General features: G+C 40.7%; 55 protein-coding genes, 2 tRNA genes and 2 pseudogenes (2 of these 59 cut by a window edge). 30 read left to right on the top strand and 29 right to left on the bottom strand.

The features are described 5' to 3' along the window. A protein-coding gene (locus tag kam1_RS09045; protein ID WP_039720875.1) for a bifunctional YncE family protein/alkaline phosphatase family protein crosses the window boundary here: on the bottom strand, positions 1-211 show its 5' end (the start). It extends 2,591 nt beyond the left edge of the window; only the first 211 of its 2,802 coding nucleotides appear in the window; the start codon lies at positions 209-211; its stop codon lies off the left edge, out of view. Between the two features lie 154 nt (positions 212-365). Here kam1_RS09045 and kam1_RS09040 point away from each other — a divergent pair. The 4 genes from kam1_RS09040 (at position 366) to kam1_RS09025 (ending at position 2,499) form a co-directional block, all read left to right on the top strand. Further along, a tRNA-Arg gene (locus kam1_RS09040) sits at positions 366-438 on the top strand. Between the two features lie 312 nt (positions 439-750). Beyond that, positions 751-1,218 carry an AAA family ATPase gene (locus kam1_RS09035; protein ID WP_143958403.1) on the top strand — a complete coding sequence of 156 codons (468 nt, stop codon included), beginning with the start codon at positions 751-753 and terminating at the stop codon, positions 1,216-1,218. Further along, positions 1,110-1,943 carry an AAA family ATPase gene (locus kam1_RS09030; RefSeq protein WP_172616767.1) on the top strand — a complete coding sequence of 278 codons (834 nt, stop codon included), beginning with the start codon at positions 1,110-1,112 and terminating at the stop codon, positions 1,941-1,943. Before kam1_RS09035 ends, kam1_RS09030 begins: the two co-directional genes overlap by 109 nt. Continuing rightward, on the top strand, positions 1,882-2,499 hold the full coding sequence (locus tag kam1_RS09025) for an RloB domain-containing protein (RefSeq protein WP_143958401.1): 618 nt from the start codon (positions 1,882-1,884) through the stop codon (positions 2,497-2,499). Before kam1_RS09030 ends, kam1_RS09025 begins: the two co-directional genes overlap by 62 nt. Before the next feature lie 224 nt (positions 2,500-2,723). On the opposite strand, the gene kam1_RS09020 is transcribed toward kam1_RS09025, so the two are convergent. The 9 genes from kam1_RS09020 to kam1_RS08980 form a co-directional block, all read right to left on the bottom strand. Then, entirely contained in the window at positions 2,724-3,167 is a 444-nt protein-coding gene (locus tag kam1_RS09020; RefSeq protein WP_039720877.1) for a ribose-5-phosphate isomerase, read from the bottom strand. 38 nt (positions 3,168-3,205) lie between these two features. Then, positions 3,206-4,621 carry an NADP-dependent phosphogluconate dehydrogenase gene (gene gndA / locus kam1_RS09015; protein WP_039720878.1) on the bottom strand — a complete coding sequence of 472 codons (1,416 nt, stop codon included), beginning with the start codon at positions 4,619-4,621 and terminating at the stop codon, positions 3,206-3,208. A 209-nt stretch (positions 4,622-4,830) separates the two neighbouring features. Further along, complete coding sequence (locus kam1_RS09010) at positions 4,831-5,316, bottom strand: UvrB/UvrC motif-containing protein (protein ID WP_039720879.1); 486 nt, start codon at positions 5,314-5,316, stop codon at positions 4,831-4,833. A 571-nt stretch (positions 5,317-5,887) separates the two neighbouring features. Beyond that, the gene (ilvE, locus tag kam1_RS09005) at positions 5,888-6,772 is read right to left on the bottom strand and encodes a branched-chain-amino-acid transaminase (RefSeq protein ID WP_039720881.1); all 885 of its coding nucleotides are present in this window, start codon (positions 6,770-6,772) and stop codon (positions 5,888-5,890) included. A gap of 64 nt (positions 6,773-6,836) precedes the next feature. Next, positions 6,837-7,526 carry an ABC transporter ATP-binding protein gene (locus kam1_RS09000; RefSeq protein WP_039720882.1) on the bottom strand — a complete coding sequence of 230 codons (690 nt, stop codon included), beginning with the start codon at positions 7,524-7,526 and terminating at the stop codon, positions 6,837-6,839. Beyond that, positions 7,519-8,769 (bottom strand): ABC transporter permease, encoded by a 1,251-nt coding sequence (locus kam1_RS08995; RefSeq protein WP_039720883.1) that lies wholly within the window; start codon positions 8,767-8,769, stop codon positions 7,519-7,521. Before kam1_RS08995 ends, kam1_RS09000 begins: the two co-directional genes overlap by 8 nt. Before the next feature lie 44 nt (positions 8,770-8,813). Then, on the bottom strand, positions 8,814-9,671 hold the full coding sequence (locus kam1_RS08990; RefSeq protein ID WP_039720884.1) for a prephenate dehydrogenase: 858 nt from the start codon (positions 9,669-9,671) through the stop codon (positions 8,814-8,816). After that, positions 9,668-10,792 carry a histidinol-phosphate transaminase gene (gene hisC, locus kam1_RS08985; RefSeq protein ID WP_039720885.1) on the bottom strand — a complete coding sequence of 375 codons (1,125 nt, stop codon included), beginning with the start codon at positions 10,790-10,792 and terminating at the stop codon, positions 9,668-9,670. The genes kam1_RS08990 and hisC overlap by 4 nt, the downstream gene beginning before the upstream one ends. Positions 10,793-10,916: 124 nt before the next feature. Continuing rightward, positions 10,917-11,411, bottom strand: coding sequence for an arsenate-mycothiol transferase ArsC (locus tag kam1_RS08980; RefSeq protein WP_039720886.1), 495 nt, complete (start codon positions 11,409-11,411; stop codon positions 10,917-10,919). Between the two features lie 141 nt (positions 11,412-11,552). On the opposite strand from kam1_RS08980, the gene nuoB reads away from it, so the two are divergent. From nuoB to kam1_RS08940, 9 genes and pseudogenes are all read left to right on the top strand, one after another. Next, positions 11,553-12,065 (top strand): NADH-quinone oxidoreductase subunit NuoB, encoded by a 513-nt coding sequence (gene nuoB, locus kam1_RS08975; protein ID WP_039720887.1) that lies wholly within the window; start codon positions 11,553-11,555, stop codon positions 12,063-12,065. Between the two features lie 25 nt (positions 12,066-12,090). Further along, positions 12,091-12,729: an NADH-quinone oxidoreductase subunit C gene (locus kam1_RS08970; RefSeq protein ID WP_039720888.1), complete on the top strand. Its 639-nt coding sequence runs from the start codon at positions 12,091-12,093 to the stop codon at positions 12,727-12,729. 15 nt (positions 12,730-12,744) lie between these two features. Then, on the top strand, positions 12,745-14,001 hold the full coding sequence (nuoD, locus tag kam1_RS08965; protein ID WP_039720889.1) for an NADH dehydrogenase (quinone) subunit D: 1,257 nt from the start codon (positions 12,745-12,747) through the stop codon (positions 13,999-14,001). 76 nt (positions 14,002-14,077) lie between these two features. Then, the gene (locus kam1_RS08960) at positions 14,078-14,611 is read left to right on the top strand and encodes an NADH-quinone oxidoreductase subunit NuoE family protein (RefSeq protein ID WP_052250441.1); all 534 of its coding nucleotides are present in this window, start codon (positions 14,078-14,080) and stop codon (positions 14,609-14,611) included. A 4-nt stretch (positions 14,612-14,615) separates the two neighbouring features. Further along, positions 14,616-15,986: an NADH-quinone oxidoreductase subunit NuoF gene (gene nuoF / locus kam1_RS08955; RefSeq protein ID WP_039720890.1), complete on the top strand. Its 1,371-nt coding sequence runs from the start codon at positions 14,616-14,618 to the stop codon at positions 15,984-15,986. Between the two features lie 33 nt (positions 15,987-16,019). Beyond that, entirely contained in the window at positions 16,020-17,726 is a 1,707-nt protein-coding gene (locus kam1_RS08950; RefSeq protein WP_039720891.1) for a molybdopterin-dependent oxidoreductase, read from the top strand. Positions 17,727-17,742: 16 nt separating this feature from the next. Then, positions 17,743-18,444 carry a complex I subunit 1/NuoH family protein gene (locus kam1_RS10845; protein WP_244946053.1) on the top strand — a complete coding sequence of 234 codons (702 nt, stop codon included), beginning with the start codon at positions 17,743-17,745 and terminating at the stop codon, positions 18,442-18,444. Next, positions 18,414-18,868: pseudogene (locus kam1_RS10835) on the top strand (complex I subunit 1/NuoH family protein). Before kam1_RS10845 ends, kam1_RS10835 begins: the two are co-directional and overlap by 31 nt. 152 nt (positions 18,869-19,020) lie before the next feature. After that, entirely contained in the window at positions 19,021-20,838 is a 1,818-nt protein-coding gene (locus tag kam1_RS08940; protein WP_039720893.1) for a diflavin oxidoreductase, read from the top strand. Between the two features lie 196 nt (positions 20,839-21,034). Here kam1_RS08940 and kam1_RS08935 read toward each other — a convergent pair whose 3' ends face one another. Further along, positions 21,035-21,892: a L,D-transpeptidase family protein gene (locus tag kam1_RS08935; protein WP_244946050.1), complete on the bottom strand. Its 858-nt coding sequence runs from the start codon at positions 21,890-21,892 to the stop codon at positions 21,035-21,037. A 110-nt stretch (positions 21,893-22,002) separates the two neighbouring features. On the opposite strand from kam1_RS08935, the gene kam1_RS08930 reads away from it, so the two are divergent. Beyond that, positions 22,003-23,349: a hypothetical protein gene (locus tag kam1_RS08930; RefSeq protein ID WP_039720894.1), complete on the top strand. Its 1,347-nt coding sequence runs from the start codon at positions 22,003-22,005 to the stop codon at positions 23,347-23,349. Between the two features lie 27 nt (positions 23,350-23,376). Here the strand turns inward: kam1_RS08930 and kam1_RS08925 are convergent, their stop codons facing one another. Next, positions 23,377-24,117, bottom strand: a complete 741-nt coding sequence (locus kam1_RS08925) for a hypothetical protein (protein ID WP_143958399.1) — start codon at positions 24,115-24,117, stop codon at positions 23,377-23,379. 157 nt (positions 24,118-24,274) lie between these two features. Here kam1_RS08925 and miaA point away from each other — a divergent pair, with 157 nt between their 5' ends. From miaA to lpxA, 3 genes are all read left to right on the top strand, one after another. Then, positions 24,275-25,210 (top strand): tRNA (adenosine(37)-N6)-dimethylallyltransferase MiaA, encoded by a 936-nt coding sequence (miaA, locus tag kam1_RS08920; RefSeq protein ID WP_143958452.1) that lies wholly within the window; start codon positions 24,275-24,277, stop codon positions 25,208-25,210. Positions 25,211-25,275: 65 nt separating this feature from the next. After that, positions 25,276-26,586: a GTPase HflX gene (gene hflX / locus kam1_RS08915; RefSeq protein WP_039721058.1), complete on the top strand. Its 1,311-nt coding sequence runs from the start codon at positions 25,276-25,278 to the stop codon at positions 26,584-26,586. 80 nt (positions 26,587-26,666) lie between these two features. After that, a complete protein-coding gene (gene lpxA / locus kam1_RS08910) occupies positions 26,667-27,506 on the top strand; it encodes an acyl-ACP--UDP-N-acetylglucosamine O-acyltransferase (protein ID WP_143958398.1) in 840 nt (279 codons plus the stop codon). Between the two features lie 195 nt (positions 27,507-27,701). On the opposite strand, the gene kam1_RS08905 is transcribed toward lpxA, so the two are convergent. The 3 genes from kam1_RS08905 to cysK form a co-directional block, all read right to left on the bottom strand. Beyond that, a complete protein-coding gene (locus kam1_RS08905; RefSeq protein WP_039720897.1) occupies positions 27,702-28,241 on the bottom strand; it encodes an adenine phosphoribosyltransferase in 540 nt (179 codons plus the stop codon). Between the two features lie 30 nt (positions 28,242-28,271). Then, positions 28,272-29,132 carry a sigma-70 family RNA polymerase sigma factor gene (locus tag kam1_RS08900; RefSeq protein WP_009058264.1) on the bottom strand — a complete coding sequence of 287 codons (861 nt, stop codon included), beginning with the start codon at positions 29,130-29,132 and terminating at the stop codon, positions 28,272-28,274. 177 nt (positions 29,133-29,309) lie between these two features. After that, complete coding sequence (gene cysK, locus kam1_RS08895) at positions 29,310-30,278, bottom strand: cysteine synthase A (protein ID WP_039720898.1); 969 nt, start codon at positions 30,276-30,278, stop codon at positions 29,310-29,312. A gap of 110 nt (positions 30,279-30,388) precedes the next feature. Here cysK and kam1_RS08890 point away from each other — a divergent pair, with 110 nt between their 5' ends. The 4 genes from kam1_RS08890 (at position 30,389) to kam1_RS08875 (ending at position 34,160) form a co-directional block, all read left to right on the top strand. After that, positions 30,389-31,126, top strand: a complete 738-nt coding sequence (locus kam1_RS08890) for a metallophosphoesterase family protein (protein ID WP_039721059.1) — start codon at positions 30,389-30,391, stop codon at positions 31,124-31,126. Between the two features lie 89 nt (positions 31,127-31,215). Next, positions 31,216-32,124 carry a glycosyltransferase family 9 protein gene (locus tag kam1_RS08885; RefSeq protein ID WP_244946049.1) on the top strand — a complete coding sequence of 303 codons (909 nt, stop codon included), beginning with the start codon at positions 31,216-31,218 and terminating at the stop codon, positions 32,122-32,124. Between the two features lie 82 nt (positions 32,125-32,206). Further along, on the top strand, positions 32,207-32,983 hold the full coding sequence (locus tag kam1_RS08880; RefSeq protein ID WP_039721061.1) for a homing endonuclease associated repeat-containing protein: 777 nt from the start codon (positions 32,207-32,209) through the stop codon (positions 32,981-32,983). Between the two features lie 76 nt (positions 32,984-33,059). Next, a complete protein-coding gene (locus kam1_RS08875; RefSeq protein WP_039720899.1) occupies positions 33,060-34,160 on the top strand; it encodes a transporter substrate-binding domain-containing protein in 1,101 nt (366 codons plus the stop codon). A 73-nt stretch (positions 34,161-34,233) separates the two neighbouring features. On the opposite strand, the gene kam1_RS08870 is transcribed toward kam1_RS08875, so the two are convergent. Both kam1_RS08870 and kam1_RS08865 read right to left on the bottom strand, forming a co-directional pair. Then, the gene (locus kam1_RS08870) at positions 34,234-34,560 is read right to left on the bottom strand and encodes a hypothetical protein (RefSeq protein ID WP_143958397.1); all 327 of its coding nucleotides are present in this window, start codon (positions 34,558-34,560) and stop codon (positions 34,234-34,236) included. A 73-nt stretch (positions 34,561-34,633) separates the two neighbouring features. Then, positions 34,634-35,527: an NAD(P)-dependent oxidoreductase gene (locus kam1_RS08865; protein WP_039720900.1), complete on the bottom strand. Its 894-nt coding sequence runs from the start codon at positions 35,525-35,527 to the stop codon at positions 34,634-34,636. A 207-nt stretch (positions 35,528-35,734) separates the two neighbouring features. On the opposite strand from kam1_RS08865, the gene kam1_RS11100 reads away from it, so the two are divergent. The 7 genes from kam1_RS11100 to kam1_RS08835 all read left to right on the top strand — a co-directional run bounded on the left by kam1_RS11100 (position 35,735) and on the right by kam1_RS08835 (position 42,823). Then, a complete protein-coding gene (locus tag kam1_RS11100; RefSeq protein WP_276507619.1) occupies positions 35,735-36,322 on the top strand; it encodes an efflux RND transporter permease subunit in 588 nt (195 codons plus the stop codon). Next, complete coding sequence (locus kam1_RS08860; RefSeq protein WP_315861689.1) at positions 36,232-38,925, top strand: efflux RND transporter permease subunit; 2,694 nt, start codon at positions 36,232-36,234, stop codon at positions 38,923-38,925. The genes kam1_RS11100 and kam1_RS08860 overlap by 91 nt, the downstream gene beginning before the upstream one ends. A 26-nt stretch (positions 38,926-38,951) precedes the next feature. Further along, positions 38,952-40,364 (top strand): efflux RND transporter periplasmic adaptor subunit, encoded by a 1,413-nt coding sequence (locus kam1_RS08855; protein WP_039720902.1) that lies wholly within the window; start codon positions 38,952-38,954, stop codon positions 40,362-40,364. After that, on the top strand, positions 40,357-40,707 hold the full coding sequence (locus tag kam1_RS08850) for a hypothetical protein (RefSeq protein WP_039720903.1): 351 nt from the start codon (positions 40,357-40,359) through the stop codon (positions 40,705-40,707). The genes kam1_RS08855 and kam1_RS08850 overlap by 8 nt, the downstream gene beginning before the upstream one ends. A 266-nt stretch (positions 40,708-40,973) precedes the next feature. After that, positions 40,974-41,198: a hypothetical protein gene (locus kam1_RS08845; protein ID WP_143958396.1), complete on the top strand. Its 225-nt coding sequence runs from the start codon at positions 40,974-40,976 to the stop codon at positions 41,196-41,198. 172 nt (positions 41,199-41,370) lie between these two features. Continuing rightward, entirely contained in the window at positions 41,371-42,330 is a 960-nt protein-coding gene (locus tag kam1_RS08840) for a 2-dehydropantoate 2-reductase (protein WP_052250416.1), read from the top strand. A gap of 16 nt (positions 42,331-42,346) precedes the next feature. Beyond that, positions 42,347-42,823, top strand: a complete 477-nt coding sequence (locus kam1_RS08835) for a hypothetical protein (RefSeq protein ID WP_039720905.1) — start codon at positions 42,347-42,349, stop codon at positions 42,821-42,823. A gap of 98 nt (positions 42,824-42,921) precedes the next feature. Here the strand turns inward: kam1_RS08835 and kam1_RS08830 are convergent, their stop codons facing one another. The 10 genes and pseudogenes from kam1_RS08830 to rsmI form a co-directional block, all read right to left on the bottom strand. Then, positions 42,922-45,435 (bottom strand): ATP-dependent Clp protease ATP-binding subunit, encoded by a 2,514-nt coding sequence (locus kam1_RS08830; RefSeq protein WP_039720906.1) that lies wholly within the window; start codon positions 45,433-45,435, stop codon positions 42,922-42,924. A gap of 19 nt (positions 45,436-45,454) precedes the next feature. Continuing rightward, complete coding sequence (locus kam1_RS08825) at positions 45,455-46,552, bottom strand: protein arginine kinase (RefSeq protein WP_009058281.1); 1,098 nt, start codon at positions 46,550-46,552, stop codon at positions 45,455-45,457. A 119-nt stretch (positions 46,553-46,671) separates the two neighbouring features. Next, the gene (gene hisD, locus kam1_RS08820) at positions 46,672-47,946 is read right to left on the bottom strand and encodes a histidinol dehydrogenase (RefSeq protein WP_235276830.1); all 1,275 of its coding nucleotides are present in this window, start codon (positions 47,944-47,946) and stop codon (positions 46,672-46,674) included. Continuing rightward, positions 47,943-49,504, bottom strand: a pseudogene (gene guaA, locus kam1_RS08815) (glutamine-hydrolyzing GMP synthase). The gene hisD and the pseudogene guaA overlap by 4 nt, the downstream one beginning before the upstream one ends. Before the next feature lie 167 nt (positions 49,505-49,671). Beyond that, positions 49,672-50,850 carry a GuaB3 family IMP dehydrogenase-related protein gene (locus kam1_RS08810; RefSeq protein ID WP_039720908.1) on the bottom strand — a complete coding sequence of 393 codons (1,179 nt, stop codon included), beginning with the start codon at positions 50,848-50,850 and terminating at the stop codon, positions 49,672-49,674. A gap of 241 nt (positions 50,851-51,091) precedes the next feature. Next, the gene (locus kam1_RS08805; protein ID WP_235276840.1) at positions 51,092-51,754 is read right to left on the bottom strand and encodes a hypothetical protein; all 663 of its coding nucleotides are present in this window, start codon (positions 51,752-51,754) and stop codon (positions 51,092-51,094) included. Positions 51,755-51,874: 120 nt separating this feature from the next. Continuing rightward, a complete protein-coding gene (locus kam1_RS08800; protein ID WP_244946047.1) occupies positions 51,875-52,237 on the bottom strand; it encodes an ExbD/TolR family protein in 363 nt (120 codons plus the stop codon). Positions 52,238-52,282: 45 nt separating this feature from the next. Beyond that, positions 52,283-53,053, bottom strand: a complete 771-nt coding sequence (locus kam1_RS08795; RefSeq protein WP_052250418.1) for a MotA/TolQ/ExbB proton channel family protein — start codon at positions 53,051-53,053, stop codon at positions 52,283-52,285. Positions 53,054-53,158: 105 nt separating this feature from the next. After that, a complete protein-coding gene (locus kam1_RS08790; protein WP_039721064.1) occupies positions 53,159-53,602 on the bottom strand; it encodes a hypothetical protein in 444 nt (147 codons plus the stop codon). 93 nt (positions 53,603-53,695) lie between these two features. Beyond that, on the bottom strand, positions 53,696-54,457 hold the full coding sequence (rsmI, locus tag kam1_RS08785; protein WP_039720911.1) for a 16S rRNA (cytidine(1402)-2'-O)-methyltransferase: 762 nt from the start codon (positions 54,455-54,457) through the stop codon (positions 53,696-53,698). 166 nt (positions 54,458-54,623) lie between these two features. On the opposite strand from rsmI, the gene kam1_RS08780 reads away from it, so the two are divergent. After that, positions 54,624-54,705: transfer RNA gene (locus kam1_RS08780), tRNA-Leu, on the top strand. A 217-nt stretch (positions 54,706-54,922) separates the two neighbouring features. Here kam1_RS08780 and kam1_RS08775 read toward each other — a convergent pair. Next, on the bottom strand, positions 54,923-55,159 hold the full coding sequence (locus kam1_RS08775; protein WP_143958395.1) for a hypothetical protein: 237 nt from the start codon (positions 55,157-55,159) through the stop codon (positions 54,923-54,925). A gap of 619 nt (positions 55,160-55,778) precedes the next feature. On the opposite strand from kam1_RS08775, the gene kam1_RS08770 reads away from it, so the two are divergent. Then, positions 55,779-56,639, top strand: coding sequence for a class I SAM-dependent methyltransferase (locus tag kam1_RS08770; RefSeq protein WP_244946046.1), 861 nt, complete (start codon positions 55,779-55,781; stop codon positions 56,637-56,639). Here the strand turns inward: kam1_RS08770 and kam1_RS08765 are convergent. Next, positions 56,620-57,671: the 3' portion of a hypothetical protein gene (locus kam1_RS08765; protein WP_143958394.1), read on the bottom strand. The gene runs 319 nt beyond the window's last position; 1,052 of the gene's 1,371 nt are visible here — the last part of the coding sequence; its start codon lies off the right edge, out of view; the stop codon is at positions 56,620-56,622. The two genes, kam1_RS08770 and kam1_RS08765, sit on opposite strands and share 20 nt — an antisense overlap.

Genomic DNA, 57,671 nt, shown 5'->3' with positions numbered 1-57,671 from the left:
TGGCTGTAGCTCCAGAGACAGGGAGTTCACCTGAATCTGTGTCTACAACTATATCTTCTACATGATATCCGGGTATTTCTGAATAATTAATCCGAAGACCCGTAGAACTATAACCTTGGTCTATTCCTTTTTCATTTTGAGAAGCCTGAAGATGACAATTGACCAAAGGAAAACATAGAAAAAAAACCAAATAGAAAATAAAATTAGACATTCCTTCCAAAAATTGTAGAGAAAAACTAAAATTGCGTTTTGTTATCAAGTTTGAAATTTATTAAGTTTAAAAATTGTTAACAAGAAAATAATAGATTCTATCCTATTCCCTTTTTCATTCTTTTGTGGCATTAGTATTGTATTTTTAGTTGCATGCACTCATAGCTCAACGGCTAGAGCATCGGTCTTCGGAACCGAGGGTTGGGGGTTCGAATCCCTCTGAGTGCGCTTCTCTTTTCCTCATTTTCTACATGATTGTGGCATGCTTAGAAAAAAGAGCGTGATCCTTTGGCAACCTATTGGTCTTTGCTTTGCCTTGTCTGGCTATTTAAGTATGTGAGAACATTGTCTATCGCTTTCAGCTGAGACTGGATTCCCATAAAAAATTTTCCTCTCCTAGCGTTTTGAAAGCCCAGTTGCAAGAAGAATTGTGGACTTGGCTAGGGCAAGCGGCAGGCAAAGCCTTAGAAAAAGTAAAAAAACTGTCTTTCTAGCGTTTGAAATACCAAGTAAATTGTCAAAATAAAAAAAAAGCAAAACATGCTTTTCAGGCTAGAAATCGAAAATTTTTACTCCGTAGCCGAACGACAAGCGATTGATTTTTCCCTACGAGTCCCCGAGGATCCTCGTTTTGCATTGGTCTATCCAAATTCTAAGAAGCGAGCGCCTAAACTAGTAGCTGTCTTTGGGCCCAACGCTTCTGGGAAAACGGTGTTCCTTCGGGCGATTGCGTTTTTGGCTTTGTTTGCTAGAGACAGCTTCCAATTTCCACCAAATCAGCCCCTGCCGACTTTTTCATTTAAAAACGAACATTGGGCAAAAAATCCAACGCGGCTTGCAGTGGAAATTGGAGGAAGACCGCTATTTCCCGAAACAGAGGGAGCAACGTATCCCCGGGAGTGTATCGGTATGAGCTTGAAATTCAAAGCCAGAAAGGATCGTTTCCTTCCTCGGTCACAAAAGAATCTCTTTTTTATCAACCCAGCACGAGACGGAAGCCCTTTCTAGTATTTGAGCGGGGGAGTGATGGAACAGTCAAAGGAAGCAATTTATTTCCAATCATCCAAACCACTCCCACTATTAAAGTTCGTCCAAACACAAGCGTCATTTCCACCTATGCGCAGCTAGGGCATCAGATAGCTCTTGAGTTCCAAAAGGCTTTGCAGGGATTTCAATCCAATCTTTGGGAGGCAGATCTGACTCCTCCGTCGCTGATTTTTTTATTTCGACAGCATCCAGATCTTTTGAAAGATGCTAACCGGGAACTGCGCCGGCTGGATTTAAGACTTCTTGAACTAACGGTTTCTGACAATGGGGAGCTTATTTTTAAACATCAGGGCTTAAATGAACCAATTCCATGGGGTTTTGAAAGCAATGGCACCCAGTCATTTATTCGCTCTTTTCCACGTCTTTGGATAGCTTTGAATACTGGAGGGATTGCCGTTCTTGATGAGCTTGATGCTTCCATTCACCCAGAAGTGCTTCGAGAGATTATCAGTTGGTTTTGGGATCCCCAAAAGAATCGCCACAACGCACAGCTATTCTTTAGCTGCCACAATGTTCTACTGTTAAATGAACTCCAAAAAGAGGAAATCCTTTTGTGCGAGAAAACCCCAAAAGAAGGGTATACAAGGATGTACCGGCTAGCTGACATAAAAGGTATTCGTAAAAGTGAAGACTTTGTTCGTGGCTATTGGCACGGTGCCTATGGTGCTCTCCCAAACATTGGATGAAGAAATGCGTTCCCCTTTTTACAGGGCTAAGAAAAAAAATATCTTTGTTGCTTGTGAAGGCAAAAGCGAGCAAGGATACGTGGCTCTTCTTAACGAGCTGGCAAAGGAACAGAATCCACCCCTATCCGTTGTTCTTAGACCTTTTTGTTTAGGAGGGGGTGGGCCGAGTTCAATGGTTAAAGAAGCGATTAATAAAGCAAGGAAGGAGTCCTATAAAGAGAAGGTGATTCTCATTGATGATGACGTGTGTAGCGCCAATCCCGATGAATGTCAGAAAGCAGAAGAAAAAGCCGAAGAAAACGGCTTTTCTATTATCTGGCAAAAACCCAATCATGAAGGATTTTTGCTGATGCATCTTCTTAATGAACAGGAATATCCATCCCTTACAGCAAACAACGTCCAAGCAATGCTACAAAGGGAATGGCCTGAATATGAAAAACCCCAAACAAAGGATGATTTACGCAGACGAATCGGCTCTAAGGAAGTAGAACGAGCGGCAAGAAGAATACCACAATTAAAGAAGCTTCTTCAAATGATGGGTTGGTCTTTGCGCTAAATAACAATCCCTTTGGTAAGAAGCTGCAAATGACTGAGCCTTCAGAAGCGCTACTTCTTCCACCCGCTAGAGGCTAATCGCAAGAAAGACAGGTATTTTTTTCTAGAAGTGGGTAGAGGGTATTATTCTCATCTCTTTAGACCATGGATGCTCTCTTTTGGCAGAGGACGAGCCCTCTATGATTTGAGGAAGAAGAAAGTTTGCACCTAGATGGCAGAGAGTTTCTAGGCGTTTTCGTACTCCATCATTTTTTTGATTCGTTGAATATGTCGACCACCTTCGAAAGGGGTTTCTAGAAAAATTTTAACAATCTTCAAAGCCATTTCTTCAGAAATTAATCTTTCTCCCATCGAAATAGCATTTGCATCATTATGGAGCCTGCCTAGGCGTGCCGATTCCTCATTAAAACAGTAGGCACAGCGTATCCCTTTGACTTTATTGGCGACCATAGCTTCTCCATTGCCCGAACCTCCAAAAACGATTGCTCTATCGGCTTTCCCTTGGGCGACCAATAAAGCAGCTGGCCTAATATAATCGGGATAATCTACTGGAGGATCAGCAGCAAATGTTCCGCAATCAATGACTTCGAGACATGACTCTTCTAAGAATTTTTTTACCTTCTCTTTATAATGAAATCCTGCATGATCAGATCCTAGAGCGATTTTCATATAGGCTATCTTGAGAAAATTTCCTATTTGAAGTCAAGTTATTCCCAAATTGTGTGAAATGTTCCTTCCAGATCAATTCTTTCGTAGGTGTGGGAACCAAAATAATCGCGTTGGAGTTGTATTAAATTTGCTGGTAATTTTTCACTTCGGAAAGCATCAATATAGCTTAGTGAAGAAAGAAATGCATACGCCGGAAGGCCGACTTTAATTGCGTATAAACAGAAGTTTCGCAAAGAACTAAGGAGATTTTTTTCTTTTATTTCACTAAAAATATTAGGATCTAATAAGAGATTGGACAATTGAGGGTTGCCTTGGAAAGCCGCGCGAATTTTTTCTAAAAACTGCGAACGGATAATGCATCCTCCTCTCCACACTTTTGCCACTTTCTCCATGTCAATGGCATAACCGTATCTTTTGGAAGCTTCACTCAGCAAGGAAAAACCTTGGGCATACGTACAAATGATGCCTAAAAAAAGAGCTTTCTTTAGCTCTTCATAAAAAGGAGAAGAAAAAGTTTCTTCCGAAATTTCACTTACTAGACCTGATTTAAAATGTTGGCCATACGCTTTTCGTTCTTCCACTCGAGAAGAAAGGTTGCGTATGGTAACAGCTGCATCAATGATTGGGGCAGGAACTTGGAGCGAAAAAGCTTCTTCAGAAGTCCAGGCGCCTGTTCCAAGTTGTCTAGCAACATCGAGGACTTTATGTAACAATAGGTCGTTGGACTTATCGTCTCTTTTCCGTAAAATATGGACAGTTATTTCCATCAAATAACTAGCTAGTTCTTCCTTAGACCACTGTTCAAAAAGATCTGAAATTTTCTTTTCATCCAACTTGAGGACTCTATGCGCAAAGTCGTAACATTCTCCAATTAACTCCATGATTCCATATTCGATTCCGTTATGAACCATCTTTACATAATGACCTGCTGCCCCTCTACCCATGTAGTCCACACAAGGCTCTCCTTCAACTTTCGCTGAGATGGCCTCTAGCAACGTTCTCAAATGTTCATAGGCCTCCTTCTCTCCTCCAACCATAAGGCTAGGTCCATGACGGGCACCGCTTTCTCCCCCAGATGTCCCCATGCCAATGAAAAAGATGTTTCTGTTTTTTAACTCCTTTTGTCGCCTTTCCGTATCACGGAAGAAGGAATTGCCTCCGTCAATGAGGATATCGCCACTTTCCAAAAAAGGGAGCAGCTCTTCAATGACTTGATCAACGATAGGACCTGCAGGAACAAAAAATAAGATTTTTTTTGGTTTTTCTAGTGAATGAATAAAATTCTCCACTGAATCATAAGAAGAAGCCATCCCCTTGGATTCTTCCTTTAGGGCAATGACTTTAGAGTGATCCTTGTCAAAGCCAGAAACAGTAAAGCCATGATCAAGAATGTTGAGGGCAAGATTCCTACCCATAACCCCAAGACCAATGATTCCAATAAAGCTTTTTCCCATGATAACCTCGGTTTTAAAAGTGATGTAATATTTGGTTCTTTCTTTTATAAACTTTAAAAAATAACTGCCCTCTTTGTTGCGGAAGAAGACAAAACCACAACTTATCTTTGGCTACTGTTTACTGTTTTTTCCTCTTTAACTATTTGGGCATTTCGACCCTAAAACAGTAGGGTTTTTGAGGAAGAGCGTAGAGATTCATCTCAGCAGATTTAGGATTTTATAAGATTTTCTAGCTGCGCTATTTCATCCCTAATCGTAGCTGCTTCCTCGTATTTTTCTTGAGCTACAGCTTTCTTTAAATCTTCTTGAAGGCGTTTGATTTTGGTTTGGTAAAACTGGGTTTTTGCAAACTTTTTTGGAGTCTTTCCTTTATGAACCACTCCCTTATGCATGTCTTTAAGGATGGTTTCAATAATCTCGGAAAAAGTTTCGTAGCAGGCGGGACAACCGAGTCTTCCTGTTTTCTTGAAATCGGTTTCAGTAAATCCACACTGAGGACAACTCAGTTCTCCTTCATGAATATGATTTTTAGCCGTTTCATCTCCAAGAAGCATATCGGTTAGAGAAAAGGCCATAGAGTCCGTGATTCCTTTCTCTTTGGCGCATTTCTCACACAGATCTATTTTCTGCATTTTCTCTCCCACAATTTGAGTGAGATGAACAGTAGCTGTTTCATTACAAAAAGCGCATTTCATAAGTTTAGATACTATTAATATCTTGATTTAAAAAAAAATACAAAGGTAGTTTATAATTACTTATATCATATCCGAAATCTTTTGACTGACAAAAGAAAGATGCAGTGGATTGTTTGCGCAGGGAATCTGAACTTTCCTCTTGTAGCATGGCTAGGCATTTACTTTATTTCTAGCCTGTAAACTTAAACAATAAGGAGTTAGGATCTTGTTTAGCAATTGATGGAAAGAGAAAAGGAGAGGAAGTGAGGCATATCCAGCCTCTATTGGCAAGGCGAGTTTCCACATAGACTATGCTGGTTGTGGCTTCGAGTGCGGCAATGGAACATTCTAGCGGTGTCCTGCCTGTATCCTTTGAAAAAAGCATAAAAGTAGGTACTGCTGATGTCTTGCTAACTGTTTTGGAAAATGCAAGGATCTTGTTGATGTGCTGAGAGCATGCAGGCAAATCGGCTGCGGATAGGCAGAGTCAGTTCCTCCAGGTGGTGCATCAACTCTCTGCTTCCAAGGACTTCCCAGTGAAATAGAATAGTACAGGGCCTAAGAGCCAAAGTAAGCTTACCCACTTGATCGCTTAAGAGTCTTCCTTGGCGTAAATATGGACACCTGAATGCTGTGTCAACTCTCTAAATTTTTTCATAAGGAGAAGGGTGATCTCGCCGGGCTTTCTTTTGCCTATGGGTCTTCCATCCACTTCGACGACAGGAGCAATTTCAGCTCCAGTTCCAGTAATAAAAACTTCTTCTGCTGTCCAAATGTCATATAGGACTAGATTTTTTTCTTCCGTTTTCAATTCCATCTCTTTTGCCAAGCTAAGAATGGTTTCTCTTGTAATGCCTGGTAAGAGGCCTGCGGATACTGGGGGGGTCATCACGATACCATTCTTAACTAAAAAGATGTTTTCAGACGTACATTCGGCAATATGATCGAGTTGGTTGAGCAAAAGTCCTTCATCGGCTCCTGAAAGATTAGCTTCAATTTTTGCTAATATCTTATTTAGATAGTTTAAGGATTTGATGGCAGGACTAATTGAGCTATGAGACGATATACGTGTGGAGACGGTTCGAACGGTAAGGCCTTCTTGATAGATTTTTGGATTATAAAGCAAAATTTTATCAGCAATAATGAAGATAGTAGGTTGTTGACAGTGTAATGGATTGAGTCCTAAATCACCTATCCCTCTGGTAACGACAGCTCGGATGTAACCATTCTCGATCTCGTTTTGCCTACAGGTTTCTAGAATAGCTTCGGAGAATTCTTCCGGGGATAAAGGAATGGATAGATTGATGGCTTTGGCAGAATAAAAGAGTCTTTCAATATGCCTTTCTAACCGAAATACACGCCGGTTATACGCTCTGATTCCTTCAAAGACCCCATCTCCGTAGAGCAGTCCATGATCGAATACCGAAATTTTAGCCTCTTCTTTTGGATAAAAAAGACCATTGATGTAGATTTTCATAATACCGTTTCCTTCATTTTATTTGATCCATCATAAGGTAGACAATAAAGGGAATCCCTAAGATTTAAGTTGAAAACTTACTTTCTATTTCAGTTATTTTTCCATGACTAAGCAAGAGTTGTTTATCTCCTAAAGTTGCAATCTCTCTTTCATGGGTTACAAGAATGAGTGTTTTGTTTTTTTCTTTTTGAATGGATAAGAGTAGATGGATGATCTGTTTACCAGTTTCTCCATCCAGGTTTCCTGTTGGTTCGTCGGCTAGAATCACTGGAGGATCGTTCCTTAAAGCTCTAGCAATAGCTACTCTTTGTTGTTCGCCTCCCGAAAGCTCATTGGGTCGATGGTTGGCTCTTTTCTCCAGTCCAACGGCTTCTAATAGTTCCATAGCTTTTTTTTGGTTACCTTTTCCAATGATTAATGCGGGCAGCTCTATATTTTCAAGAGCCGAAAGCTCTGGCAGGAGATGATAAGATTGAAAAACAAATCCTATTGTTTCTGCCCGCCATTTGGCCAATTCTTTGGCAGACAGTTGCAATATATTCTCTCCTCGGTAAAGGATATAGCCTTTATCTGGTTTTTCTAATCCTCCAAGGAGTTGCAGAAGAGTCGTTTTGCCTGATCCTGAAGCCCCCTGGATGGTAAAAAAAAGGCCTTCTTCAAATCGAACACTGAGTTTAGACAACACTTCAATACAGGCAGAGCCAAGTATATAGGATTTGCTGATGGAACGAGCTTCAAGAACATAATTATTCATAACGCAGCGCTTTTGCTGGAGTTAACTTCGCTGCATTCATTGCAGGGATCCAAGCCGCGAATATGCAGATGACAATAGCCCCAAAACTAATTCCGGCAACCAGTAGAGGATCTATTACCATCGGTATTGTTGAAAAATGATACACATCAGCCGAAAAAAGGTCGATGCCTAAATGCTTTCCAATAAAATCTCTAAAGCTATTTCTATAATATAGGGAGAAGCTGGCTAAGACAAGTCCTAGCAGGGTACCGAAAACACCCACAATAAATCCATGCAAAACGAAAATGGATAGGATTTGATCATCTCGAGCACCTAGGGCCTTCAGTAGACCGATTTCTTTGCTTTTTTGGACAGTAATGGTAATGAGTGTACTGCACAATCCAAAAGCGGCCACGATGATTATAAAAAACAAAATGAAAGTCATGGCGATGCGCTCGATCGCTATCGCCGAAAAAAGAGGTTTATTTTGATCTATCCATGTCAAAGCTTCTTCAGGGGGTTGAAGTTGGAGATTCAGCCGTTCTTTAACTTTATTCGCAGCTAGAGGATTTTGAATACGAATAGAAACCCCATGCACGCCATTGCCAAGACTGTACAAATATTGAGCGTTGGCTAAGGAAGTTATAAAATAACTGGCATCGTATTCGTAAAGGCCAGTCCTGAAAATACCGGTAATGGTAAATTCTGAAGGCAAGATAGTAGTTTGTTTGCCTTTTTGGTAATTGTCTCTGAAAGCCTGGAAGTGCCGAGGGGCATAAATCAGGACTTTATCTCCAAGGTAAGCATCGCTATGCTTGGCCCATTCTTCCCCAACGATAACCGACTCTCCTTCCAAGTCGTAACTTCCGGCAATAAGAAATTTTTTTATTGGTATAACCTTCTCTTCTAGATCAATGTTTATTCCGCGTAAAATAGGCGTCGTGATACGGCTGGCGTACTCAACCATTACCGGTCCACTAACAAAGGGAGCTGCCCCAACTACCAGCGGGTCTTTCTCTACAAGTTCCATGATAGCTTGAGGTCGGGTGAGAATTTCTCCATTGGATACCACTAGGTGGGCATTAAATCCGATAATCTTCTTTTCAAGTTCAAGACTGAATCCAGCCATCACAGAAAGGACGATAACTAGGACAGCAACCCCCAAGCTGACTCCAAGAACCGACAAAAGAGTGATAACCGAGACAAAACTTCTTCTTGGACGCAGATAGCGAAGGGCTAGAAATAGACTAAAGGGCAGATGCATAGCGCTATTTTTTTTATGAATTTTATGAAATATATAAGAATGATTTATTTTTTCTCTAGTCTTTTTCTAATAGCCTGTGCCTTGTTCAATAGTTCAAAAAGAGCATTTTCATCTCCTTGCTGCAATATGTGCAAAGCGTTTTGAAATTGTAGAATAAATTTTTCTCCAACCTTCTGGACATAATGTCGATTGGCCATTAATATGGATTTCCACAATCTCGGACAGCCTGCAGCAATGCGGGTTGTATCTTTAAATCCTGGGCCGACAAGCTGGAGACTTTCGCTGCTTACTGATTCAATAAGAACGGCAGCTAGAAGATGGGGCAGGTGGCTTATTTCGGAAACCAGTGCATCGTGCTCTTCTGCTGACAGTGCGATGGGTAGGGAGCCAAGTTTCTCCCAAAAAGTTTTTAAGCAATCGATAGCCAGCGGAGAAACATGATTGGCAGGCGTAAGGATTGTTATTGATCCTTCGAAAAGGGAGCTGTTAGCAGCGTCGAAACCGGATCTTTCACTGCCTGCCATCGGATGGCTTCCGATCCATTCTACTTTTTCTCCAAGGAATTCAGAAAACAGAGTCATGACTTCTTTTTTTACACTAATGACATCGGTGATAACGGTTTGAGGTTCGATATGGTCTTTAATCTGAAGTAAAATAGTTTTTAGAGCATCAAAAGGGACACAGATCACAACCAGATCGGCTCCTGCAATGGAAGAAGCAAGTTGACTATACAGATCAGCTTCAAGGCCAGATCTTTTTACTACATCGAGTTCTTCCTCTCTGGCTGCAATCGCTAGTTTTTTGCATAGCCCTCTTTCTTTGACTGCTTTCGCTATAGATCCTCCAATGAGCCCTGGTCCAATAATAGTAATTGTATCTATTGGAAAAGTCTTTTTGTTCACTTTTTGTCAAGAGTACGGAGGGGAAGCAGAATGGAGGGGAATGCTTCCAACAGTTTTGAGAGTTGTTCTGGGGTGCCCACAGTTATTCTCACCCACTCGGCCAATCCATAGCTTTTCATTGGCCTGATGATGATTCCTTTTTTTAAAAAAGATTTAAAAACATAATCTCCATCTCCAACATGAACGAGAATAAAGTTTGCACTCGAAGGAATAAAACGCAAACCTAATCGATTGAATCCATCTTCCAACCTTTTCTTGCCTTCTTCAGTTATTTTTAGAGTCTGGAGGATATGTTGTTTGTCTTCAAGACTTGCAGTCGCAGCCACTTGCGCCAGAAAATTGGTATTAAAAGGCTGTCTTGCTCTTTGTAAGTAATTGGCGATACTTTTTGGAGCGATACCATAGCCGATTCTCAAACCGGCAAGACCATGCATCTTTGAAAAAGTCCGGAGGATGACGATATTTTCTCTTTTTTTGATAAAAGAAAGAGTTTGAGGGGGATCGGGGACAAAATCGATGTACGCTTCATCGATCGCAACGACAACACGCTCAGGAACAGCGTCCAAAAATTCGTAAAGTTGTTCATTGGGAATTCGAGTACCGGTGGGATTGTTTGGATTAGCAATAAAAATGAGCTTGGTCTTTGGTCCTATAGAGTGAAGTATTGATTGAAGATCATGAGAAAAGGAACGGTCGTCAACTTCCTTAAAGCTTGCTCCGAACAGTTCAGCCATGAGCTTGTAAACGGCAAAGGCATATTTAGAAAAAAGGACTTCTTCTGTTGGGGAAGATGCAAAAAGATGAAAGAGCAATTCAATAATTTCGTTCGACCCATTTCCTAAAACGATGTTCTCGGTGTCGATGTCCAAAGAAGCGGCCAAAGCCTTTTTTAGAGCATATCCATTGCCATCTGGATAAAGATGGATTTTATGGAGATTTTTAGCGATTGCCTCCACTGCGAAAGGAGAAGGACCTAAGGGATTTTCGTTCGAGGCCAGTTTAATGATTTCATTGGGACTGAAGCCGTATTCTCTAGCGAGTTCTTCAATCGGTTTCCCTGGTTCGTAAGGAGTTAGTTTTGTCAGGCTTGGATTGATCTGTGTGGAAATAATATTTGTCATTGCTATAGAAGGGTTGAATGCTGTTTTGTTTCCATTTTGAAGCTGTCAGAACGGAATGTCCACTGCATTTGATAGGAACTGGAGAAATTCATATTTAGCATGGGTAAAGATAATGCTCAAGCAATCATCGTTTATGGATTATATTTTCAAAACCACAAATTAGTGATGCGTTATTTTTTTCTTTCTCTATCTGTAGGAGAGTGTCGACAATTTGAAGAGTGGCGCTTTCAATCATCCTTAAAGCTCTTTCTGGAGGAATGAGATTGATATCGCCAACATGCCAAAAAAGACAATTTTTTTCCCATCCGGGAAATAGATTTTTAAGAGGCTCCTTATGCTCCTCTTCCTTCAAAGCAATTCTAAGGGTAGCATTTTGAAGATCTCGAATATGAAGTTGTACTGGATCTGTCCCAGCAAAAGATAAAGGGATATTTTTTTGAATCAGGGCTTCTTTAACAAAAGGCGAAAGAAGCCCAGGCGTTTTTGAGGCGACAATTCCTCTTGAAAAAGCCTCCCAACAGAGAGAGTGTTGCAAAGCATGAAAATTGAAAATTGCTTGAGCGAATCGACTCCTATAGATATTTCCAGTGCATATAAATAAAATAAATTTTTTCTGCATATATTATTAAAAATGATTATAATATATAATTAGTAGAGAAATATATGCATTGGAAAAATAAAATCGCCCTAATTTGTCTTTTACAAGTTTTTCTTCTTTTTTCTTGATTGAATAATTTTTTTTAATTTAGTTTTCTTACATATGGCACAAACAACCTCCGTAGCTTTTAATTCCCCGCTCGAAGGAGATGTAGTAGTAACTAGGATTGATGCGGCGATCAATTGGATGAGGAAAAATTCTTTATGGCCTATGCCAATGGGACTTGCCTGTTGCGCTATTGAATTGATGTCTTCGGCTTGTGCTAGATTTGATATTTCTCGATTTGGGGCTGAAGTGATGCGATTTTCTCCAAGGCAGTGTGACGTGATGATCGTAGCAGGCACCGTGACATATAAAATGGCTTATTCGGTAAAAAGGATTTATGAACAAATGCCGGATCCAAAGTGGGTAATTGCTATGGGTGCCTGTGCTTCCAGTGGAGGAATGTATAGGAGCTATTCGGTCCTTCAAGGCATTGATCAGCTACTCCCTGTGGATGTGTATGTTTCTGGGTGTCCTCCTCGGCCAGAAGCTCTGCTGGATGCCTTGATCAAGCTTCAACAAAAAATAGATAAGGAAGCTTCCTTACGTCACTTGAAACAAGTAGAAGCTTAAAAAAAAGAGAAAGCAGGTAAAGTCTATGTCTGTATTATCTTTCCCATTAGCCAAAGAAATTCAGAACCTCTTCCCTGCGAAACTATTGGAAGTCAAAGAATTTCGTGGTGAATGGACTTTAATAATGGATTTATCTATGATCCAGGAAGTTGCCAGGTTTTTAAAGGAAGAAAAAGGATTTTCTTTGCTTCTAGATATTTCAGGGGTAGATCATTTAGGAGAGGAGCCTAGATTTGAGGTTGTTTACCATTTCTACAATTTAGAAAAAGGCGTTCCTTTGAGGATCAAAGGAAGAGTGAGTGAAGCCAATCCGATCGTTCCCACCCTTTCTTTTGTTTATCCGACTGCTAACTGGCATGAAAGAGAAGCCTACGACATGTTTGGCATTATTTTTGAAGGCCATCCTGATTTACGTCGGATTTTGATGTGGGAAGGTTATCCCTATTTCCCGCTTAGGAAGGATTTTCCTGTGGAAGGAAAACCAACAGACCAGAGTCCCATAGCCTTTGCTCGACCAGCCCCTCTGGATGGAGGTCCTTTTGTCTCTTCTCCTGCACCGTTGTCGGATCAAAGAGAACCAAGAGCTAAGTGGAGTGAAGAAAATCTTGAGGAACTGGAAGAGATTAAAGAATCAGAAAAGCTACCCCTGCTTCAAAAAGAATAATTAGCAAAGAACCATATGTCTGAACATCTAACTAGAGAAGTCCGCATGGAAGTTCCCGATATAGGAGAGCTTCTTAGAAGAGCGGAAGAAGTTTCCGGTGCGCCTGAAGGAGAAAGACTGGTGTTAAACATGGGTCCTTCTCATCCAAGTACCCATGGTGTGTTCCAACTTATTCTCGAATTAGATGGCGAGGTTATTACCAAAGCTATTCCTGAAGTGGGCTATTTGCACCGGGGGGATGAAAAGATAGCCGAAAATATGCATTATAATCAATTTATACCTTATACTGATAGACTCGACTATCTTGCTCCTTTAGCCAATAATGTGGTCTATGCTTGCGCGGTTGAAAAACTTTTAGGTTGGGAAGTTCCTCCTAGAGCACAGGTGATTCGTGTGATTTGTGCCGAAATTGCTAGAATTTCTTCTCATTTAATGGGCCTTGGGGCGTATGCGATGGATTGTGGAGCTGTTTCTGTCTTTCTTTATACTTTTACAGAACGAGAGAAGATCTATACTTTAATTGAAGAGCTTACGGGAGCTAGATTTACAACAACCTATACGAGAATTGGTGGGTTAAGTAGGGATTTGCCTCCGGGATGGCCTGAAAAAGTAAAAGAGTTTGTCAAACAGTTTTTGCCTAAAGTGGACGAGATAGAAGGCCTTTTAACTAAGAACAAAATTTTTGTTGATCGGACTCAAAACATTGGTGTCATATCCAAAGAAGACGCTATTGATTATGGCTTGACTGGCCCGAATTTAAGAGGCAGTGGGGTCAATCATGATCTAAGGAAAAAAAATCCCTATCTTGGATATGAAAAATATGATTTTGAGGTGCCTTTGGGGAGTGTGGGAGACTGTTTTGATAGATATATGGTGAGAATTGAAGAAATGAGGCAAAGTTGCAGGATCTTAGAACAAGCCTTATCGGATATCCCCATGGGGCCGATAGCTGTGGATGAACCTAGGGGGTATCTGCCTAAAAAAGCTGATGTTTTGACGAAAATGGAGGAGCTGATTCAACATTTTATTATTGCAACCCAGGGAGTGGATGCACCTGTTGGTGAAGTATATTTTGGAGGAGAAAATCCAAAGGGAGAACTAGGTTTTTATATTGTGAGTAAAGGCGGAGGGGTGCCTTATCGTTTAAAAATTCGATCTCCATCCTTTGTTAATTTAAGTATATTGCCTAAAATTCTTCCAGGGCATCTTTTAAGCGATGTAGTAGCTATTTTGGGGAGTTTGGATTTTGTCATGGGAGAGTGTGATAGGTGAACGGAGCCTGCCCGATTATTCAGAAAAATAGAGGCATGTTTTATTTGTATTGCTTGAATTTGTAAGGCATGGAAAAATGAATGCGACAGAAAAAGATGTTCCTCAGTTAGAAGAAAGTTTTATTGAAGAGGCTGAAAGGATCATTAGCCAATATCCAGTTTCTAAAAGAAGTGCTTCCTTGCCGCTACTGCATTTATGGCAAAAGCATTTTGGATTTGTTTCGCCTCAAGGGGTCCAGTGGATTGCCGAAAAATTGGATTTAGAACCAATAGCGGTAGAGGAAATTGCAACTTTTTATCCGATGATTCGTCAAAGGCCCCTGGGGCATTATCAATTTAAAGTTTGTAGGACACTTTCCTGTGCTCTGGCTGGGAGCTACGAAATTTTTGAATATATCAAAAAAAGTTGCAAAACCGTTAATGAAGTTGGGCATCATGTTTATGTAAGCGAAGATGGAAAGTTTTCTGTAGAATTTGTTGAATGTCTTGCTGCCTGTGGAAACGCCCCTGTGATGATGCTCAACGAAGAAGAATGGATGGATGTGACTCAAACTAAAATTGATGCGATACTTAATCATTTAATGAGGGAAAAGAAAAAAGAGGAGTTTTAAACGCATGCCTAAAGCTGAATATAGACTTATACTTAAGCATGCCGATGAGCCTGGTTACACGGTCGATATAGATTGCTATCTGAGGCATGGGGGCTATCAAGTTTTGAAAAAGGCTCTTGCCATGGCACCTGATCAGATCATTCAAGAAGTTAAGATATCAGGCTTACGAGGCAGAGGGGGGGCAGGTTTCCCTACAGGAGTTAAATGGGGCTTCATTAATCATGAAAAAAACACAAAACCTGTCTATTTACTTTGCAATGCGGATGAATCGGAGCCAGGAACATTTAAGGATAGACAGATTATTTATAAAGATCCGCATCAGCTGATTGAGGGCATGGTAATCAGTGCCTATGCCAATCGAGCCCATTTAGCTTATATCTATATAAGGGGAGAATTTGCAAAAGGTGCTGAGATTCTTGAAAAGGCTTTGGCAGAAGCAAGAGAGAGAAATTTTTTAGGGAAGAATATTCTGGGCAGTGGGTATGATCTAGAAATTTATGTTTTTCGTGGAGCTGGAGCCTATATTTGTGGTGAAGAAACCGGTTTGATAGAATCTTTAGAGGGAAAAAGAGCCTATCCAAGAATCAAACCCCCTTATTTTCCTGCAGTACTAGGCTTATATATGTGCCCAACCATCGTCAATAATGTGGAGACACTCTGTCATGTAAAGCATATTGTGGAGATGGGAGGGGCTGAATATGCCCGGATAGGCACTCCAAATAATACAGGCACTCGAATATGGTGTGTAAGTGGAGATGTCAATAAGCCTGGTTACTATGAATATCCTTGTGGAGCCATCACTTTTGGAGAGCTTCTCTATGAGGTCTGTGGCGGAATTAGAAATGGTAACAAGCTCAAAGCAGTAATTCCTGGTGGATCGTCTGCAAAAGTTTTACGAGCCGATAAAAAATACAAGATTCCTAGAAAAAAAGAGGATGGATCGACAGAAATGATTGAAATGGGGCTAGAGGATATCCCTTTAGATTTTGATACTGTTGCTGCTACTGGCTCCATGTCAGGATCAGGGGGAATAATAGTAATGGATCATACACGGGATATGGTTGAATGCTTGCGGAACATTGCTGAGTTTTACGCCCATGAATCCTGTGGACAATGTACTCCGTGTAGGGAAGGCTCTCTGTGGATGAAGAAGATGCTTGATAGAATCTGTAGCGGTGGAGGAAGGCCTGAAGATAGTAAATTGCTTCTTGAAGTAGCTAATCATATTGCGGGTAGAACCATTTGTGCCTTTGGAGAGGCTTGTGCTTGGCCTGTGCAAAGTTTTGTGGAAATGTTTGGAGAAGAGTTTGAGGCTAAGCAAAGAAGAGAGTCTTCTTTGGAAATTCTAGAACCTGTTACAACTAGGACTGCTTAAATTGATTATAACAAAGCCAACGGTGTATCGAAGATGAGTGCTTTAATCAAAAATCCTTTTAATCATGACTTGCCTCCCTTAGAGACGCCTCTTGTAAATGTTCAGCTCGATGGACAATGGGTTAAAGTTCCCAAAGGCTTAAATGTTATTGAAGTAGCTAAACGATTTGGCAAGTTTATTCCTCACTACTGCTATCATCCTAAACTTTCCATTGCGGGCAACTGTCGGATGTGCCTTTTCGAAATGGGCATGCCGAAGCTAGATGCAAATCGTAAGCCTATTATGGATGCTGAAGGAATGCCTGTAATTAATTGGCTACCTAGGCCGCAGATTGCCTGCGCCACTCAAGCCACCGAAGGAATGGCTATTAGGACAAGCTCGAAACTCGTTAAAGATTGCCAAGAGGGAGTGATGGAATTTCTTCTTATTAATCATCCCTTGGATTGTCCCATATGCGATCAAGCAGGAGAATGTCGGTTGCAGGAATATGCATATGATTTTGGTAAAGGAAGGAGTCGGTTTGTAGAAGAAAAAGTAAAGAAACCCAAGCGTGTTGATTTTGGGCCGAGGATTATTCTTGATGATGAAAGATGCATTTTGTGTTCTAGATGTATTCGTTTTGCCAGAGAGATTGCCAAGCAAGATGTGATAGGTTTTGTGAATCGTGGCAGCTATTCTACATTAACAGTTTATCCAGGGAAGGTCTTTGATAGTAATTATTCGCTGAATACGGTGGATATATGTCCAGTAGGTGCTTTGACGAGCAAGGATTTTCGTTTCAAAATGAGAGTTTGGTTTCTGAGGGAAGCTAAAAGTATCTGTACGGATTGTGCTACTGGATGCAATATTATCATAGGCAGTAGAGAAAACGTAGTCTATCGATTAACCCCACGGGTCAACGAGGAAGTAAATTCTCATTGGATGTGTGACCAAGGGAGACTTGGCTTCCATTATATTCATAGCAAAAGAAGGGTGACTGAGCCTGCTTCCCATCTGAATGGATCGCTGTTTCCTCTTGAATGGTCAGAAGCCTTACGAACTGTTGCTCAAAGGCTCATGGAATTTCCTCCTTCAGAAATCGCTTTTCTGGTTTCTGCAAGGCTTACTTGTGAAGAGCTTTATCTAGTAAAAAAGCTCATGGAGACTTTAGGAAAAGGGACAGAAATATTTTCAGAAATTGTTCCAAGAAAAGGAGTTGCGGATGGACTCCTTAGAAGTGCCGATCTCAATCCTAATACCAAAGGAGCTATAAGTATTGGCATTGGAAAGGAAGGAACGAGGATTGAAGAATTAAAAAATAAGATTCGAGCTAAAGAAATCAATTGTCTTTTTGCCATTCATGAAAATCCTGAAGAAGTTGGCATTCAGGAGGATATTCTTTCTTACCTTTCTTTTTATGTTTGGCAAGGGCTGATTCCGGGGCCAGCAGTGCACAAAGCAAATGTTTTGTTGGCAGGAGCGAGTTTTGCTGAAAAAAGTGGAACGATGATCAATATTGCCGGTAGGTTACAGAAACTGCATAAAGCTATTCTCTGTCCAGGAAGAGCCAGAGAGGATTGGAGAATTTTACGAGATCTGCTCCTTTTGGTTGGTTTGAAGGAGAGGGTCTTTGAAAAAATTAGTGATGTTTTTGATGCCATGTCCAAAGAAATCGACCTGTTTGATAGTCTTTCTTGGAATACAGTAGGGGATTTAGGGATAGATCTAAGTCAAAAGTTAAAAAACCGATCAATTCTATAAGAAAGAGAGTTTAGTAATGGATGGTTCTTTGACTGTTTTTATTCTTAGCACGGTGATTAAGATTGCCGTTGTTGTTGGTGTTCTTTTAGGCATTGTTGCTTATACCGTTTTGGCCGAAAGGAAAATATGCGCTGCCATTCAGGATAGAGTGGGACCTAACCGCGTGGGACTTCCTTTTCTTAAAGGACGTTTTTGGGGATTAGGCCAACCTATTGCCGATGCCTTTAAACTCATGCTTAAAGAACAATTTGTTCCTGGAGTTGTAAAAAAATTTTATTACACGCTCGCTCCTTTTTTTGTCATTATCCCTCCGTTAGTAATTATTGGTCTTGTTCCCTTTGCATCCATTGATCCAGTGACGATCTCTTCTTTGAAGATCGTTGTTCCTCAGCCTGGAGTCATTATCAATGCAGGAGCTGGCGTCTTATGGGCATTTGCTATCAGCTCTTTGAGCGTTTATGGGATTGTCCTTGCTGGATGGGCTTCCAATTCAAAATACGCTTTCCTAGGAGGTATACGGTCTACCGCTCAGATGATTTCTTATGAAGTAGCTCTTGGGTTTTCGGTCATACCTGTATTTCTTTTGACGGGAAGTTTGAATTTTTCTGATATTGTTAAATTTCAGATAGAACATGGTTGGTTGGTAATTCCTTTTTTGCGCAACATTTGGATTGGAAACTTTTTGCGATGTGGCCTTTTCTTTTTATCTCTTTTCTGATCTTTTTGGTAGCTTTGTTTGCTGAGACAAATCGAGCGCCATTTGATTTACCTGAAAGCGAACAGGAACTAGTGGCTGGATATAATACGGAATATGGGGGATGAAGTTCGGTATGTTCTTTTTAGGGGAATATGCTGCAATGGTGGCTGCAAGTGCTTTGATTATTACACTGTTTTTTGGTGGCTGGAGTCTGCCTTTTGGGTTGTTGACAAAGGGAGTTGGTATCGGTGGGTTGTTAATCCAGGCGTTAGTGTTTTTGTTAAAAATTCTTGTATTTTTGTTCCTTTTTATTTGGATTCGATGGACCCTTCCTCGCTTCCGATATGATCAACTCATGAATTTGGGATGGAAGATTTTTCTTCCTCTTTCTATGGTTAATATTGGCTGTGTTGCTGTGCTTTTGGCTCTGTTTAAAACTCTTTGATGCCATTTATCTCTATCCCTCGCAGGCTTCCAAACCGAAAAGTGATATTTTAAAAAAAGAATTCAAAAAATGTTTTTTTTTTCTTGAATTATACTTGGAATATAGAAACTTTTTGCTTTCGGTTTTTTGTAATAAGTAGTTTAAAAACATAAATGGAGGGTTCCTTAGAATTGGTACCAAAAGAGAACATACGAAAGCTTCCTGAGACAGCTCCGCTATCCTTGGTAGAGAAAGCGTGGATTAGCGGTTTCCTGGCTGGCATAATGGAATATGCGGAGGCTGGAAGACCCTTTCCTTCTATTCCTAAATGGGCACCAATTTCCCCAGTAGCGCGTCAATGGGCAGAAGAATTCATCTTTAATTTACTCTCTTTCCCTCAGACCGAACTACAAAAGGAAGGAGAGTCTTCTAGGACGAATCATTTAACCATAAAAATATTTTTTGGGAGTCAAACAGGAAACGCCGAAGAGCTAGCGAAGCGAATGGGGAGGAAGTTGCAGTCTGTAAAGTTTCCCGTATCGGTCATCGATCTAGCTGATTTCAAAAGTGTTGATTTAACTAAAGAATCCTATGCTATTTTCTTTATAAGTACTTTTGGGGAAGGGGAACCTCCAGATAATGCGAGAGAATTTTGGGAGTATTTGTCTTCTTCAGAGGCTCCTAGATTAGAAAATCTCCAATACGCCCTTTTGGCATTGGGCGATTCTGCTTATCCAGATTTTTGTCAAGCTGGGAAAAATGTGGATAAAAGATTGGAAGAGCTGGGAGCCAAAAGGATCTATCCAAGGGTTGATTGCGATGTGGATTATGAAGAATCGGCTTCCAAATGGATAGATAGTGTTTTGGAAATTTTGCCACGTTCTTTACAGATTTCAGATCAGAATGAGCAGGCTCTTAGCGTGGAAACAAAGGGGGAAGGGCAAAAAGTAAGTGTTCCTTTGACCCCCAAAAAAGTTTCAGTTCCACAACCCCCTTTTAATAAACAAAACCCTTTTCCTTCGAGAGTGTTAGAAAACAGGCGATTAACATTAATGGGTTCTGAGAAAGAAACACGGCATCTGGAGTTATCTTTGGAAGGCTCCGATTTGAGTTATCTTCCGGGAGATGCCGTGGGCGTTTTCCCAACGAACTGGCCAGTGCTTGTTCAAGAAATCATTGAAACATTAGGTTATACCGGAGAAGAAATTGTTCCCACACCAAGTGGTGAAAATGTTCCATTGCGAGAAGCCTTATATCGGCATTACGAAATCAACTCTATTCTTGACGATTTTCCAAAGAAGGGGATTGGGGCTCTTGAACTTGTTAAAAATTTAAGATCCCTTTCTCCTCGATATTATTCTATTGCCTGTAGCCCAAAGCTGTATGAAATGGAAGTTCACCTTACGGTGGTAGTTGTGAGATATATTCAACATGGACGATGGAGAAGGGGTATATGTTCTAATTTTCTGGCTGAAGCCTCCCCCAAAGTCCCCATTCCTATTTTTATTCGATCTAATCCCAATTTTCGTATTCCCTCTGATCCAGACACACCCATGATTATGATAGGACCTGGAACGGGGATTGCTCCTTTTAGGGCTTTTCTTCAGGAGAGGATGGCTATAGGAGCGAAAGGGAAAAATTGGCTTTTCTTTGGAGAGCAGCATCGTGCCACGGATTTCTTTTATCAGGAGGAACTCGAAGATTTTTTAAAGAAGGGTGTATTGACTCGACTCGATACTGCTTTTTCACGTGATCAGTCTTATAAAATTTATGTCCAACATCGGATGTTGGAGAATGCTCAAGACTTTTGGAGTTGGTTGCAGGAGGGGGCCTACGTGTATGTATGCGGCGATGCCCATAGGATGGCAAAAGATGTTGATGCAGCTCTTCATAGGATTTGTGAGACTGCGGGAGGGCTTTCCAAAGAAAAAGCTCAAGAATATGTCCAAAATCTTCGCTCTACCAAAAGATACTTGCGTGATGTCTATTGATGATATTCCAATGGCGTTCTGGAAGAATCACGACAGACAATAAAAAAAATCAGAGTTCCTCTCACCCATGAAGCCCTGGGTATCAGTCAACTTTCTATTTAACTCTATTTTATCGGTAAGGACAATTAAGAGCTTTTCTTCGGAAATAGGTGCAAAATACTTACAGTATTTGTTGTAGCGACTTTTGTCAATCAGTTTATTGTTTGTTTTGATTCACAATTAGAAAAGCCTCTGGATAGGCTTGGTGCAAAGGGGGAAGGTCCCACTGGATTTGAAGCCTAGCATAATCAGGAATAGAGAGGATCACAATTTTAGGCTTGGCATCATAAGATATCCATCGAATTAATTCGATTAATCTTTCCTTTTCCATTGCGACACAACCAGAAGTAGGGGTATGTTCTCCATATCTTTCATGGAGGAAAACAGCACTTCCCATGCCTGGGATAGCATCTGGATAGTTATGTTCTATGAAGACCATCCATTCCAAATGCGGATCTTCGATACGAAGGCGTTGCTTTTCAAACCATGTTGGAGGAGAAGAAGCTTCAGAAATAGTGACAAGATGATTATAATGGGGTAAGGTGGGATCTTCGATCCAAGCATCCAGAGGGCTTTTTTTATGGTATAAAGGCCAGCTAGCTCCTAATGGGAGCTCTTTAGCAACTCCCATGATTAATCCCAAATTAAAGATACCAGCTGGAGTCTTTCCATCTCCCTCTTTTTTTTGTTCTCCTTCCTGTATGTCGTGCAATCCTCTACCCCACGATAAACCGTTTCTGCCGATAAGAACGGGAATAAAATCGGACTCTGAGGTCCATTGTCCTCCATCTCCGATTCTTTCAAAAAATCTCATATACCCTTCACAAGAAGTTGGGGTAGGAACGACAACAGTAATTTTTTGTTGTTTAGGAAATTTTTTGGGAAACATTCTTTCGATCTTATCTATAAAATACAAAAGAAAAAGAGAAAAAAGGACAACTAAAAGGCCTATAAAAAGAACTATGAAAAGGGTTTTGTTAGGACGAGCATCCATCTTAGATACTATGTAGTTCAACTTTTTTTTTGAGAAGAGGGAAGATTGGCTATCCAGCTATACCATGCTCTCTATTGACCTTTTGTACTTATAATCTTATTTTTTTATAAATACTTAATAAGGATGTCTATATGTTAACAAAAATTGGGAGTGTGCTTGGGGGAATAGTTGTTCTTTTGATGTCATATTTTTCCTTCTCACAAGCCTATCATGAGCACCAATTACAAAAAGCAAAAAAAGAATTTAGTGCTGCTTTTTCTTCTGGATTATCAACTTTACCCCCTGACTCAGAGCAACAAGGAAGGATGAGTCAAGTCCAAGGGCTTCTTGCGGATCCTTCGCACGCAACTGAAGCGACTATTATGCAGTTGCAAATGGCTGCTACAAATTCCAGAAACTATGCTCAATCTGTAAGAAGAACCATTGAGCAAATAAAATCTAAACAAAATGAAATTGCTTCTCGTTTCCATGTCAATCCCGATGATCTGATTACCGTTCCTCAAGCTTTGAAACTGGAACAACTTGCAAGCAGTGCTGATGGAGCAGACCAGTTTGCTCAGTTTGTAGAAGCTCAAATTCCAATGGTTCAAAAGGCAATTAGTCAGGGAAGAAGAGGAGAGAATTCTAATAAGGAAGAAAGCAATAGATCTGATAATAATGCTTCTAATTCATCAGCTTTCAGAGGGTACACTGGAGCTGTGGGCTCTTCTTATTATCCTCCTCCCTATTATCCTTATTGGTATCCTCCTTATTGGGCTTATTCTCCTTGGTTTTTTGGTCCTTATTGGTGGGCTCCCCTTTGGTATCCATGGGTAGGCTGGGGATGGGGTGCCGGGATAGGATTAGGATTTTGGGGAGGAGGTTGGGGACTTGGAATTGGAATAGGTTATCCTTTTATCCCTGGAATTTCTCTTGGATTCTTTTTTGGAAGACCCTGGTGGGGAATGCCCTGGTATTCGGTTAGTTCGTTTAACAGAACGACTATTGTTAATAACAATACGATTATTAATCGGAATATGTTCAACACACTCAACACAACAAGGAATTTTGGAACTTGGGGAACGCATACATTGAATGGACAATCCCCTCTAAGTCAGAGCAATTGGTCAAGAAATTTTGGTGCTCAATCTTATGGGTCTTCCCCTCATACTTTGACTCAAAGGGCGATGAACCCTGGAGGATCTTTTCTGGGACATGGAGGCGGAACATCTTTTAATTCTCCAGCAATTCATTCATCCCCATCTTCCATGGCTAACTCTAGGCTTGGAGGATCTCAGTTCCATCAGGGGCTACCCACTAGAAATTGGGCTTCTTCTGCTATGAGAGGATATGGTCATGCTCCTTTTTATGGAGGCGCACGTTTTCATGGGTATCCTGGGGCCAGAGGCGTTCCTGGAGGCTTCCATGGTGTTGGCCCCCATGGCGGTGGATTCCATGGAGGGGGTGGATTCCATGGAGGGGGTGGATTCCATAGATAATGGGAAAATTCGCTTCCTTAGAACTCTTTAGAAAGAGAGGGTTTTGCTTCGTTTAGGGGTAGAACCTTGTTTTGTATCAGACATTGAAAACCCAATCCAAATAGACCATTTTTCCTTTTCTTTGTCGGTCTTCAGAGAAGAGTCTTTCTTTTCAAATCGGTTCTTTTGGCCTTCTGTTTTTACTACACTGTTGTTTTCTTTAAGGATGGATTGACCCAGTTCCATACATGTCTTCAGAATGTGTCTTGTCAAAGGAGAACAAAGAGCCGTTTTTACAAAGTCTTCTTTTGATGAAGGGCTTTTCAATTGCTTTTTTGATTGGGCTTTCTTTTTAGCTTCGGGAATCATATTTTTTGCTGTTTCTGAAGTAGCAGAGATTTTCTGTTTTGAATCCGGCTCTTGAAATCTCTCCTTGGGAGCCTTATTGGGCGAGCGGTTAAGATCTTTGAGAGGAGTTGCTTCTGTCTCTTTAGTAGAAAAGTTTTTATCTGTTGGCTGAGATTTTTCTTTCACTTTATTCCAGGCATCGGTTTTTTTGGATAAGTCTTTGGTATAAAAAGAATTATAGAGTTCTTTGGCCCAACTAAAAAGATTCGATACTGTTTCATAAAGGGAGCGGGCACCAGCGATAATTTCTTTCCAATTGAGGAAATCTTGATCTAGAGTTATTATTTTTTTGTTGTTCCAAAAGGGATGAAACTGGGCATTTAGATGGTAATTTCCACTCTCCGTGGCGGTAAGTTTTACAGAAAAATGTTTGTAATCCATAGGTTTTTTTTCCTTTTTATCGTCTAAGAATAAGATGTGGGTTGAAAAATTGAAAAGGGTCATTTTTTTTTAGTGACGATACGAAGGAGTGGAGCAAGATCTGATTGTACTTTGAGTTGTACTGATGAATCTAGATTTTTCAAGAAACTACCCTCCTATGGCATTGGAACAGGCACCAGTATTTTTTTTGGTTGGTGCGACATCAACTGGAAAAACAGCAATCGCTCATAGAATTGCTGAAGCAACGGGGGTATCCCTTTTGTCGATTGATTCGATGCAAGTTTATAAAAAACTTGATATAGGAACAGCAAAACCTTCTCTACATGAGAGAATTCGGTATAGGTATGGGGGTATAGATCTAGTAGATTGGAAAGAGTCTTTTAATGTCTTTCTTTTTATCCAATGGGCTAAAGAGTATTTATTCAAAGAGCTGCAACAGAAGCGAGCTATTTTAGTAGTTGGGGGCTGTGGTCTTTATTTCCGGGCAATGACTAGGGGACTTTGTGCGGCACCTGCAGCGGATGCACTGTTGAGGAAATCATTAGAAAAATTAGATAAGAAAAAACTAACAGAGCTTTTAATACAGATCGATCCTTTAGCCGCATCTTCTATCGACTGTTCCAATCCAAGGAGAGTGATTCGAGCCATAGAAGTTAAAAAATGTAGTGGCATCTCTATTATTGAATGGCAGCAAAAAACAACTTTTCCGTTGGTGGTTCCTTCATTGGCCTTTTGGATTGATCGTCCTAAGTCAGAATTAGAAATACGCTTAAGGAATAGAATCCAGAGTATGTTTGAAGCCGGATGGGAAAAGGAAACATGCATGCTCCTTGAAGACGGAGGCATTGAGGCAATCGAAAGATGTCAGGCCATTGGTTATAAGCGAATTGGCCAGTATTTGCTGCAAAGAGAAAAAAATAAAGTAAAATTGATGGAAGATATATTTAGAGAGCATTGTGCCTATGGGAAAAGACAAAAAACTTGGTTCAAAAGGGAGAATTCTTTAAGTTACTGTTTGTTGAAAAATGAACAAGAAGAGTGTTCATTTATTAAAAGTTATATTGAAAAAATAAATTTTTTTGTTCGTAAATAAATAAACAAAGAGGTTAATTGTTTGGTTGGAGGAAGAAAAAAAAGAGAGTTATTGAGCTAGCTAGCATGATATCTTTAGTCGAGGAGGAGAAAAAAGAAACGGGTATCCTTGTCGGATTAGATAAAGGAGAGAAGAATTTTGAAGAAGCTTTTGAGGAGTTAGAAGAATTAGCCATTTCGGCGGGTGGACTTATTATTGACAGGATTGTCCAGCGGCTCTCTTCTCCAACAGCTCCTTTTTATATTGGGAAAGGGAAAGCAAAAGAGATTGCAGAAATTTGTAAAGAAAAAAAGGTTTCTTTTGTCCTTTTTAATGACGATCTATCTCCCATTCAATGCCGTAATTTGAGTTCTCTTTTCGGTTGTAAGGTCCTGGATCGAACCCAACTTATTTTAGATATCTTTGCACAAAGAGCAAAGACAAGGGAAGGCAAACTCCAAATCGAACTTGCCCAACTGCTCTATCTGCTTCCTAGGTTAACACGTTTATGGACACACCTCTCTCGGCAGACTGGAGGAATTGGGACGCGGGGTCCTGGAGAAACTCAACTTGAAGTAGATCGCCGGCGTATCCAGGAAAAGATTCATAGATTAAAAAAAGAGCTCGAGGAAGTAAAGAAAACTCGATATATCCAACGAAGTAGCCGACAAAAGTCTCCATGGCCGACTGCTTGTCTTGTTGGATACACAAATGCAGGGAAATCCACCCTTTTTAATCTTCTAACCAATTCGAAAGTCCTTGTCGAAAATAAGCTTTTTGCTACCCTCGATCCGACCATTAGACTGTTTGAATTTTCAGGCGGTCAAAAAATATTCCTGTCTGATACGGTTGGGTTTATTCAAAAATTACCTTTTCATTTAGTTGAATCTTTTAAGGCAACTTTAGAAGAAGTCAAAGAGGCCGATTTATTGATTCATCTGGTAGATATTTCCCATCCTTTATCTGAAAATCAGATTGAAGAAGTGAATAAAGTTTTAGAACAGCTCGGAGCCTTAGACAAACCAACGATTCTGGTCTGGAATAAAATCGATTTAGTGAAGTCCAATGGACTTATTAAGAGAAGAATTCAGGAATATCCAGGTAGCGTACCCATTTCTGCGGCTACGGGAGTGGGATGTGAAAAGCTTTTACTTAAAATTGAGCAGTGGTTAAAAACGAAGCGTCGATATCTCTCTTTAAAGGTGCCTGTCGATAGGATGGACATGGTTGCTAAATTTCACCGGGTGGGCTTTGGCGTCGAGACCGATTATCAGCCTGAGGGGATTTTAGTTAATGGATGGATTCCCCTTTCTTTTGTTTCTTCCTTCGAACCGTTTAATGTTTTATCTAATGGCCATGAAGGACATGAAAATGGCAATGTGAGAAGGATACAATGAGGAAAGGCTCATTTTTAATATAGTTTGTTCTTCTTTTTAAAACTGCCTAGAGATGGCTCAGGGAGGGGAAATTTTTTTTTATGATACATCCAACGGCAATTGTTAGTTCCAAGGCTGAAATTGGGAAAGATGTTTCTATTGGCCCATGGGCTATTGTGGAAGCCGGCTGTTCTATTGGTGATGGTTCTGAAATTCGGGCCCATGCCGTAATAACTGGAAATAGTCAGATTGGGAAAAGAAATCAGATTGGTTTTGGCGCAATCATTGGGGCTGAACCTCAGGACATGGCGTTTAAAGGGGGATTTTCTTCGGTTATTATTGGGGATGATAATATCATTCGAGAATATGTAACTATCCATCGTGGTTCGGCCGAATCGTCTGTTACAAGAATTGGGAATCGTTGTTTTCTCATGGCTGGAAGCCATGTAGCACATAACTGTTTGGTGGAAGATCAGGTTGTTTTGGTTAATAATGTTCTCCTTGCTGGCTATGTTCATGTTGAAAAAAGAGCGTTTTTAGGAGGCGCAGCGGTTATCCATCAACACGTAAGAATAGGGGAGCTTACGATGATTCGTGGTCAGACCCGGATTGGGAAAGATCTTCCTCCTTATTTTATGGCTGTCGATACGAACGAGGTTTCAGGAATCAATAGAGTTGGATTGAAAAGGGCAGGGATTACGGAGGAAATAAGAAGAAAAATCGAAGAGGCCTATAAGATTCTTTACTTTAGCGGATATAATGTTTCACAGGCCCTAGAAAAAATTGAAAAAGTTTCGCAGTGTAACGAAATTCAAAAACTTGTCGACTTTATTCGTAAGACAAAAAGAGGAATTTGCATGGCTAGGAAAAAAATAAGGAAGACTTTCAAGAAGAATAAAGCAAGCTGGCCTTTTAAAGGACAGAAAGAACCTATTCTTTAAGTATGGCACCTGAAAGGGAGAAAGAAGCGCCCAAAAACTACAGTATACCTAATAAAAAAACTACGGATTCCTTGGAAAGAGGATAGCCTTTTCTTTATCGAAGAGTGTCGAGTGCGAGACATAGAGAGATGGATTTCGATTTTTTATAAAATGGAGCGGGAATACCCCTCCCCTTTAGGGGAATAGGGAGTGTCACTAGAACTGAAGAATAGAATAACAGGGAAAAGGGAAAAGTTTTTCTCTGCCTTTTAAATCACATAGCTCAGCAAGAAATCCTAACTCCATCAGATTCCCTCCACACTTTTCGATGAGTAAAGCTGCGGTAAGCGCTGTGTTGCCAGTTGCCAGCACATCATCTACAATGAGGATACTTTCTCCCTTGGTGATGGCGTCCTGATGTATTGTTAAAATTTCTTCTCCATATTCACTTTTATAAGGCAATTCATAAGTTTTATAGGGCAATTTTCCCTTTTTCCGGATGGGAATGATACCAACTCCCAGAGAATGAGCCAAAGCTCCTGCAAAAATAAATCCTCGGGCATCGATCGCAGCAATTTTATCAATCTTTTTCTTTTGATAACGGGAAATAAAGATCGTCATTATCAATCTAAAGAACTGCCCCTCCCCGATTGCAGGAGTAATATCTTTAAATTGGACTCCCTGACGAGGAAAATTTGGGATATTTCGAATCTTCTCCTTAAGCCTTTCGATAGAGCTACTTAAAACATAGGTCATGTGAAAAAGAAGTTTTTCTCCTTTATTCTACTATTTTTTTAAGGATTGTTTATTGGTAAGACGGTTTTTCCCTTTTTCTTGTTTTTCTAGCTCTTTTCGAATTTTTCGTAAAGCAATATTTTGGAGTTGACGAATTCTTTCCCTAGTTACATGAAATTCTTTTCCGATCTCTTCCAAAGTCATTTGTTCATTGCCTTCTAGCCCAAATCTAAGGCTCAATATTTTTCTTTCCCTTTCATCGAGCTTAGGCAGCAATTCAAGAATAGTATTCTTGAGGTTTTGGTCAAGAACAGATTGGTCGGGACTCGTGGCTGATTCATCCTTAACTAGTTCTCCCAAGGATGTGCCATCCTCTTCTTCTCCTACCGTGGCATCGAGAGAAGCAGGTCTGATGGCAATCGTCCTTAACTCGGCAACTTTGGTCGTAGACATGCCGAGTTCCTCAGCTAATTCTTCATCTGTTGGATCCCTCCCAAGAACTTCTGACAGCTGCATGGCTACCCTTCTCATCTTAGCTATTTTATCAACAAGATGGACCGGCAGCCGAATTGTTTTACTTTGATTGGCTAGAGCCCGTTTGATAGACTGTTTGATCCACCATGCAGCATAGGTGCTCAGCTTCCCTCCCTTCGAGGGGTCGAAGCGATCGACGGCTTTCATTAGCCCAATGTTGCCTTCGGAAATAAGGTCTGGTAGAGGCAACCCACTATTGGCATAGTCATGGGCTATCTTCACGACCAACCGGAGATTGGCCTGAATCATTTGCCGTCTTGCCTCTTGATCCCCTTGTTGTATTCTTTTAGCCAATTCCACTTCTTTTTCTTTTGTCAGCAGTGGAATTTGGCTTATTTCCCTTAAATAAAGTTTGAGAGCAGAATCGTTGTTGTCCATTGCTTAATATTGATACGCTTAGAATTAGTGAAAAGTTGAGAAAGTAAATAAGAAATTATTGAAAATAACTTACGTTATTTTTGTACATTAAGAAAAGAGAAGAATCAGATTTATAATATTTGTTGTACTACAAAATTACAGTAAAAGTATATCAAGTCAAGGGAAAAAATAAAAAATTTAGATCATACCACCTGCAAATTTTTTAGCTTGCTCGGCAAGGGCTGTGCTCAAGTATCTTTCTCCCGTACTGGCTGCGATGGCCACAATCAATTTCCCTTTATTTTCTTTGCGCTTGGCAATTTCGAGAGCGGCAAAAACGGTTGCTCCTGAAGAAATGCCTGCTAGAATGCCTTCTTCGGAAGCGAGTCGTTGAGCCGTAGTGATTGCCTCTTGATCAGTTACTGTAAAGACTTCATCAATTATTTTAAGATTCAGATTTTTGGGGACAAAACCTGCTCCTATCCCTTGAATTTTATGGGGGCCAGGCTTTAGAGGTTCCCCTCTTAGGGTTTGAGAAATGACAGGAGAGGCAGCTGGTTCGACAGCAACAGAATAAAACGATGATTTTCTTTTCTTTATTACCTCACTGACTCCTGTAATTGTGCCTCCAGTTCCCACACCAGCAACAAAAATATCTACTTTTCCCTCTGTATCTTTCCAGATTTCTTCGGCTGTAGTCCTCCGGTGGATTTCAGGGTTAGCGGGATTGTCAAATTGTTGAGGGATCCAACTATTTTCTGTTTTCGATGCGATTTCCATTGCTTTCTCGACCGCCCCACGCATGCCTTGTTGAGCCGGAGTCAGTACCAGACGAGCACCAAGGAGGGCTAAAAGAGTTCTTCGTTCGATACTCATGCTTTCAGGCATGGTTAAAATAAGAGAATAACCTTTGGCAGCCGCTACGAAGGCCAATGCAATCCCAGTGTTCCCAGAAGTCGGTTCAATGATCGTGGTCTTCGAGTTTATTTTTCCTTCTCTTTCCGCCTGATCGATCATTGCGATACCAATGCGGTCTTTGACACTGCTCAAAGGGTTGAAAAATTCACATTTTATGGCAACCTGTGCCTCCAATCCTTGGGTCATTTTATTTAACCGAACCAAGGGCGTCCTTCCTATTGTCTGAATGATAGAGGGGAAAATAAGCATAGAATATACTCTAGTAATAAAATAGACTATCTATAGTCAAGAATAATATTAGTCAAAAAGAAAAACTTATCAATGGTTTCGGATTGCGAGAATATTTATTAGATTGGAAAATGAAAATCGCTTTTTTAAGTGACATTCATGGAAATCTTGAGGCTTTGGAATCCGTTCTGGAGGAAATTGCCAAAATCAAAGTAGATAAAATGATATGTCTTGGGGATGTGGTAGGCTATGGGGCCGAACCTTCTCGATGCTTACAAAAGATAAGAGAACAGGCTGAGATCATTCTCATGGGAAACCACGATTATTACTGTTCTTTGCCTCAAATCCCAGAAGGGATTGCAAATCAACTGAATCCTATCGCTCTGGAAGCCATACATTTTACCCGGTCGATTTTGTCTAAAGAAGAAAAGCAATTTTTAGCTTCTCTGCCCTTGCTCTGGCAAAATGAAGAGCTTATGGCCGTCCATTCTAATTTTCTTTCTCCTACCAGCTGGCAATATGTTTTGTCCAATGAAGAAGCAGAAGAAAATTTTCGAGCGGCTCCATTCCGTATAGGATTTTTGGGACATACCCATATTGTGGCTCTCTTTGTACAAAATGATCATTCTGTTTTTCAGTTTCGATTCAAAAGGCTATTTCTCAAAGAAAATTTCCGATTTCTACTTAACGTTGGAAGTGTTGGACAACCAAGAGATGGGGATCCAAGGGCCGCTTTTGTCGTTTATGAAACGGAAAATTATGAGGCATCCCTCTACAGAGTTGCCTATGATATTGAAAAGTCTGCGTTAAAAATTAAAAATGCAAAACTACCCATCCAATTGGCCGAAAGACTCCGGTGGGGTATTTGAAATTTGATTTAGGTATTGAGCGATCTTCTTAGGACCAAAGAAATGAAAATTTTAATCATCAAATTAAGTTCCTTTGGAGATATTATTCAGTGTTTTCCAGTAGCCAGTGGGCTCGTAAAAAGTTTCTTTCGGCAAAAATCGATTGGGTCACATACGATAATTATAGAGAGCTATTCGATTATCAACCTTCCATTTCTCGTGTCTTTACCATCCCACATTATTCTTCTTGTGGGATGGTAGAATCGATGGTCCAGATTTTCAAGCTGATTAGGACTCTTAAAAAAGAATGTTATGATATGGTTCTTGATCTCCAGGGTCTTTTCCGAAGTGGTATTATCTGTGGGTTTAGTGGAGCAAAAAGAAAGATTGGACCATGGAATGGGAGGGAAGGCTCTCTTTTCTTTTATAAGGAGCGGATTATGCCTCCTCCTCCTCCAGCTCAAGAAAGATATCTAGAGTTTTTGCGATACTTAGGAATCCAACCCGATCCTTATGATTTTCAGCTACCGTTGCTTCCGCCAATTTTAGATAGAAAAGACTATATAGTCATTCATCCTTACTCCCGGTGGTCTTCCAAAATTTGGCCTTGGAGAAACTATCAAGCTTTAACTCTACGGCTACCTCAATTCCATTTTGTTTTTGTTGGGATAGGGCCATGGTTTCCTATTAATGAAGCTAATTGCACGGACCTTCGTGGAAAACTTCCTTTAGGAAAGCTAATAGCTCTACTAGGAAATGCCAAAGCGATGATAAGTGGGGATTCGGGACCAGCTCATCTTGCAGCCGCTTTAGGATGTCCGACCCTTGTGATGTTTGGTCCTACGGATGCAGCAGAATCTCGTCCTATAGGGAAAAAAGTTTTTGTGCTCCAAAGCGATGTTTCTTGTTCCCCATGTTGGCATGCAATTTGCTTAAACAAAGAGTCGCCCTTACAATGTTTGTCAGGCATAACAGTGGAAGTAGTTATAAAAAAATTAATGATTCTTTTGGAAAATTAATAGCTTATGGAAAGGATGAATTTATTAAATTTATTTGACAAAGACGATAATTTTAAAATATTTATCTCCTAAAGGTGATTCTATGAAAATCCAACCAACAGACCAAACTATAAAGAAAAATAAAGAATGGACCGAAGCAGTGGTTCTCGAAGAAATCAAAAAATGGCATGAATCTGGTAAGCCTCTTTTTTCCCATTACATGAGAAAGCATTATCAGGAACTTCTTGCTGCTGCCGTTCGATATTTTGGAAATTGGGGAAAAGCGGTGGAAGCTGCTGGTCTATCTTATGATGAAATCCGTCGGTACAAAGCCTGGTCGAAGGAAAAGATTATCCAGATGATTCAACAGCTTCATCGCCAAGGTACGGATCTTTCTTTTCGATCCATGATGCTTGGAGAATACGCGCCTATGGTGTATGCGGCTATCCGGCCCAATTATTTTGGAAGTTGGAAAAATGCGCTTCTAGCTGCTGGATTGGCACCTCAGGACATTTATAGATATAAATCTTGGAAAAACGAAAATATTCTTGAGGAAATTCGAAGATTGTATAAGGAGGGTGCGGACTTAAGTTCCAAGCAAATGGAAAAGAATGCGAGTTCTTTAATTGCTATTGCTCGAAGGAGGTTTGGCAGTTGGTCTTCGGCAATAGAACAGGCAGGCTTGGATTACGATAAGATTCGTAACCGAAAAAGGTGGTCTAAAGAGCAGATTATTCAAGGGATAAGGTCGTTAAAAGAAAAGGGAATTTCGTTAACGAGTACGAAGGTTAGAGAGGTTGATCCTGCTCTTTTTGCAGCCGCTTGTAAAAAGAGGTTTTTTGGGAGTTGGAAAAAAGCGGTGGAAAACGCTTTAAGTTGATTTTTTCCGCCTATTCCAAAGAAAAAAGGTTGACATCTTTGCAAGAGAAAGTCAAAAGTGACCAGATCTTGCAGACGTGTTAAATCATTATAAAAAAACTCCCTTGCGAAAGGTTTTATTAACCTTCCTGTGCTTCCTTTTTTCTTTTCATCTCCTATTTTTTTGTTCTGCTGAAGTCTCTCATCCCATAAAAACCCATATCAAGATTAGGGTTGCAACCAGAAATGACCCTCCGTTTTCCTTCCGAGGTGTGGATGGAGAATGGACAGGAATTGCAGTTGACTTATGGAAAAGGATCGCTGCTGATCTCAATCTTCCCTATGAATTTATCGAAATGTCCGCTGACCAACAGATCCTTATTCGCGGTTTGTTGGATAAGAAAGTTGATGTGGTGGTAACAGGGATGGGAATCAATATTGAGCTTTTAAAAAAGCTCGCTTTTAGTTATCCATTTCTTACTTCTGGGTTGGGAGTTGCTTATAGATCAAGTCCAATTAGCTCTCTACAAGCAGTATTTCGGTTTATGTTTAACCCAGAGTTTGCCACTGTTGTCTGTGGAATGACATTTCTGACGTTAATTGCTGGATTTTTTGTTTGGATTTTTGAAAGAAAAAAAAATCCTCATTTTGGAGGCAGTTTTATTCATGGTATAGGTAATGCGTTTTGGTGGGCTGCTGTCACCATGACGACTATCGGCTATGGGGATAAAGTCCCCAAAACGGTTGGTGGTAGAACGGTAGCTATGATTTGGATGTTTGTTGGAGTGGTCCTATTGTCTTTTTTTACAGCGTGGATTACAGCAGGAGTGGCTTTAGAAAAAGTCAGTTTGGATATAGTCAAACTTAAAGATCTTTCTCAAATTCGCATAGCAACTGTAAAAAATTCAATGGGCAGCAGTTATTTAAAAAAAAGGCAAATTCGAGCGATCCTGTTTGATTCCTTAAATGAGGCTCTGGAAGCTCTTAAGGAGAAAAAGGTGGATGCTGTTCTTTCGGAATTAGAACAGTTACGGTATGTAATTCAAAAAGAATTTGGAGGAGAATTAGAAGTATCTGAAAAAACTTTTGTAAGAATTGATTATGCTTTTGCATTTCGACCTGGGGAAGAAATCCTTCAGCTAGTGGATACATGGATGATCTCTCATCTCAATGAATTGAAAATATCTGAAAACCATTAGAAATATTTTTCCTAGGAAAGCGTTTTTTAAGACGTGACTGGTCGTTTTCTAGAAAAAAGCTATTTTGGGTTTTTTAAAACAATCGTATACAAGCCAGAACAACAACAAAAAAAAGCCCATTTAATAAGAAACCAACGAAGCAGGAAGGTCGAATCATCTCTTTTAATGAAAGGCTAAGGCCACCAAACAGAATGCCAAAAAAATTAGCGACAAGGCCCAGAAAAGTAAAAAAACCAATCAGTGCAGAGCTAAATTCTGTTTCACTACCACTCGCTCTTAATATCAGCTCGCTAAAGCCTATAATTATCCAATACAAAAAGGTCGCAATTGCTATGAGGAGGCTTATTCTTCTGCTCCAATGAGCCAAATGATCTAAAGACTTTTTTAATGCCTCTTCCATGCTTCAATGATGCAACAAAAATGGAAATTATTCAAGAGCAGAAAATATTAAAAAAACATTTAAGAGCTTCTAATCACTTCAAGGGGGGGTGATCCTCCCAAGAATCGAAGACTTCTGAAGAGATGGCAGCGAAATCAAGTTCTGCTTTCCCATGGTTTAGTGCAGAGAGAAAGCGCCAGTACACCACGTCAAGATAAGGCATTGGCACCCTATAGGACTCGACTAAATCTCTTGCCATTGTTGCATCTTTAAATCCGAGTTGTAATGTAAAGCCTGGTTCGCTAAAGGCTTTTTTCACAATAAGCTGGCCGTAATTTTCGTAGAGGGGTGAACGAAACAATGCTTGGTTGATAGCGGAAAGAAAATCTTGAGGGAGGATCTTAGCTCTTTGAGCCAAAGAGAAACTCTCGCTTAAGGCTTCGATAACGGTCATGATTAAAAAATTGCCCAAGATTTTTACAATATTCGCTCTGGCTGGTTCTTCTCCAAAATTCGAATAGCCCCTTCCCAAGGCTTGGAAGATGGGATGGCATTTTCTCACAGCTTCTAGAGGTCCAGCAGTAATAATCCACAATTCTTTTCTTGCTGCCGCATCGGGCCGTCCAAATACGGGTGCTGAAACAAGAATCTGGTTTTTGGCTGCATGCATGCTTTGAATTTCTTGAATGACTTTAGGACTAACCGTGCTCATAGAGAGATGAATACCTTCTTCATGTAATCCATGGATAAGTCCCTCGCTGCCAGCTGTGATTTCTAATAATGCCTCATCATTGGCAAGCATCGTGATGACTACATCGCTGCTTGCTGCCACTTCTTTAGGACATCCAAGAATTTTGGCACCAAAAGCTGCCAAAGGATCAGCTTTTTCTTTCGTACGGTTGTAAATAAAGAGTTCTTTTCCAGAGGCCAAAAGATTTTGGGCCATTGGATATCCCATCTTTCCAGTACCTATAAAACCAATTTTCATTGAAGATTCTTATAGCAAGAAATTAGAAACAAATTACAAAATTGTTTTTCATCTATTTATGATTTTATTGAGTATTTAACACAAACCCTTTGAGATGGTGGGGAAAAAAAATTGATTTTTGTAACATAATGGTATTGAAACTGCTATAGTCGAGAAGAAACTTATTTTTAGTTGAGGGGTTCTTTTTTTTAAGGGAAAAATAATAATATGCTCTGGCTGGTAAAAGTTGCTCTTAGAAAGCCCTATACGGTCGCTGTTATGGCAGCGCTCATATTTGTCATGGGGCTATTGACTATTGAAACAACTCCAACGGATATTTTCCCTGATATCGATATTCCCGTTGTAAATGTTGTCTGGTTTTATCAGGGTCTGACTCCAGAGGATATGACCAATTTCATTACGACCTTTAGCGAGTTTAATCTTTCCCAGTATGTAGATAATGTAGCCCGAATGGAATCAAGAACTTATTATGGGCTTAATGTTATTCGCATGTATTTTCAACCAGGTGTCCCTATCGATCTGGCCGTGTCGGAAGCAGTATCGATCTGTCAGACTGTCATAAAAAGAATGCCCCTTGGAACTACTCCTCCTTATGTTTTGCGCTATTCTGCAGCGGAAGTCCCTGTTATACAGTTGGCTGTAAGTGGGAAAACGAAATCAAATGCCGATTTGTTCGATTATACCTGGTATATCTTTAGAAGAGAATTAGCTACGATTCGAGGAGCCACTTTTCCTCCACCCTGGGGGGGACAGCGCGATTTATTCGTGTCGATGCTTATCCAGATCAACTGTTAGCTAGAGGCATCACCGCTCAAGAATTAATGGAAGTAATCAATAACCAAGTTTTGGATTATGCTTCCGGAGATATCAAAATAGGAGATCGCGACTATTTAGTCTCTGTGAACAATGTCCCAACGAATGTTCAGGAGATGAACGACATTCCGATTAAAAAAGTCAATGGACAAATCGTTTATATGCATGACCTTGGGTATGTCAGGGATGGAGGAGCAGTCCAATGGAATTTTGCACGGTATAATGGCATTCCTGCTGTGATTATGCCTCTTTTGAAAAACGGTATGGCATCGACTTTGGAGTTAGTCGCCAATCTGAGAAAACTGCTTCCGGTCGCCAAAGCTTCAGCTCCAGAAGGAATAGAAATCAAAGAATTAATGGATCAATCCGTCTTTGTCAGGGCTTCTGTAGAAGGAGTGGTTAAGGAAGGGTTGATTGCTGCAGGCCTTACAGGGATTATGATTTTAGTCTTTTTAGGAAGCTGGAGATCGACTTTGATCGTTTTAACTTCCATTCCTCTTTGTATTCTTGTGGCTCTTTTCATTCTTAGCCGCATGGGCAATACCATAAATATCATGACTCTCGGAGGGCTTGCTCTGGCTGTTGGAATTCTTGTGGATGATGCGACAGTGGAAGTGGAAAATATCCATAGAAATCACGGTATGGGGAAACCTCTCATTCAGGCGATTCTCGATGGTGCTCAGCAGATTGCCAATGCGGCCTTCGTTGCAACGCTTTCTATTTGTATCGTGTTTACTTCAGTAATTTTTTTAGAGGGGCCTCCAAAATATCTTTTTACTCCCATGGCCTTAGGGGTCGTCTTTTCGATGCTGTTCTCCTATTTTCTTTCAAGGACTCTCGTTCCTACGATGGCCAATATGCTTATTCGACAGGAAGAAATCATCGAGCATAAAAGGAAAATCGAAGGTAAACCGCTCTCCCGTTTTATGCGATTCCATCATTGGTTTATGGAACGCTTTGAAGAGTTCCGGGACAATTATGGAGAGCTTTTAAAATGGGCCCTGCATCATAAAGGAGCAGTGTTCTTACTCTTTGGTATCTTGGGTGTTGCTTCCTTTGTGGCTTTGCCTTTTGTAGGAGAGAATTTTTTCCCCCCTGTAGACGCTGGCAAGTTTAGGCTTCATGTTTTTACCCCGCCAGGGACTAGATTGGAAACAACAGCCAGAATTTTCAGTGAAATTGAAGAATACATAAAAAAGGAAATTGTTCCGGAGGAAGAAATCGATTCTATCGTGGACTTAGGAGGGCTTCCTTTTTGGTTTCCTGCAGGAATGGCCTTTGGTGATTATATCAATGAAGGGACATTTGACGGAGAGATTTTAGTATCGCTGAAAGAGGATCATCACTCCACATTTGCTTACATGAAAAAGATAAGGGAGAAATTGCCAAGAAGGTTCCCTGGATGCGAGTTCTTCTTCCAACCACCAGATATGGTTAATCAGATTCTTAACTTTGGTTCTGCTGCACCCATTGATATACAAGTGGTAGGAAAGGACCCGGATATTACGTCTCGGTTTGCAAAAGAAATCCAAAAAAAAGTAAAAAAGATCAAAGGGGCTGCTGATGTTATCATTTATCAGAAAAAACAGCCCTATCTGCATTTAAAAATAGATCGAATACGGGCTCTTGATTTTGGGTTAAATCAAAGGGAAATTGCTAACAACATTTTAAACCAGTTGAGTTCAAGCTATGTGGTGGCACCTAATTATTGGGCCGATCCTAAAACAACTATCAACTATCCGGTTGTTGTTCAAACTCCCCAACACTTGATAGATAGTCACAACTCTTTGCTCAATATCAATCTTCACCCGATAAAGGAATATTATTCTGATCTCCTTGCTTCGAGAGAGGAGACTCAGCTGTTGAGTAACGTGGTTTCGGTGGAGCATACCCAAAAGGCTGCCGTTGTCAGCCATTATAATGTCAAGCCTATTTATAATGTTTTTGTTAATGTGCAAGGAAGAGATCTGGGAGGGGTAGTCCACGACGTCCAAAAAGTTATCAATAGCATCAAAAAGGAATTGCCTCCAGCCTATGAAATCCATATTCGTGGACAGGCCGAAAGCATGCAGAATGCCTTTGGGCGTCTTGGTCTTGGCATTGTTTTTGCCATTCTGATGGTCTATTTCTTGTTAGTAGTCAATTTCCAAGGATGGGTGGATCCTTTCATCATTCTGATGGCGCTGCCGGCAGGATTTTGTGGTGTTATCTGGATGCTTTATCTTACTGGCACAACCTTTAGTGTCCCCTCTCTTATGGGGATGATTATGACCGTTGGAGTCGCCACTTCCAATAGCATTTTGCTGATTACTTTTGCCAATGAAGAAATGAGAAATGGAGCCGATGCTCTTACAGCTGCTTGGATGGCTGGAAGAATTCGGCTCAGGCCGGTTCTTATGACTGCTGGGGCGATGATTCTTGGTATGCTCCCAATGTCCCTTGGACTTGGAGAGGGAGGAGAACAGAATGCACCCCTTGGTAGAGCGGTTATCGGAGGGATGATTTTTGCTACCATAGGGACTCTTTTCTTCGTTCCAGTTGTTTTCAGCATTATTCGAGGCAAGAAAACAAGACCTACGGAATAGACAAAGCTTACAAATGAGTAGATTTTATGAGTAGTAAGGAGTTCGATGTGGGTTCGAAAATAAAAGACACCAAACGTGGCATATTAGAAAAACTATCCCGGATCGTTGATAAAAAGCGGAAAGGGAGTGGGAAAAGCCAAGAAGAGGGACCTACTCAAAATAAAGAACAGGATAATCTCTCTCCCACCATTCCTGAACCGCCTCCTATTAAAAAACGGGAACGACTAGAACCCATTTTAAAGAAAATCAAAAGTGGACCCGCTTTTATAGCTCTTGCTTTGGGAGCAATTCTTCTGGCTCTTTTTATTATAGGACTCATACCAAGGCTGCATAATCAAGGGATACTGAAAAAATATGTGGCTATTGCGAATGAAATTCCTGTTTCTGTTATAAGCCCAAAGCTTGCTCCACCAATTACGGATTTAAGGCTACCTGGGACAGCTAGAGGCTATTTTGAAACACCCATATGGGCAAGAGTCAATGGGTATATTAAAAATTGGTGGGTAGATATAGGGGATGAAGTGAAGGAAGGTCAACTGATGGCTGTTATTGATGCCCCTGATATTGATCGACAAGTGTTGGAGATGGAAGGGGTATTGAAATCAGCTGAGGCGAATTTGGAAATTGCCAGGATTTCTTTGGATCGGTGGAAAGAACTAATAAAAACCCGTGCGGTTTCCCAACAGCAGCTCGATGAAAGGCAGGCTGCTTATGATGCTGCTCTTGCTCGAGTCAACGCTTCTCGAGGACAATATGAACATTGGAAAGAGCTTCAAAATTTTGAAAAGATTTATGCCCCATTTAGTGGGGTCGTTACGGCTCGAAATATAGATATTGGCACGTTAGTGTCTCTGGGAAGTGATAAAGGAGTAAGAGAACTCTATCGGATATCAGTGACGGATGTCATGAGGGTGTATGTAGCTGTTCCTCAGAATTATGCTCCTCAGATCCAGCTTGGTGCTTGGGCTGATGTCACTGCTTCGGAATTGCCTGGAAAAATCTTCAAAGGGCTAGTTGTCAGAACATCGAAAGCGGTTGACCCGCTTTCTCGAACACTGTTGACAGAAGTCGATGTCGGCAATCCCAATGGAGAGATTATTGTCAATATGTATGTGGATGTGACTTTTCATCTGCCGAGGACACAGGAAACCTATCTAGTCCCTGTCAATACAATAGTCGTAAGGGCAGATGGCAATTATGTGCTTAGTGTGGATGAGCATCAGACTGTCCATTATAATAAGGTTGAACTGGGGAAAGATTTGGGACAATTCATTGAGATTCCCTCTGGACTTTCCAAAGATCAGAAAATTATATTGAATCCTCCTGAAATTCTTGAAGAAGGGGATAAAGTAGTGGTGGTGGACGATCTTTCTAAACCAAAGCCTGATAAGATAAAAGAGAAAAAGTTATTACAAAAGGGAAAGCTCGCTCATGAATGATGACCGACAAGAAAATAGAAAAGTAGCTGGTGCACCTGCGATAGAGACTCAGGGCGGGGTGGTTGCTTCTGAGACACCTGTTGCCTTCTTTACGATAGAATCTCCAGGGAGAAATTGGGTTTTTCCTTATTCCAGAATCCTTTTTGCTCATGCCGATACCGAAGGCAACCGATTTTTTCTCCGGACGATAAGTCATGATATCTGGATTAATGGTCAAAACTTACAAAAGGCCATTTTTTTAATCCAGCAGGAAAAGTTGATGGACGTCAAAAAGGGGAGTAATGAAAACGGGAAAGTGGATTCGGTAGAAGTCATGGAAAATCCCGGTGGAATGTTTGCTTAAAGCAGGTTGTCAAGAATTCAAATTCTATGGTTGGCAGGGTGGCAGAGAGAGGGAATAATTCAGCTACACCTGATGGCAAAGAAAAGGTAATATGAGCCTTGTATGACTCATAGCAACCTAGTGAAGTCATAGGAAGCGGTGGTACTGTGCTGGACGCTGCTTGAAGGTGATCAAGGACCGATCATTCTCCTGTATAAAAATGGAAGAAGATATTCCAAAGGGCGTTTGTTGAATTGGATTGGCCCTTTTGAGAATTTCATTGCGGGATGTGCTTGAAATTCCAAGAGGCGAATTGTCGTGCTCTATTGCTTGTTTTTTCACAAGCAATACTGACTCCTCTTGAGGCTAGAAGCTTAGACATACAGCTGAACATCAGCAAGAGTGAAGGAATCCATTCTATGGAGCAAGCCCACAATCATGATCTTAATGCAACGAACAATCTAAAGAATTTGATCCTGGGGGCTATGGCTTCAGTGTGTGAAAAAAGATAGCTGGCATAGGATTGTAGGATAAACCTAAAAAAAAGCAGACTCAGAGAGGCTAGAAAGCAGCTTTGAAGCGGTTTAGAGGGGCTTGAGTAGGTCGGATGGAGGGGTTTAAAATGAGGAAGGAGAATAAATTTAGTCTGGTTCCTTTCAACCCTTTTGTTATTTTTATAATACTATGTCGTTTGAATCATCTCCGGAGCATCTCGATAAAGGAAAGATTGCTATCATAGGTGCTGGAGCCATTGGTTCGTTCTATGGAGGGCTTCTTGCGAAAGCCGGCTATGATGTTAATTTCTTAATGCGAAAGGACTATGAGATAGTTAAGGAAAGAGGACTTATTATTGAATGGGGAAAAGAAAAGACCTTTCAGCTTTATCCGGTTAAAGTTTATACTAATACCAATCAGATTGGCCCTTGTAAGTGGGTGATTATTTCTTTAAAAACATCTGCAAATGATATTCTTTTTGAATTGCTACCCCCACTTCTTTCTTCTGAAACAGTCTTGGTTTGTTTCCAGAATGGCATAGGGAATGAGAAGTGGCTTTATGAGAATTTTGGACCTCGAACCGTTATTGGAGGAATATTGTTTGTGTGTATTAATCGAACGGGTCCTGGCAAAGTCACAAATTTTGGTTTTGGGAAAGTAGAACTTGGACAGTATAATGCGTTGCCTGGAAAAGAATTAAAGGATTTCGCAACCATGCTGACTACAGCCGGGATTGAAACAGAAATAGTTAACTCTTTGGAAGAAGCAAGATGGAAAAAATTGGTATGGAATATTCCTTTTAATGGGTTATCCGTTGCTGCTGGAGGGGTAGATGTAGCTGTGATTCTGGATAAGCCCGAACTTGCTTTAGCTGCTAGGGAATTGATGCAAGAAATTATTAAGGCGGCTAAAGCATTCGGTTTTTCCATCACTAATGATTTTATTGAAATGCAGCTTTCTAGAACCAAAAAGATGGGACCTTATAAACCTTCAAGCTTATTCGATTTTTTAGAGCATAAGCCTCTTGAGGTAGAAGCAATTTGGGGCAGGCCTTTAAAAATGGCAAGAGAGAAAGGTCTTGAGCTTCCAAGGCTTCAATTGCTTTATGCGATTCTTGATTCGTTGAATTCCCTTTGTTCTAGGAACTGAGAGAAACTTGCTTGCGATGCGGGGCGTTTGGCTAGAAAAAAGAGGTAGACAAATAAGCGTCATTTTTTTGGTGTTGATTTTTAGTACCGGATGTTCCAGGTTGTGGGAGACTAAACCAAATTTCATTCTCTCGATTTATCATTACTTAGACTTCTATCCGGATAAAGATGTTCCCAATGCAGATCTACCATTGGTGTTAAGAGAACGGAAAAAAGCCGTATCCCTTTTGCCTCCAATTCTTAAAGTTATAAGTAAAGAACATAGAGAACTGTTGGTAAATAAAATTATTGTGAATGGCTCAGTGGAAGTAGAGTATTACTGTCAGCCGACCTATGATCCTGCTAATCCATGTAAAAAGATAAAAGTTTTACCCAAAAAAATGGATTATGATGACGTTTTGCAAGTCTCACTTATCGGTTGCAAAGAAAGAATCAACAGTATTGTGATCGAATCCAATACAGGAAGATGGGAGTATATCCCGCCTCAAAACTGAATTTTACGATGACTGTCGAAAAAAATCCTACTTTTAGGGATAGAAGACCGTCACGAAAAATTTAAAGGGGCGATTTTTTCGCCCCTTTTTTTAGACATTTAGACAGCTGATGATTCAACTTGAGATTGAGTCGAAGATTCATTTTGGGAAGGTTTCGGAGTAAAGATTAACATTCCTTCCCGTGCATCAATCTCAACCACTGTGGCTTCGGCCAATTTACCTTTGAGCAATTCTTCGGCGATAGCATTTTCCACATATTTCTCAACTGCTCTTCTCAAGGGTCTAGCGCCATAGGCTGGTTCATATCCCTTTTCAATCAAGAAATCGATGGCTGCATCTGTGAGAAGAATGCTCAAATTACGACTCTTCAGTCTTTCTGCCACTTTATTAACTTCCAAATGAACGATTTTGACCATGTCTTCTCTGGTAAGCGACCTGAAGACAATAAGATCATCAACCCTATTTAAAAACTCCGGTTTAAAAGTCTTTTTAACGGTTTCCAGCATTCTTTCCTTCATTTGCTCATAGGAAATCTCATCCTGCTTTGTTCGGAAGCCAAGCACACCTGGTTTCAAACCCATCTCAGCACCGACATTGGAGGTCATGATGATGATGGTATTTCTAAAATCAATCTTTCTACCAAGGCTATCCGTAACAATTCCATCCTCGAGAATTTGCAAGAGGATATTCCAAACATCCGGATGCGCTTTCTCTATCTCGTCAAAAAGAACAACCGAATAGGGTCTACGCCGAATTTTTTCGGTTAACTGTCCTCCTTCCTCATACCCAACATATCCAGGCGGAGAACCGATGAGTCGAGAGACATTAAACTTTTCCATGTACTCGCTCATATCAATCTGTATGAGAGCGTCTGCACTGCCAAAAACATATTCGGCTAATGTTTTTGCCAGCATAGTCTTGCCTACACCCGTTGGTCCAAGGAATATAAAGGACCCAATGGGTCTTTTGGGATCCTTCAGATCAGCCCTTGAGCGTTGTAAGGCTCTACTCAACGCCTCTATGGCCTCATCCTGACCAATGACCCTCTTTCTCAATTCTTCACCAACATTGAGAAACTTATCCTGATCATTCTGAGTGATCCGAGTAATAGGAATCCCTGTCCATTTCGAGACGATTTGCATCATATCGTCTTCAGTAATGGTGGTCTCCTTTTCGTCTCGCCGTTTCTTCCATTCAGCGATCCGTTGTTCGAGCTTTTCTTTAAGCTCTCTCTCTTTGTCTCTCAATGCCGCAGCTTTTTCGAAATTTTGAGCCTTAATGCACTCATCTTTCTTGGCTCTAATAGCAAGCAGCTCGTTTTCAAGATCTTTTAATTCAGGTGGCCTCATTGTTGCGGCAATCCTTGCCCTCGCCCCTGCTTCGTCCATGATGTCGATAGCTTTATCGGGCAAGAATCTCCCCGTAAGATATCTATCCGAAAGCCGAACGGCAGTATCAATAGCCTGGTCGGTAAACTTGGCTTTATGATGCGCTTCGTACTTTGGTTTGAGACCATGCAAAATCTGAATCGTTTCTTCAACGCTTGGGGCTTCCACAAGAACGGTTTGAAATCTTCTTTCCAACGCCGCGTCTTTCTCTATGTATTTGCGATATTCTGAAAGAGTGGTCGCACCGATGCATTGTAATTCTCCACGGGACAACGCCGGTTTAATGATATTAGAAGCATCCATCGCTCCTTCTGCAGAACCAGCCCCTACAATCGTATGCAACTCATCAATAAAAAGGATGATGTTCTTGGCCTTGCGGATCTCCTCCATTACCGCCTTAATCCTTTCCTCAAATTGTCCTCTATATTTTGTTCCGGCGACCATTAGGGCTAAATCCAAAGTGATCACCCTTTTATCTCTCAACAGATCAGGAACATTTTCATTAGCAATTTCCTGGGCTAATCCTTCGACGATGGCCGTTTTCCCCACGCCCGCTTCCCCTATAAGCACAGGATTGTTCTTTGTCCTTCTGCAAAGGATCTGCATCACTCGTTCGATCTCGTTTTTCCTTCCAATTACTGGATCGAGTTCCCCACGACGTGCCAGTTCGGTTAAATCTCTACCAAAAGCTTTCAAAGCGGGTGTTTTCACTTCCTTTTTTGAGGTTGTTTCGGTAGTCCCAGCAAAAGCTGGCTCAGGATTTTCTTCTTCTCCACTGGCAGAGAAATTAGGATCTAATTCCTTTAAAATCTCATTGCGAACTCGTTCCAGATCGATATCGAGATTTTTGAGGATAGTGGCTGCCACTCCCTCTCCTTCTCGCAGCAGTCCCAAAAGAATATGCTCTGTTCCTACGTAGCTATGGTTCAGAGCTTTTGCTTCTTTGCTGGCTAAAGCTAAAACTTTCTTCACACGAGGCGTATAGGGAATAGGTGTAGTCGGCTTGCCTTCGGAAGGAACAGAACCGATCTTTTTCTCTATTTCGATTCGTACAGTTTCCAGATCTACTCCAAGTTTTTGGAGGACATTAATAGCTACTCCTTGGGCAAGTTTAATTAAACCAAGCAAAAGATGCTCAGTGCCCACATGGTTGTGTCCAAACCTTTCGGCTTCCTGTCTGGCAAGTGCCAATACTTGTTGTGCTCTAGGCGTAAAGTTTGTCATTTTGAGATAGCCTCCTACTTTAATGATGATAAGGAAACTGCAAATGCCTTGTATCTGGAGAAGGAAAATTTTTAAACTTTTCCCTTAAGAAATCAGCTCGTAACTGATCTCTTTCCTCCGAAGAAAGTTTCCTCTCATAAGCCATTTGTAAATGAGCTGGCTGAATTTTTATCAAACACTCATCAATAATCATTCTATAATTTTCTGGAAACATCCCTAAATCAATCCCTAAACGAACGACTGATAACAAATTTAATGTTTCCTTAGAAGTAATTATATACGAATTTTGTAAAATTCCAAATGCTCTACTTACCTGATCCAATATAAATTTAGGCTTTTCTTGTAACAGTTTTTGCCGAGCATTTTCTTCATGCTGAATAATCTGGGTAATTACTTTATGCAACCTCTCTAAAATTTCCTCTTCACTCTCCCCAAGGGTCATCTGATTGGAAATCTGGAATAAATTGCCCAATGCTTCCGTTCCTTCTCCAAATAAACCGCGAACGGCTAATCCAATTCTATTAACCGCTTTTACTATTTGGCTTATCTGTTCGCTCAAAACGAGGGCCGGAAGGTGCATCATGGCAGAGACCCTTAAACCAGTTCCCACATTGGTAGGACAGGCGGTTAAATAGCCTAATTTTGTAGAAAAGGCAAATTCAAGTTTTTCATCGAGTTCATCATCTATTTTTTCAGCAAGTTTCCAGGCCGCTTTAAGTTGCAAGCCAGATTTGAATGTCTGTATCCGTAAATGATCTTCTTCGTTGATCATTATAGAAACCGAACGAGAGGAATTGACAGCCAACCCACTCCCAACATTTTTGGCTGCGTGTTCTCTGCTGATAAGATGCTCCTCTACAAGCACCTGCTTTTCCAATGGAGAAAACCGGTCCATGGAATCTACAATCGCCAAGGGCTTCATTTCCCCAAGGGAGGAGACTTCAGGAAGTGTGATCGATAATATTCTTATCCGTTCGTTCTTCCTTGCCCATCCAGGGAATGGAAACCGATTGAGATTTCTTGCAATGCGGACCCTGCTTGAAACAACAATCTTGTTGTTGCCCTCTCCAGAATGCAGCCACTCACTGGGAGAAGAGATTAAAGAATTTATTTTCACTTCATAGTAAAATAATAAAGATTGAGGCAATTCGCAACAATATCAAGAAGGATTTCTTTGAAGGAGGTAAAGAAAATTGTTCAAGAAAAAAAGGGGGGGAAGCTGCAAAAAAAAAAGAGTTATTTTTTCCCTCTTCTTATTTTAATCGATGCCCCATGAGCATCAAGAGATTCGATGTTGGCGAAAGATTCTAAATAAGGAGCCACTTTTAATAGAGCCTTTTTCGAATATTCGACAACGCTAGTTCTTTTGTAGAACTGTGATAAGGTAAGCCCACTAAAGGATTTTGCCCCACCCCCTGTGGGAAGTGTATGGCTTGGCCCAGCTAAAAAGTCGCCTGCAGCAACTGCAGAATACGGGCCAAGATAGATTGCCCCACAATTTTTTAATCTAGAAAGAAATTTTTTAGGAGAAGGGATTTGTAAGCTCAGATGTTCAGGAGCGAAATCTTCTATGAGCTCAATTCCTTCATTCAGAGAAGCAACTTGAACAAAGTAGGCATGATGAGAGAGTACTTCCATTAGAATATGTTTTCTTTGCAAGGAAGTAAGCTGTTGGTTGATTGCTTCTATCACAGATTGCAATAATGCATCATCAGGAGTAACGAATAAAATTTTACTGGAAGGACCGTGTTCGGCTTGAGCAAGAAGATCAGCAGCAATAAACTCTGGATTAGAACCGCTAGAAGCCAGCACGGCAATTTCGCTTGGACCAGGTAATAGATCGATGGCTACAGTTCCTACTACTTGTCTTTTTGCTTCCACAACATAGGCATTTCCAGGCCCAAATATTTTTTCGACTTTTCTAATGCTTTCGGTGCCAAAAGCTAAAGCACCTATGGCTTGGATGCCTCCAATCTGATAGAGTTCCGTTGCACCAGAATATTCAATAGCAAAATGAAGAATCGGATTGATAGGGGGAGGGGACACAACGGCAATTTCTTTAACACCGGCTGCTTTAGCGATGCATACAGTCATCAACGCCGTGGAAACAAGTGGGGCGGTCCCTCCTGGCACATAGACACCTATTCTTTGGAAAGGACTGTAAATTTCTCCGACTCGAGCCCCTTCCATGTTTCTTATAGACCAACTTTTGGTTTTAGAAGCCTTTGCAAACAAAGTTATGTTTTTCTTTGCCCAGTGTAAGGCATCCATAACGGGTTTTGGTGGGACAGAGGGCTTCTTTGTAACTCTAAAAGATTGTGGATCGATAGACTGTTTGTCGAACTGTTCAGTATATTGACTGACCGCTTTATCCCCTAGGCGCAGAACCTCTTCTAGAACCCTCTTTACTTTTTCTTCAATTTCTTTCGAAGGAAGATAAGTACGAGAGAGAGCTTTTTTCTTTTGATTCCAATCGGGATCGGAAAAACGTAGAATTTTAAAATCAATCATTCCCATTCTATGGTTGCAGGCGGCTTTGAAGAAATATCGTAGACGACGCGATTGACTCCTTCAACTTCATTTATAATTTTATTAGCTATTCTGGATAAAAGTTCTGGAGGCAACTTGGCCCAATCGGCAGTCATGCCGTCAATGCTTTCTACCACTCTCAGTGCGATAGTAAAGTCATAGGTTCGTCTATCCCCCATGACTCCTACAGAGCGGACAGGCAAAAGCACTGCAAAAGCCTGCCATACTTTCTCATAGTAGCCAGCCTTTTTTATTTCTTCGATGACAATCGCATCCGCATCTCTAAGAATCCGTAGATTTTCTTCTCGAATTGGAGCTAAACAACGAACCGCTAGTCCTGGTCCTGGAAAAGGATGCCGATAGAGCAGCTCGTGAGATAAACCAAGGAGCGTGCCAACCTTTCTGACTTCATCCTTGAAAAGAAATCGTAGAGGTTCTATGAGCTTAAAAGGAAGTCTTTTAGGTAAGCCTCCAACATTATGATGGCTTTTTATTAGGCAAGCCCCTTTTCGACCAGAATGCGCACTTTCGATGATATCCGGATATAAGGTTCCTTGCGCAAGAAATTTGGCTTCTCCGACACTTTGTGCAGCGCGTTCGAAAACACGAATAAACAAATTGCCAATGATCTTCCTTTTTTTTCTGGATCGGCAACGTTTCTTAATTTGGTCAAAAATTCCTTTGATGCATCAAAGCAATGTATTTTGATTCCAAGGTTCCGACGCATGAGCTCTGAAATGATTTGGGCTTCGTTTTTTCGTAAAAGGCCTGTATCCACAAAAATCGGATAGAGTCTTTCCCCAATGGCTTTATGAATAAGGGCTGCAGTTACCGAAGAATCTACTCCACCACTAATGCCTAAAATGACTCTTTCTTTACCCACTTTCCGTTTAATCTCCTCAACACTTTCTTCAATAAAAGAGCCAAGATTCCAGTTAGCCTTGGCATGACAGATTTCAAATAGAAAATTAGCTAATATTTTTTCTCCATGCTCCGTATGAGTGACTTCCGGATGGAATTGAAGACAATAGATGTTCTTTTTAAGATTAAAGATTGCTGCATGCGGTTCATCAGCCGTAAAAGCAATAACTTCAAAATCTTCAGGCAATACACTGACTCTATCACCATGGCTATTCCAAACGGTCAAATGAGAGGGGAGTCCTTCAAAAAGCCTTGTTGGATTAATAATCGAAAGGGAAGTACGACCGTATTCTCCTTGTTCTCCTTTTTCAACCTTTCCTCCAAAATGAGCGGCTATCCATTGATAGCCATAACAGATGCCAAGGATAGGAACCCCTAGTTCGAAGATACGATGATCAAAAGTAGGAGCCGATTCTTCAAGAATACTTGAGGGTCCACCTGAAAGGATAATGCCTGCTGGAGAAAGTTCACATAACTCTTGAAAAGAACTTTCCCAAGAAAGGATAGTTGAGAAGACGCCAAGATCCCTGATTCGCCGCGCAATAAGCTGCGTATATTGGGACCCAAAATCGATGATCGCTATGGATCCTTTTTCAGGCAAAAGCTTGGGGTTTTTCATGACTCAAAAGACTAGCCTTCTTCCTTTCCTGGATTCACACAAGAATAAGAAGTCCTGTGTGCTTCTTTTCAGGATGCTATTTTTCCTTTTCCTTGGCGTTGCTTTGGAGAAGATCTTTCGGCCTTCTTTTATTATTCTAAATAAGATTCCTACAACAAAAGGCATCTTTATCTCCCCATGCCCACCGATTGAATCATTTGAAAAAGCTTCCCTTCGGACTGAATACTTGGAGCAATGATAATTTCGGCTTCTTGAAATTGTTTTATTGTTGCAGCACCCACATTTCCCATGGATGTTGCGAGGGCTCCAACCAGATTTTGAGAACCATCATCCACTGTAGCTGGACCATAAAGGATTTGGGAAAGCGGTCCAGATATTCCCATGCGAATCAATGTGCCTCGTGGCAGGTTCGCATGCGGAGTGGCCATTCCCCAATGACATCCTTTTCCAGGAGCTTCTTCGGCTCGGGCAAAAGCAGACCCAATCATGACAGCATCAGATCCGCAGGCAATGGCTTTGCAAAGATCTCCGCCTCTTCGCATCCCCCCATCGGTAATGATTGGAACATAGCGGCCTGTTTTTTTATAATAGGTATCTCTAGCTGCAGCAGCATCGACTGTGGCGGTGACTTGTGGCACCCCAATACCAAGCACTCCCCTTGAGGTGCATGCAGCTCCTGGGCCAACACCAATTAATACCCCACTGACTCCGCATTCCATCAACTGGAGGACTACATTATAAGTCACGGCGTTGCCTACAAGCACAGGAATACGCATATTTTGGCAAAATTGCTTTAAATCCAGGGTTTTATATCGGGTAGAAATATGCCTGACTGTGCTTACAGTAGATTGAACAATATAGAGATCGGCTCCAGCTTCTTGCGCAATGTATCCATAGGTTTCGGCAGTTTGAGGAATAGAGGAAACCGCCGCAATAGCATTGCCTTTTTTAAGCTCTTCGATTCTTGCAACAATGAGTTTTTCTTTGACAGGAGCAGAATAAATTTTTTGAAGGAGTTCGGTTACCTTATTCTGGTCGCATTTTATAATGTCATTAATGACTTCTTGAGGGTTTTCATAGCGCGTTTGAATCCCTTCAAGATTGATGACTCCAATCCCACCGAGTCGGCTCATTTCAATACAAAACCGAGGGTCGGTCACCCCATCCATGGCACTAGCTAAAATTGGGATTTTTAATTTGATGGTTTTGCCTGAAGGATGATGGGTAATTTCAAAGCTGGTATCGACTTCCTCAGGATTAATAGTGACTTCTCCTGGGACTAACGAAATTTCGTCAAATCCATAACAGACTCTTGCTTTTCGATTCCTTCCTATCCACATGCCCATTTTATTACCTCCACTATTAATTAAACTTTCATTTCAACATTTTGAATAGCATTGCATCTTGGACACCGTAATGTTATTTGTCCAGGTTCGAGTTCTACTTTTTCTTGGCAGAACCGACAAATAAAAATGCGCCGCTTTTCCAAGCGACGCCTCTTGGAATAAAAAAAAAGCCATAAAATGAATAGAAAAGCAAGTGAAAGAGTTGCATAGAAAAAAAAAGCTTCAGATAAAGTGATTCGCATCATGGGACTGCCTCATTGCGGCTCTGAGCATTGTCACTGTAGCTCCAAAAAATTTTTATCTTTCCCCAAATTGTTCTTTTCGTAAGAGGATCTGGAGCAAAATGGAGCCTGCGTACTTCTGATAGTGCCAGTAGATCGGCCTGTTCGTTGCCACAACTTTCTTCTAGAAGGGCATTATGGACGATGCCATCTGGTTCTACAGAAATTACCAGTTTCGTTATTCTTGCTTCGGATAAAAGATTGGTGGAGATTTTAGGTAGTTCCCAAGAAGAAAGCAGTCTTTTTTTTAAGACATCATCAAAAAAAGCAATGGATTTCTTGGGCATTACCGGTAGGACTTTTCCAAAAGACGGTCTTTCTTTCGATAAAGGAAAACTTTTGGCACATTGGTCCAAAGACACAGTCTTTATTTTTAGAAAATCAACTTCTTTATCAGTCGGAATTGGAGTAGGTGGAGGAAAATTGGTTTTGGCAAGCAATAGATGGGGTTGGATTCTGCTATGGTTTCTTTTTTCATTGGCATTTGGATGGATGAGAGCGATTGGATCTCTATATTTTAAAAGGAATTTGATCCTATTGGTTAGAAAAGGATCGAGTGTCGGATTTTGGGGAGAAAAAATATATACGCGGCTTTTAGGTAAAGGTTCTTGGAGTGGGGCCACATAGGTTACCTTACAAAATAGAAGAAAGAAAAAATGGAAGAGGATTGAAAAAGTAATCCAAAAAAGATAGAGGAGGTTTGGAGATAAAAAGGCCGATCAATTTTGTTGGTTTCTGATAAATTAATGTTCTGCATCGGGTTGAGTTGCCAGTAAGACAGATAGATTCTGAGCTAAAAAAAGATTTGTTAATTCGATGATATAGGCCTGAGGCACTTCTTTGTCCGCTTTAATAATAACCATTTGGTTGGGATGCTGAGAGGCAAATTCTGGAATCATTTTTTTTAGTTCCTCAAAATTCAATTCTTGATCGTTGACGTAGAAAAGCACCTCTCTTTTGGCAGAAAAGCCAGTAGATGTGTCCTTTTTTTCAGGTTCGAGAAAAACCGATACGATCAGATTGCTTAATGGAACACTGATTCCAAAGGGACTTTTAGGCAGTTCAACAATAATGCCAGGTAAAGTTACAAAGGAAGAACCAAGCAAGAAGAAAAAAGGAGCAGAAGTATCACAGTGACCAATGGCACCGGATTAATTGTGCCGGTCATAAGGTTCAGTCTTGGGCGCAATTTCATTGGTTGCGTTGTCTTCTTCAAAACCCTGGTTATTTTGCCAACGGTATTCTATCAAGGCATGAATTAATTCGGTCGATACCCGTTCTATATCTCCTAGAATACCAGAGAGTCTTGTAATTAAAAAATTATAGGCGATCTGTGTGGGTATCGCAACGGATATTCCAGCAGCCGTGCTGACTAAAGCCATCCATATACCAGAGGCTAAATCGGTGACAGAAACAGTTCCAGACGCTCTATTCATTGCCAAAAAGGCCTCGATCATTCCATTGACGGTCCCTAAAAGACCTAGTAGAGGGCTGATGGAAGCAATAGTTGAAAGAATCGGAAGATGCGCTTCAAGTTTTGGAATTTCAAGTTGGGCAGCATCTTTGGCTGCTTCTCTTAATTCTGATAAAGGCAGATAGTGAAAGAGGAGAATCTGTCGAATCACTCGACCTATCGGTCCATAAAAAGAGGAGGCCCGAAGGAGGGCCTCATCGAAATTTCCTTTGTGAATTAAATTTTTAATTCCTGCTATCGATTCTTCGATGGGCAGCTCACACTGCCGGTACATAAACAGCCTTTCCAAAAAAACCCCTAAGCCCAAAACGCTGCAAAAGAGGATTGGCCACATGATCAATCCGCCTTTGTGCACAATGTCGAAAAGCGAGATAGCTTCTTGAATGACTCGAGGATTTTGTTTGGCGGCTAAAAAAAGCTGTGCGAACAGCCAAAACTCATCTTTCATTGCCTTTTAACGGTGCACTTTTCGAGGAAATTTCTTTCCAATCATTTCCTTCTGATTCCAAAATGTATGTGTTCAGTGAATCCTATATAAACTCTCTTCCCACTTTTACCAAATAAAGGATTTAGTTTGAGCAATAATCACGTTATTTTTTAATACAGAAAACCTCCAGGCAAAAACCGTTCCATTTGTAAAATAGGCATCACCAATAACCTTGAAAATCGAATCAATAGCTCCATGGGCATGTGGATAATAGATCGATTGAGACCATACCTCCTCTTTTGTCTTCAGCTGTCTGTATTCGAATCTTGCAGTGAGGGCTTCTGGTTTGCCACTCTTTTTCCATGCGAAAATATAAATTTGGCCAGCACGCGCTCGAAAATCCGATGGGACAATTGCTCCCCAGTTCCAATAGGCTCTTTCATAGATAAGAGATTGAAGTCCCCCTGCTTTTAGTTTTTTGTCGTTGAGAATCTCAAGCACTTTGATAATTTTGATGCCTTTATCGGGAATGAAGATTTCTCGATCTTTTTTAGAAGTTTCTTCTCCCATTAACTGAAGGGAGAAAAAACAAAAGAGCAAGAAAAAAAATGAGGACTTAAAATATCTAGGCTTGACCATAAAAGAACATTGTCGATATATTTCTTATGTTATATCAGAAGAAGGATCTGTCGATCTTTTTTGCTGTTTTTCTTTCGCATACCCAAAACCATCGACGACGATACTAAATTCTCCTTTTATTTTTACAGATTGTAATTGGAACAACAGATCTTTTGGTTTTCCTCTGAAGACTTCCTCGAATTTTTTTGTCATTTCTTTGACGATGCAAAGCATGCAGTCTGGAATTGTTAGTTGAGCATCTTCTAATGAGGCAATAAGTCTGTAAGGAGATTCAAAATATACAGAGGTGTAGGGTCTTTCTGCTGATTGGAGCCATTCAGCTTGTCTTGCTTTGGTTTTGATCGGTAAAAAACCGCCAAAATAAAAGGGAGTGGTTTTAAATCCAGAAAGAAGGAGAGCCTGCAAGACAGCCGAGGGACCGGGAATGACTTCAAAAGGTATATTCTTTTCGATGCATTTATGAATGAGCCTTTCTCCTGGATCAGAAATACAGGGCATGCCTGCTTCAGAAATAAGCGCCACTTTTTTCCCTTTGAGAAGGATTTTGAGGAGGCTAGAAGCTTTTTTTTCTTCGTTTATTTTATTATAGGTAAAGAGAGGTTTTTTGATTTCCCATTTTTGGATCAAAATGAGAGCCTTTCGAGTATCTTCGGCTGCGATAATATCCACTTCTTTCAATGTTTTCACCGCTTTATAGGTTATGTCTTCAAGATTACCTATTGGGGTGCCAACGACAAAAAGCCTTCCGAGGAGATTATTTTTTGTATTTTCTTGGCTCTGGCTCATCGAAAAATATCTTTTCGGCCAATATGGCAATTGGTAATATAATTGAGAAGGGGTCAGTCTGAATATTTTATTTTAGATAAATCCATTACATGCTAGCTTGGGGGTAAAAATAAGAGTTTTTTGAATTCGTTTCTTTTTTATTGTTTTTTTTAGAGGAAAAACCGTTGGGCTTGTGGCGGAACTGGCAGACGCGCTAGACTTAGGATCTAGTGGGTAACACCGTGCGGGTTCAAATCCCGCCAAGCCCACACAATAAAAACTTCAATTGTCATTCTTTCTGGTAGGAGAAATCAGCCGTTTGTCTTGAGAAAGAGATACAGGTGTGTGGAATCTGAGTTTGCTTTTCCTATTTGCTTGATGCAGCAAAATTAACTCTTCAGCTCGACGAAGGAAAACTGACAAGGGAAAGGGCAAACGGAGCAGGCATCTTCACATCAGTTGTAATTTCTACGAAGACCTTGAAGGTTATCCTGTAAAATACAAAAGGAGCAGATTCCTGCTCGTATTAACGAATGGGGGAAGCATTAACAATACTCGATCTCTATGATCGGCGGAAATGACGAAGTCCTTGAATCCATTATTCATTCTCTCTTTGGTTCTTCTCCAAAAGGCGCGGATTGCTTCCTGAAGCCATACAGGGCGAACCACTTGGATCTGGCTTTCGATGACATTCAGGCATAGGCTTGGTATCTGGGAAAACATCTTGTCTTTGGCTGAAGGATGCAAAGCTATTGGGAGCTGAAGATGCTGACGGGTCTGCAACTCTAATACGTGATGTAGGTAAACCAATATGGATGTGAATAGCTTGGTAAGTTTTTCCTCTGGATTCCATCCTGGAAATTTGGGATAAGACGCGCCTTTTGGAGAATGAGCAGGATGGGCCGAAGGGAAAGTGGGTTCAAAACTATGGGTGTTGGGATGGAGTCGCTTCTCAATGGTATCGATAATATCCAGCTCGGGAGTTGAGTAGAGTAGCGGATGGAGAGCATCTCATGGATTATAAACTTCTTCTACCGTATTGACAGAGAAGGACGGTTCTTTTCAAAACTCAACGAGCTGGCGATCCGAGAGGAAGCATGCGATCTACATGATTGGAGTAGCTAATAGGCATTTGACTATAGGATAGCAGAGGGAAATAAGGATTTCATATTTTCATACGACCATAACTTTAGAAGACTAGAAAAGAAAACAGCTATTGACTCTAAATGGATTAAAATCTATACCACCACTAAAACGGTTGATTCTTTACGTTCGAAAAAGCCGCCCAATCTCACCCCTGTCCGTATCCATGATCGGATCATTATTGCCATAGTTGTTGTGGATGTTGACGCCCGCTATTAGTTTTGTTCTATTGTTTATAATGAGCAAAATTGAAAACAATATTACTGAAATTCAGAAGCGTTCCCAATCCCATTTTTCCTCGTGTGCTTTTTACTATCAAAAGGGTCATATCCTGAAAAATACGGAGGATCTAGAAAAGACTTTTGAGGATATAAAGCTTGAAAAAGGGATGAAAGCATTGGATATAGCGACTGGCAATGGCTATACGGCTTTTTTCCTTGCTGAACATGGTCTTGATGTTACGGCGTGTGACATAACTGAAAATATGCTTGAAGGAGCCAAAAAAACTGCGATCGAAAAAAACTATGATATCAAATTTGTACTCCACAGTGCAGAAAAGCTGCCCTATCCCAATGAATCTTTTGATCTAGTATGCTGCCGGTATGCAGCGCATCATTTCGGTGATCAGAAAGCTTTTGTGCGTGAATCTGCTAGAGTCCTTAAGAAAGATGGACTCTTTGTTTTGATCGATGGAACAGTTCCTAATGGAGAATGGGAAGCTTATGAGTGGTTAGACCGCGTCGAAAAACTGAGGGATTTCAGTCATGTGGGGTATAGATTTGAAAGCGAATGGAAAGAATATTGTCGGGAGGCTGGTTTAGAACCTGTTAAATCCCTCTTTATTCCTTTTAAACAAGATGATATTGAGTGGTATTTCCGCTCTGGAGGAACATCTGTCGAGAACCAACAAGCCATTTACAAGCTGGTGCAAGAAGCCTCGGAAAAAGTAAAAAAAGTTTTAAAAGTTGGTTGGGAAGATGGAAAGCCAGTTTGGTGGTGGATTAAACTTGCATTGGTAGCTAGAAAAACACTACCAGCTCCTAAGGAAAATTCGGAATGATGTTTCTGAAAATCCTTTCTGGAACCTGTCTTTGAATCTCTCTTTCGATTCCTTTTTTAATTATCCCCTGAACGGCCTGATTCAGGCGTGGAGAAAAGTCTTCATGGATATCGTCAATGGTTCCAGAAAGATGGATTTCAGTCCAAAAAAACCCATCTGCGGCGGCATTGAATAACTGTGCACCTAATCCTGGAAGTTTTTGTATCCAGTCCGAACGAAGACCTAACATAAGAGTCCCAGTAACGTTCTTTTTAACAAGAGTCACCCATCCAGTAAGCATCATTGTGTCTTCTGATTGCCAATCAATGTGATGGAGCTTGATGGTGTTTGGTTCTAGAGTGATTAAAAAGTGAGCTACTGTAAGTGGAATATCTTCAAGACGGTGGAGATTTAAAAAAGAATCTATATTAGTTAGAAACGTCAAATGGACAAGACGTCCTTGATCAATAAACATCTCTCCCTCTCCATGATACGTTTTTGCAATATCGCTTTCCGCGTTTAGTCCGATATTGCCACGTAAATACCCTTTGAGTTCATTACGTAAAGACCCAATTAAAATGGAATCGAGTGGGATCTGATGTAAAGAGAGGTTCAAATGAGTTTTTTGAGGCGGTACCAGGGCCATTGTTCCTTGAATAAGGACAGTGACTTTGGGATCTGACTTAAGATGTAAGGTTGTCTCAGAAACTTCAAAAGAAGTCTTAGTCAGGAGCCCTTTGATATTTTCGAGAGACAGTTCTGGGAGAGAATTTAACAAAAGAACACCTCGATGGGCATTGATATCCCAATTTTCTTCTTTTGGCAAGACATTGAGTTCCATGCCACTGACTTGTCCACCTCCTCCCATTGTTGCAGGCCAGCTAAGACTGAGATTTTTGATAGAAATCTTTTCAATCGACACAGTTTTTTCTTTATTATTTTTTAGAGCGGCAGCAGTTGGCAGTTTTTCAGTTTTCCTTTCGGGAGGAAGTTCAGGATTTTGTAAAACAACAGAGAGATCGCCAAGTTCTATGGAACGAATAATCCAGGGAC

It is taken from the genome of Methylacidiphilum kamchatkense Kam1, assembly GCF_007475525.1.
Classification (GTDB): Bacteria; Verrucomicrobiota; Verrucomicrobiia; order Methylacidiphilales; family Methylacidiphilaceae; genus Methylacidiphilum; species Methylacidiphilum kamchatkense.
The sequence above is the reverse complement of the archived record's forward strand: the minus strand, read 5'-3'. Positions and strand labels throughout refer to the sequence as shown.

Excerpts from the sequence above, each read along its gene's own strand:
- kam1_RS09035 (WP_143958403.1), top strand. The coding sequence starts at position 751 with ATGCTTTTCAGGCTAGAAATCGAAAATTTTTACTCCGTAGCCGAACGA.
- kam1_RS09020 (WP_039720877.1), bottom strand. The coding sequence starts at position 3,167 with ATGAAAATCGCTCTAGGATCTGATCATGCAGGATTTCATTATAAAGAG.
- gndA (WP_039720878.1), bottom strand. The coding sequence starts at position 4,621 with ATGGGAAAAAGCTTTATTGGAATCATTGGTCTTGGGGTTATGGGTAGG.
- kam1_RS09010 (WP_039720879.1), bottom strand. The coding sequence starts at position 5,316 with ATGAAATGCGCTTTTTGTAATGAAACAGCTACTGTTCATCTCACTCAA.
- ilvE (WP_039720881.1), bottom strand. The coding sequence starts at position 6,772 with ATGAAAATCTACATCAATGGTCTTTTTTATCCAAAAGAAGAGGCTAAA.
- kam1_RS09000 (WP_039720882.1), bottom strand. The coding sequence starts at position 7,526 with ATGAATAATTATGTTCTTGAAGCTCGTTCCATCAGCAAATCCTATATA.
- kam1_RS08995 (WP_039720883.1), bottom strand. The coding sequence starts at position 8,769 with ATGCATCTGCCCTTTAGTCTATTTCTAGCCCTTCGCTATCTGCGTCCA.
- hisC (WP_039720885.1), bottom strand. The coding sequence starts at position 10,792 with ATGACAAATATTATTTCCACACAGATCAATCCAAGCCTGACAAAACTA.
- kam1_RS08980 (WP_039720886.1), bottom strand. The coding sequence starts at position 11,411 with ATGCAGAAAAAATTTATTTTATTTATATGCACTGGAAATATCTATAGG.
- nuoB (WP_039720887.1), top strand. The coding sequence starts at position 11,553 with ATGGCACAAACAACCTCCGTAGCTTTTAATTCCCCGCTCGAAGGAGAT.
- kam1_RS08970 (WP_039720888.1), top strand. The coding sequence starts at position 12,091 with ATGTCTGTATTATCTTTCCCATTAGCCAAAGAAATTCAGAACCTCTTC.
- nuoD (WP_039720889.1), top strand. The coding sequence starts at position 12,745 with ATGTCTGAACATCTAACTAGAGAAGTCCGCATGGAAGTTCCCGATATA.
- kam1_RS08960 (WP_052250441.1), top strand. The coding sequence starts at position 14,078 with ATGAATGCGACAGAAAAAGATGTTCCTCAGTTAGAAGAAAGTTTTATT.
- nuoF (WP_039720890.1), top strand. The coding sequence starts at position 14,616 with ATGCCTAAAGCTGAATATAGACTTATACTTAAGCATGCCGATGAGCCT.
- kam1_RS08950 (WP_039720891.1), top strand. The coding sequence starts at position 16,020 with ATGAGTGCTTTAATCAAAAATCCTTTTAATCATGACTTGCCTCCCTTA.
- kam1_RS10845 (WP_244946053.1), top strand. The coding sequence starts at position 17,743 with ATGGATGGTTCTTTGACTGTTTTTATTCTTAGCACGGTGATTAAGATT.
- kam1_RS08940 (WP_039720893.1), top strand. The coding sequence starts at position 19,021 with ATGGAGGGTTCCTTAGAATTGGTACCAAAAGAGAACATACGAAAGCTT.
- kam1_RS08930 (WP_039720894.1), top strand. The coding sequence starts at position 22,003 with ATGTTAACAAAAATTGGGAGTGTGCTTGGGGGAATAGTTGTTCTTTTG.
- kam1_RS08925 (WP_143958399.1), bottom strand. The coding sequence starts at position 24,117 with ATGGATTACAAACATTTTTCTGTAAAACTTACCGCCACGGAGAGTGGA.
- miaA (WP_143958452.1), top strand. The coding sequence starts at position 24,275 with ATGGCATTGGAACAGGCACCAGTATTTTTTTTGGTTGGTGCGACATCA.
- hflX (WP_039721058.1), top strand. The coding sequence starts at position 25,276 with ATGATATCTTTAGTCGAGGAGGAGAAAAAAGAAACGGGTATCCTTGTC.
- lpxA (WP_143958398.1), top strand. The coding sequence starts at position 26,667 with ATGATACATCCAACGGCAATTGTTAGTTCCAAGGCTGAAATTGGGAAA.
- kam1_RS08905 (WP_039720897.1), bottom strand. The coding sequence starts at position 28,241 with ATGACCTATGTTTTAAGTAGCTCTATCGAAAGGCTTAAGGAGAAGATT.
- kam1_RS08900 (WP_009058264.1), bottom strand. The coding sequence starts at position 29,132 with ATGGACAACAACGATTCTGCTCTCAAACTTTATTTAAGGGAAATAAGC.
- cysK (WP_039720898.1), bottom strand. The coding sequence starts at position 30,278 with ATGCTTATTTTCCCCTCTATCATTCAGACAATAGGAAGGACGCCCTTG.
- kam1_RS08890 (WP_039721059.1), top strand. The coding sequence starts at position 30,389 with ATGAAAATCGCTTTTTTAAGTGACATTCATGGAAATCTTGAGGCTTTG.
- kam1_RS08880 (WP_039721061.1), top strand. The coding sequence starts at position 32,207 with ATGAAAATCCAACCAACAGACCAAACTATAAAGAAAAATAAAGAATGG.
- kam1_RS08870 (WP_143958397.1), bottom strand. The coding sequence starts at position 34,560 with ATGGAAGAGGCATTAAAAAAGTCTTTAGATCATTTGGCTCATTGGAGC.
- kam1_RS08865 (WP_039720900.1), bottom strand. The coding sequence starts at position 35,527 with ATGAAAATTGGTTTTATAGGTACTGGAAAGATGGGATATCCAATGGCC.
- kam1_RS11100 (WP_276507619.1), top strand. The coding sequence starts at position 35,735 with ATGCTCTGGCTGGTAAAAGTTGCTCTTAGAAAGCCCTATACGGTCGCT.
- kam1_RS08855 (WP_039720902.1), top strand. The coding sequence starts at position 38,952 with ATGAGTAGTAAGGAGTTCGATGTGGGTTCGAAAATAAAAGACACCAAA.
- kam1_RS08850 (WP_039720903.1), top strand. The coding sequence starts at position 40,357 with ATGAATGATGACCGACAAGAAAATAGAAAAGTAGCTGGTGCACCTGCG.
- kam1_RS08845 (WP_143958396.1), top strand. The coding sequence starts at position 40,974 with ATGTGCTTGAAATTCCAAGAGGCGAATTGTCGTGCTCTATTGCTTGTT.
- kam1_RS08840 (WP_052250416.1), top strand. The coding sequence starts at position 41,371 with ATGTCGTTTGAATCATCTCCGGAGCATCTCGATAAAGGAAAGATTGCT.
- kam1_RS08835 (WP_039720905.1), top strand. The coding sequence starts at position 42,347 with ATGCGGGGCGTTTGGCTAGAAAAAAGAGGTAGACAAATAAGCGTCATT.
- kam1_RS08830 (WP_039720906.1), bottom strand. The coding sequence starts at position 45,435 with ATGACAAACTTTACGCCTAGAGCACAACAAGTATTGGCACTTGCCAGA.
- hisD (WP_235276830.1), bottom strand. The coding sequence starts at position 47,946 with ATGATTGATTTTAAAATTCTACGTTTTTCCGATCCCGATTGGAATCAA.
- kam1_RS08810 (WP_039720908.1), bottom strand. The coding sequence starts at position 50,850 with ATGGGCATGTGGATAGGAAGGAATCGAAAAGCAAGAGTCTGTTATGGA.
- kam1_RS08795 (WP_052250418.1), bottom strand. The coding sequence starts at position 53,053 with ATGAAAGATGAGTTTTGGCTGTTCGCACAGCTTTTTTTAGCCGCCAAA.
- kam1_RS08790 (WP_039721064.1), bottom strand. The coding sequence starts at position 53,602 with ATGGGAGAAGAAACTTCTAAAAAAGATCGAGAAATCTTCATTCCCGAT.
- rsmI (WP_039720911.1), bottom strand. The coding sequence starts at position 54,457 with ATGAGCCAGAGCCAAGAAAATACAAAAAATAATCTCCTCGGAAGGCTT.
- kam1_RS08775 (WP_143958395.1), bottom strand. The coding sequence starts at position 55,159 with ATGTTTTCCCAGATACCAAGCCTATGCCTGAATGTCATCGAAAGCCAG.
- kam1_RS08770 (WP_244946046.1), top strand. The coding sequence starts at position 55,779 with ATGTTGACGCCCGCTATTAGTTTTGTTCTATTGTTTATAATGAGCAAA.